Here is a 57,671-nt window from a genome sequence, read left to right as displayed (position 1 = left end):
GCCAAGATGGACGGCGCCATGGCGGGTGACAAAGCCGGCCTCATCATCATAGGTCGCATTCAGCATCGGAAAATCGCGCAGGGCCTTGCAGATCGCCGCGATCATCAGCGGAAGGATCGTCAACTTCGCCCGCTCGCCGCGATTGGCGTTGAGGTCGCCGCGCATATCCTCGATCTCGGTCATGTCAATTTCGTCGACATAGGAGAAATGCGGGATATTTCGTTTCGAATCTGCCATATTCTGCGCGATTTTGCGCCGCATTCCGATAACTTTGATCGTCTCGTCGTCACGTTTCTGCACGGCACCGGACGGACGATAGCCCTGCCCCGCACCATAGTTGAGATAGGCGTCAAGATCGCTGTGCCGGATATGCTCGCCCTGCGCCTTGACCTCGCTCAGGTCGACACCGAGATCGGCGGCCCGCTTGCGAACGGCAGGCGTAGCGAGCGATTTCGGTTGTTCATTCCGGGCGGGCATGGCGTCAAGCCTTGTTGGAGCGGCAGAAGACTCTTCAGACTCTTTCTGAACAACTGGACTTGTTGGAATATCCGAAATACTTCCTTTTTTATCAATGACTTGCTCTGACGGCACGACGTCAATATCGGCCTGAGCGGCCTCATCCGGAACCGCGCTGGATGCTTCCAAATCTTCCAATTTATCGGCGTCAACGTCACCCTCGACCTCGATCTCCACCAGCATCGAACCAATCGCGATAATGTCGCCTTCTTCACCGGCCAGGCCAATGATCTTGCCCGAAACCGGTGCTTCCATCTCGACCGTCGCCTTGTCGGTCATGACGTCGGCAATCTGGTCATCTTCGGCCACGACATCGCCGATCTTGATATGCCATTTGACGATTTCCGCCTCGGCAATACCCTCGCCAATATCCGGCAGGTTGAATATATATTTGCTCATGATTTCAAATCCCTGACAATCTTTTCCAACGCTTCGCCGATCCGGACCGGACCCGGAAAATAGGCCCATTCCAGGCTGTGCGGATAGGGCGTGTCAAATCCGGTCACCCGTTCAATCGGTGCTTCAAGATGATAGAAACAGCGTTCCTGCACAAGCGCGGACAACTCCGCACCGAAGCCGCTGGTCCGGGTTGCTTCGTGCAAGATCAGGCAGCGGCCGGTTTTCTTGACCGACTTTTCGATCGTCTCGATATCGACTGGCACCAGAGTGCGCAGATCGATTACCTCGGCGTTGATGCCATGTTCCTCGACCACCGCCTTGGCGACATGCACCATCGTGCCATAAGTCAGTACCGTCACCGCATCGCCTTCGCGCACGATCTTCGCCTTGCCGAGCGGCACGGTATAATGGCCCTCCGGCACTTCGGACTCGGCAAATTTCGACCAAGGCGAGACCGGATTGTCATAATAGCCGGTGAACGGACCATTGTAGATCCGCTTGGGCTCGAGAAAGAGCACCGGATCATTGTCCTCGATCGAGGCAATCAACAGCCCCTTGGCGTCATACGGCGTTGACGGAATGACCGTTTTCAGGCCCGAAACATGGGTAAACATGGCCTCCGGAGACTGGCTATGCGTCTGCCCGCCAAAAATACCGCCACCAACCGGTGAACGGACGGTCATCGGCGCGGTAAATTCAGCCGCCGAACGGTAGCGCAGCCGCGCCGCTTCCGAGATCAGCTGGTCCATTCCCGGATAGATATAATCCGCGAACTGGATTTCCGGCACCGGGCGCAATCCATAAGCGCACATGCCCACCGCCGCACCGATGATGCCGCATTCGGAGATCGGCGTATCGAAACAGCGGGTCTTGCCGAATTTTTCCTGAAGGCCGGCGGTCGCGCGAAAAACCCCGCCGAAATAGCCGACATCTTCGCCCATGATCACAACATTTTCGTCGCGCTCCATCATCGTTTCGAGGCCGCTGTTGATAGCCTCTATCATATTCATGACGGCCATTTGATTTCCCGTTCCTTGTTGGCCTGTTCGGCTTGTTCCTTGAGATGCCAGGGCATTTCCTCGAACACATCCTGAAACATGGTTTCAAACGGTTGGTGCAGACCATGGCCCAATATGCCGTTCTTGGCCGCTTCGGTCACCGCTTCCTTGACCGCTGCAAGACATTCCGCGTCGAGCTGCTCCTGTTGCTCATCGCTCCACACGCCGCGCTGGATCAGATGCTTGTTCAGCCGGTTGATCGGATCACCGAGCGGCCATTCCTCCCGCTCCTGCGCGCTGCGATAGGCGGTCGGATCATCGGACGTGCTATGGGCTTCGGCGCGATAGGTGAAATGCTCGATCAGGGTTGGCCCCTGATTGGTCCGCGCCCGTTCCGCCGCCCAGCTTGTCGCCGCATAGACCGCTAGCGGATCATTGCCATCAACCCGCAGCGCGGCGATGCCATAGCCGGCACCGCGTGCGGCAAAGGTCGCCCGCTCGGCACCCGCAAAGCCGGAAAAGGAGGATATCGCCCACTGGTTGTTGACCACATTCATGATCACCGGAGCGTTATATACCCCGGCGAAGGTCATCGCCGCGTGGAAATCACCCTCGGCGGTCGATCCCTCGCCGCACCATGCGGCGGCAATCCGGCTGTCGCCCTTGCTGGCGCTAGCCATCGCCCAACCCACTGCTTGCGGATATTGCGTGGTCAGATTGCCCGACACGGTGAAGAAATTCAGCTCGCGCGAGCTATACATGATCGGCAGCTGGCGGCCTTTGAGCTTGTCCGCCTTGTTCGAGAAAATCTGGTTGACCATCTCGATCATCGGATAGCCGCGAACGAACAATATGCCTTGCTGTCGATAGCTCGGAAAGCACATATCGTCTGCATCCAAGGCCATTGCAGCGGCAACCGATGTCGCCTCCTCGCCTGTACATTTCATGTAGAAGCTAGTCTTGCCCTGGCGCTGCTGGCGATGGAGTCGGTCATCAAAGGTGCGCACCTGCACCATCGTGCGGAGCATTTTGAGTAATATTTCGTCATCCAGCTTGGGGTCCCAGGGCCCCACAGCTTTATGGTCATCATCCAGCACGCGGATCATGTCATCGACCATATCCCGCATATCCTTCGGCGCGGTATTAATGTCCGGTCGTGCCTGCGCACCGGCTTGAGGGATGTCGAGATCACTATAGTCTACCACATCACCCGGACGGAATTTGGGTTCGGGAATGTGCAAAGTCAGGGGCGGCAAATTGCTTTTGCGTTTGTCATCAACCATCCAAACTCTCCTGCTGCACCGCAACGTTGCAGCGCAATATTTATTTCAATCGGTTGTTATATTATTTCATCTTCACATAAAGGTCAATGTCTCTGTCCTATGCTGAGGCATAAAAAAAGGGGAGCAATTTAATGCCCCCCTTTCCTGTTATCCTGAAAGATCTCAATATTTAGAAGCGCAGAGCCATGTTCATCATCGCGCGATCATCACGATAGATTTGTTGCCCCAGCCGGCTTTCGACCGCAGCACCAAAGCTCAGATCGCCCTTCCTGAAGCTGAATCCGCCCTTGATCTCTCCATAGGAGGAATCCTGCAAACCGATCGGCAATAGCAGTGATACATTTTCGGCATCGAGGAAGCGAACCCGGAAGTTCGTGTCATTCCCGGAAATCCGGTTCACATAGTCAAGCTTCATTGCGGGCTGGAACGACCATCCCGATGCAAAGCTCAATTTGGTGCTGCCCGATATTTTCAAGCCGACCTTGGCCTCCAGACCCGAACGGCTGATCTCATCCACCGCCAGCGCCAGACTACCGGCGCTGTCGCGGAAACCCGCAACATTATAGGATGAATAACCAATGCTCGCCCGGGGCGTCAGCATCAAACCATCGACATCAATATTATAGCCGGCTTCGACCTCGCTCGCAAACGCCAGAGAATCGGTATTCAGGTTGCTGGATGAAAGCCCCGCCGTGATCCGGCTGTTGGAGTCGATCTGCGAATAAGACATGGAGGCCTGACCACCGATGTAGAAATTTCCACCCAGGCGATAATTGCCGTAAACCGACGCCTGGTTCGTTTCCACATTGGCCACACTGCCGCCAACCTCCTGCACGCCATTGGCGTAACCGAAGGCGGTCCCGAAAGTTGAGCGATCATCAAGACCAAATTCCAGACCCATTGCGATATGCCAGCTACCCTGTTCTACCCCGCTATTATTGCCCGAGAATGCCAGCGATGACTGCTGAAATCCGGCAGACATGAAACCGCTCATATTTTCGGGCAGTGCCACGGCGTCCCAACTGGAAGACTGATAATTTTTGGCAAAACTGATTTGCGAAGCGGTGCTGCCGATCATCTGACGGCGGCTATCGAAAACCTCAGGCGCACCCACAATCTGGATTTTGCCCGCAACGCCCTGCTCGGAACCGAGCAATGACAGGCGATCCGAAACCAAAGTCCGCATCGTCGAGCTTTGCCTTTCATCCAAAGTGGTTGTCCGGCCGGCTTGCGAGGCGGACAGGCTCTGGAAGGTCGCATTCAATTCAGGAGCTTCCATAACATCGATCAAACCGTAGACATTGGCGAGATCGGTATAGGAGTGACCGCGCACACTGTCCAAAGCATTGCCGAACGCCAGTGAGAACGGGTTGGTAATACCGCTGCTCCGGAAGAAATCCGAGAAACGGATAACCCGCATCCTCGCGATAACATTATTCGAACCGTAGCTCAGCTCCGGATAGAGAACACCGATCCTGCCCACCACATTGTCAAAGGTATTTTCGACGCCACCTTCCGCCGTGATGATCTCGAAAGTCTGACCATAGCGGGCACTCCTGCGACCAAATGCATTGATCACCGCCGCTGTACCGCCCAAGGAAATGATCCCGGGATTGTCGGCATCACCGACCACCGCCAACTGATCATTACCGTATCGATTAACATCAAAAAGGGACAATGTTCCGGAAGCCAGGATGACGTCACCCGCGATCGTCAATGTCCCGGTATCCCCGAAACCACTGCCAGGAGCAATAGAACCGTTGACCGAAGTCAGGAATGTCGGATCAAAAAAGCCATTACCGGTCAGCAGCCCTGTCCCAAAGAAAGCTTCGCCGGTTGTGAGGCTACCGTCAAGGTCCAGCCACCCGCCAGTCTGGGTATAATCACCCCAGACTTTCAGATTTCCGCCGCTGCGGATATCAAGCCGTGCTGCGCCCTGAAGGTTCAACCGGTCAATGGTGACATCATCACGCAATCTGGTGGTTCCGTGGGCCGCGAGCGTTACTTCATAATAGCGTGCGCGAATATCGGCCGACGGATCAGCAACGACGTTATCGGGGACGAAGTGCCGGCTACCTGGCCCACCTTCGATGAAGACGCTATTCGGCGTTCCTTCATCAAATTCCGCACTTATGGTCGACAGATCGAGGCAGTCGTCCAGGAAGCAGATATTGCCAAATTTCGGTGTGTCGCCGGTCACGCCCGGTGCCTCAAATCCCGGGAGTGCGTTGACGAGTTCACCATCAACCTCAATGCCGTAATTGGGATCCATATCCTGTACCCAATGATGCGGGTTTAACCAGTCGCGACTGCCCGGACGGCTGGACGCGTAAACATAGCTGTTATTTGCCACGATCTGGTCCCAGAACAGATAGAGGGGCTGATAGAAGCTTTGCGTTCCATAGGATGAGAATGGCTGGAACGTCAGCGGGTCGTTCGGATCATTGCCGAAAAACCTCGAACCGCCAGACAATACCGCTGTGATCACCGGCGTGTCGAAAAGCTCATCGGCGACCAATGCGCTACCGGAATCACCGCCTGCAGTGGTGCCTTCTCGCGGCAATGCAGCCCCGTCATAGAGGTCAAAATCGAACATGCCATTTGTGTCATCAAAGGCATCCTGACCGGCCGGGCTATCAAAATCTGTATTATACAGCGTCTGCGGCAATCCGTAATCATCCGGGCCGAAGAGGAAATTATTTCTGTCATTCAGCGAGCTTGCGGACGAAATCATATTCTCTGCAATACGCCGACGGAAATCAATACCGAGATTGGCCCCGTTGGACCCTAGCCCCCTCGCTCCGTACCCGTTGATGATGCCATGTGTTTCAGCCGTTAATGGTGAGAACAACATAGTCCAGGTTGGAACGCCATCGGCATGGGTATCAAGCGTTGCCAGCGCGACATCCGCCTCAAGAAAACCGGTCGCAAGAGAACGTTCATCATACCAGACTTGCTCGACATTATAGATGTTGAAATCTACGTCGGTCTGGTTTGCGATACCGCCATCAAGTCCTACCCATCGGCGAACTGCCGGGAGATTGTCCGCGCTGAATCCGAAGGCAATCGCCGTTCCTCCTGTCGCGAAACCATATGAGTCGGCAGCTTGATCGTTGACGCAGTGAGCCGCAAAGATAACGGTCCGGGGATTGATCAGCGTACCGGTACAAAGACCGAGCGAGGTCGTGTTCTGATCAGGCCTTACGGTCATCTGTCCAACACCGGTGACATCCACGATATTGTCAAGAACACCGACCGGAGGAGGATCATTCAAAGTCAGATCATCGCGAATGACAATAGCTGGAGCATCTTCAACCATGGTGGGCCCGGTTTGTGCATGGGCCGCTGCCGACAAACTTGCTAAGCAGGTTGCTGAAGATACCGTGACCAATAGTGAACGATTGATGGAACGAAGTGACATTCTATGCTCTCCCCTAAGAGTTGGCTGGACTACTCCTTCACTACTCAAAAACGGAACACACGACTCGCGTAGAGACACTTTAGTATCATATTTTACTAGAAGTATATATTGCTACCCGGAAATAAAATCCCAAGACTAGATTGTGCCGCGACTGAAACACGCAGTCGTGACGCAGATTCGAGAGTGGAACCTTAAACAGCAACCGGCGCAGCGATATGGGATTGCGGAGCGTAATCCTCCACGGCGAAATCGCCGATTTGATAATCAAAAATAGAATCCGGCTTGCGCTGAATTTTCAGCTTGGGAGCGCCCGAAGGCGTCCGCCTAATCTGCTCTTCGACAAGATCGGCGTGATTGAGGTAGAGATGCACATCGCCGCCATTCCAGACGAGTTCCCCCGGTTCAAGGTCACACTGCTGGGCAATCATCCGGATCAACAGCGCGGCCGAGAACACATTGAACGCAAAACCGAGACCAAGGTCGCAACTGCGTTGATAGAGCAGCCCCGACAGTTTCCCGCCGGAGACGTAAAACTGATAGGTCTTGTGACAGGGCGGCAATGCCATCTGGTCCAGTTCGGCAACATTCCAGCCGGTAAAAATATGGCGCCGCGAACCGGGGTTGTTCCTGATCCCGTCGATCAATAATTCAATCTGGTTGATGCCCCGTTTTTCCCGGCGATAGAGCCCCTCGCCTGCCGGTGTGTAACGCGGCCAGTCGACCCATTGCTTGCCATAGACCGGGCCAAGATCGCCCCATTTCGCAGCGAAAACATCATCTTCGATGATCCGCTGTTCAAACCCATCCCGATCCAGTTGTTCGCCGGTTTCCTTGCGATATTTGTCGAGCGGCCAGTCAGTCCAGATATGGACATTCTGCTTCACCAATGCGCGAATATTGGTATCACCGGTGAGAAACCAGAGCATCTCGCGGGCCGCCGTTTTCCAGAACACACGCTTGGTCGTCAGCAGCGGGATCGCATCATCCCCGAGGTCAAAACGCATCGTCGCGCCAAAAATGGCGCGCGTACCCACTCCGGTACGATCAATACGCTCATCTCCCTCCGCCCAGATCTGGCGCATCAGATCGAGATATTGCTGTTCATAATGTTGTCCGGGAATCAAACCATCATTCTCCAACCAAATGTTCTGCAAACGCTAGACCGCTCTGGTCATATCCTCAACCGAATCCGGCTAACTCAAAACCCCGATGGCATTGCATAAGTTATTTTGGCGATGGCTTGAACCACTAATCAGACTGGCATATAATATGCCCATCGCATCCCTCACATTGAAACAAGTGAACGGATCGGGAAGTAGCTCAGCCTGGTAGAGTACTGCGTTCGGGACGCAGGGGCCGGAGGTTCGAATCCTCTCTTCCCGACCAGTGATTAGTAAGCGTGAAATGCAATATCATGGGGCATTTCCGCCAAATTACGCCATCAGGGAATAATTTGTCTCTCCGGGACCGCGGCACATTTGCTTGGCTATTTTTGTTTCCTCGCCATCGATGATGGCGATATCGGTGATGCTGAGACATCTCCGTCCATCCGGTTCAGACGTCAGCGCAGTGATGGTAGAAGAACCCGAAACATCGGCACGGGTCGGGCTCTGCCATGTCGCGACCGCGCCCACCTCTTCCTTCTCGACGATTGCCATCGTGGCTTCGGCTGCCTTTTCCTGTTCCTCCTGGTCAAGCTGGCAGGCGATCTCTGCGCCAATGACAGCGCCCACTCCACCAGCGATCAATGTTCCCACATTGCCCAGTCCAGCTGCATCCCCGATAACGCCGCCCAGCAAACCGCCAATCAGCCCACCTCCGGATTTCGCCCCCTTGCATTTTTGGGGACCGGATTTCCTTTTCTTCTTCCTGTCTTTTTTGCTGGTCTTTTTCCGGTTCTCCACAGGATCGTCTACGCTGGCGATTTGCCCGGAACCTTCCTGCAAGCCGGCGGATCGATCCATTCGTAGCTTCGGTTGTGCGAGCGCCAGCTCTACGTCAAACTCGGGTACCGGATAGCCGTCACATCCGGTGTTGAAACAATAGCGGTCCTGCAGATATTCGCGATCCGTCTGATATCGCGCTTCGGCCGTCCGATAGGCAGCCAGATTGACTCCTGCGGGATCCGAAGCCGCGTGTTCCTTCATCATCATCTCGTAAAAGCGTTTCTGGCTTTTGGGTGAATATTGCTCATTACCGCCGACTTTTTCGATATAAAGTTGGGAGATAGCATTTTGATGTTCGATCATCCGCTCGCGAAACGGCGTCAATATTTCCCTATAATAGCTATCCAGCTTGATCGTGCACTGGTTAATGTCTTCGGCTTTGTCGAATGGCATGACGAAAACCTGATAGTTTTCCCGGCAATCCGGATAGCCTTCCGCGGGTAATTGCGGTGTTGGCGGCAGCGCCGGCAAGGCCGGTTCGATCTTCGCTGGCGGCACATAAGCCAGATCAGCCTCGGACCTCAAACCGGCATCCGCGGGGGTCGTAGACCGTTCTGGCTCACTGGGCGGCAGAGAAACCGGGATGACTGCGCGAGTCTCTGGCGTCGGGGCTGCCGGACCGGCACCCGGAAGCGGCGAACCAGCGGGACTTGTTTCCGCCGTTGACGCCTGCACAAGATAGACGGGTGTACCGGTGATTTTGGCGCTCATAAAGGGACGCTGGTTGCCACCAGTTGCCGCCAGCACATCGTCACGCACGATCCCGGCCAGCATCTGTATCGGAAGATCGGGTTGCGGCAGACGCTTCGCCAGAGATACCGCGAAGGGAGAATTGAATCCGCTGCCATCAATAGCTGTTTTGCCGGATGCCGCCGCATAAATGACGAGCACGCCATCGGCGCCATATTCCGCCAAGCCCTGCGTGACAGTCTTCGCGCCCTCAACCCAAGCATTGCCGAATGAATTGTCGCGACACGCATCCAGCACAATCATTCTGATCCGTGCGCCCGAAACGGCTTCCGTCATCTGATCGAGATTTATCGCTTCGTCAGCAAGGCCCGCAACGGTGTTGAGCTTCGCGTCGATTGGAATGAGCCAATTGTCCCCCTGCCCCTCGATGCCATGACCGGCATAATAGATCATCGCAATATCTGCACCATCGGCTTTTTCCCGAAATGTGCGAAGCTCTCGCTGAAAGCTGTTTACCGTCAAATCCAGTGCTACGGTAACATCATCAAAGCCTGCTTTGCGCGCAGAATCGGCGACAATATTGGCATCATTCACAGGATTGGACAGCGAACCGGTGTTGACATATGCCGAATTGCCAATAACCAGCGCAACGCGTTTGGCTTCGACCACCTCAGGTGAAAGTGACGCAATAAAAATGATTATCAAAAAACCCAGTCGGATCATTGAATATTCCCCCAATGGACTTACCGCAACGGTCAAGCAGATAATCGCCGATCACGTCCTGATGACAGCTACTGTGAAGACTGCGCCCTCTCTCCACAAATAGCTCGCGTACTTTAACCGAAAGTCGAAAAAAAAGGCAACATCAGTGGCGAGAATTGTAATCATTCCCATTATGCCAACCCGCGATTGCGCCATCAGAACGATGGGCCTGAAGAATTTATGTACAACAAAACTACAACCTGTAACTTTGTATTCAAGATTGGAAAATAATCCCTCAAGCAGCAGCCGTTTTGCCTTATTTCAAAGAAATCCTGTCAACCCACTGAAATCTAACATTATAAATTCATAATTGGGTGTTAACCTTATCTTGAACATAAGCCTGTAGTGCTATCAACATGAACACGCGCGTTTTAATAGTCGATGATCGGCCCACCAACCTGAGAATTTATGCTCAATTCGTAACGTTGATGGGGGAAAAATACTCCGCCATCACCTATACCGATCCTGTTGAGGCATTGCATTGGCTCGATGATAATCAGGCCGATTTGATGGTGGTCGACTATCGCATGCCCCAGATGAACGGTGCGGAATTTATTCGCAAAGTCCGTATGATGCCCGGTGCCAGCGAGATTCCAGCCATTGTTATCACTGCCCATCAGGACCGCGAATGTCGGCTGGCCGCGCTCGATGCGGGCGCAACTGATTTTCTGCAAAGCCCGGTTTCGCATGTCGAATTCTGTAGCCGCGCATTGTCCCTGCTAACGAAAAGCAAGAAGACAGTTACACTGCGCAGGCGTGCGTCTGAAATTGAGCGGAAACATGCCGCCGTCAGTGAAACCTTAACCAAAGACGGTCCCTCAGGCAAAAGCATGCTTGAGCAGATTATCGACACCATCCCGATCATGATCAACGCAACAGATCGTTCGGGAAACTGCCTGTTTACCAACGCCTATCAATCCGCCTTGTTCGATAAAGATCCGGATGAGATGGTGGGCGCAGATTTTGCGGCATTCCTGGAACCAGCTTTGGCCGCCAATTCCCGCCGCAGGAATGAACTTGTCCTGAAATCCGGTCTTGCCATTCCCCATTATGAAGAAAAAATCACCAGCGACGGTGTCGATCTGATTTTTCATTGCAACAAATCGCCCCTCCTCAACCATAAAGGAGAAGCGATTGGTGTTCTTACAACGGCGGTTGACATAACGGCCCGGAAATTTGCCGAGGAGCATAGAACCCACCTGGCATTGCATGACATGTTGACCGGGCTTCCCAATCGGGTGCTTCTTGCCGAGAATGTCAAATCAACCATCGACCATTGCAAGAAAACCGGCAGCGAGGCGGCTCTATTGCTCCTTGATCTGGACCGGTTCAAGATCATCAACGATACCCGTGGCCATCATAGTGGTGACGCGCTGTTGCGAGAAGTCGCGGAACGCATTTCGAAGGTCATCGGTCCTGACGATTTTGCTGCGCGCATCGGCGGCGACGAGTTTGCGATCATCTTGAACAAGTTCGAAAGTATTGATTCGCTCAACTTGCGCTGCATCAAAATTCTGAACTCCATCAACGAACCATATGCGATCAGCGGCGTCGGTCAGGTTATCAGCGCATCCATCGGTGTAAGCCTGATCCCCGGTGATGGCGATGAATATGAAGAAGTTCTGCGCATGGCGGATCTTGCGATGTATGACGCCAAGGCTAATGGCCGCAATTGCCATCGCTTCTTCTCCGAAGATATGAACGAAATAGCGCAAGCCGATGCCGCACTCGAAAATGAATTGCGCGACGCGCTCGCCAAAGACCAGTTTTCATTGGAATATCAACCAATTGTCGACGCAACTACGCTCGAATATGTTGGGTTGGAAGCATTGATCAGATGGGATCATCCTGTCCGCGGCCGGTTGTTGCCCATCCAGTTCATCCGGGTTGCCGATGACAGTGGACTTATGGATCTGATGGGCAACTGGGTAATCGGCGAAGTATGTCGCGAAATAAAGGCTCATGCTGATCGGGGCATTGATCTGCCCCGCGTCGCCATCAACGTTTCACCCCGCCAATTTCAAAATCAGAATCTTTGCGAAGAATTGCTGGCAAGCATCGCAGCCAACGACATCGAGCCTTCCAAAATCACCATCGAGATTACCGAAGAGCTGTTGATCGATAATAACGAGGAAGTCCGGGAAACACTTCAGCGTATACGCAGCCATGGTGTGGGAATATCGATTGATGATTTTGGGACGGGCTATTCTTCGCTGCAATATCTGCGAGATCTGCCAGCCAATTGCCTCAAAATTGATCGCACATTCATATCGCGCATTGAACACAGCGCGGCCGATCGTGCGATTATCGGAACCATTGCCCATCTGGCCCATGCTCTCGATATGCGTGTGGTCGCAGAAGGCGTGGAAAATGATGCGCAGCTGGATTTGCTGCGGATTTCGGGCTGCGATGAAATCCAGGGATTTCAGATTGCACGGCCGCAACGGGCGGAAGATCTCCACAAATTATTTGATGGGCAAAAACCACCTGTAGCTGGTCGATTGGCCGAAGGCTAACCGTCGTGTTTTCCCGACCGTCGCGCGGAGCACCCAAAGCGCATCATCGACACCTGGATTCGCACCATGGCATGGACGGCCAAGCGCGCGATCGGGAACATGAAATGATCAAAAACCGGATCATTCTGATTGTTCTCGCATGGTCCGCTTGCGCTATCTTGAGCGCGCCCACCGGCTTGATCATTGGTTTCGGAATCTATTTCGTTGTCAGTATCGCGATCGCAATCGCCTATCACGTTCATCGGAAGCCTTCGAGTTTGCGGCGGTTCATTGGCCTCTGCACAGATTTTGGTGCAGCAACATTCCTGTTCCAGATCGGCGGGGAGAGTGTTGCCGCTGTTTATCCGCTAATGCTCTGGGTCATTCTCGGCAATGGCTTTCGTTTTGGCGTGCCTTGGCTCTTTCTCGCCTCGGTAATGGCCGCCCTCGCATTCGGATGGACCATCTATACTGTCGATTTTTGGCGCAACAGCCTCTCTTTATCAATCGGCCTTCTGGTCGGGCTGTTGGTTATACCCGCCTATTGCTCGACACTGATCACCAAAATCTCCCAAGCCAAGGAAGAAGCCGAAGAGGCGAGTAAAGCCAAGAGCCTGTTCCTCGCGAGTGTCAGTCATGAATTGCGGACGCCGCTAAATGCAATCATTGGCTATGGCACGCATCTGCTGGATATGAAGCTACCGGAAAAACAGCATCAAATGGTCGCAACCAGCGTATCCGCCGGCCGTCATTTACTGCATCTGATCAACCAGTTGCTGAACTTCGCCCAGACGGATTCACGTGATGAACTACCTGAACCAAAGCAATTTTCTCTTGTCGACGTTCTTTCCGAAGTTCGCGAAATCATGCAGATTGCGGCCGACGAAAAAAATCTCAAAATTGTCCTTCAGGCTGAACCAAACAGCGACCAGCTCATCTCTGGTCAACTCGATTATATCCGCAACATTCTCATCAACCTGACCAGCAACGCGGTCAAATTTACCAGCTCGGGATCGATCACCTTGAAATGTGGCTTCGCTCCGGGCAACGAACATGATCAGATGTGGCTGTCGGTGAGCGACACCGGTCCAGGTATTCCCAAGGAAGCGCATCAGAAAATTTTCGATGTTTTCCATCAGGCCAATGATACGATTGCGAGCGAGTTCGGGGGAACCGGGCTGGGCTTGGCAATTTGCAATAAGCTGGCCACGCAAATGGGGGGGCATATTTCAGTCGACAGTGAAGTCGGCGTCGGTAGCACGTTCACCTTGTGCTTTCCGACCGAAACCGTGCACGCCAACGTTCATGACTCTGACGACGACAGCGTAAGAATTCTGTCCCTGACCCGGAACGAACATGCGCCGGTCATCTGCAACACCGATAACCAGCAGTTGGTCATCGACCATATTCAATGCGAAGAATCTGATGATATCGCAAAAATTATCGAACGATCCGATACACAGCTGTACGATATTGCCCTGCTGGATAATGCCATCGCAAGCGAACATGGTGACGACTCGCCATTATGGTCTGCGTTCCGGAGAGCCAAGCTTCCTCCAGTTCTGTTCACCGATGGCAAAGAGAAAAACCTGACGGATATCCAACTAAGAGCCGCATTTGCGACTCTCCTTCCCGCGAATTCCGATTTTGGTGCCATTCGTAGCGCAGTCCAGATTGGCTGTTCTTTCGCTGAATCAGGAACGAAGCATCAGATCGAAACCAACGACGATTTCCAGCCAGACGACCATAGCTCGGTGCGGGTGCTGATCGCCGACGACAACCGCACCAACCAGATGGTGCTGGAAACTATCCTGGCCAACGCCGGCCATGAAGTAACCGTAGTTGTAGATGGTGAAAAGGCGCTTGAAGAGCTCGACAACGGTTCGTTTGACATTGTCTTTCTGGACGTCAACATGCCGGTCATGGGAGGCATCGAATGCTGCAGATTGTGGCGCCAGATAGAAGGGCCGCGACAACATATTCCGATTATCGGTCTAACGGCGGATTCAACTGAAGAGACAGAAAAGAAATGCCTCGACGCGGGCATGGATCTGCGAATGACAAAACCGATTGAGGCAAAGGAATTGATCGCAGTCATCACTTCACAAACAGCCCATATCACCGATCAGCCACCAAATAGTGCTGCCTCTGACCCGCTTGGCGTGGTCAGCAATCTCGACGAGAACAAGGGCCGCCCCGTAACGCCGGCCATTGATCCGGCGCAACTGGACTATCTCCTTTCGATTGGAGATGAAGCTTTTGTTCAATCGATTATCGATGCCTATCTGCAGGATGCCGACGACATCATGACCGCATTCAGGAAAGCTATCGACGATCAATCGGTCGACGATTTTCGCTTTCATGCCCATGCATTTAAAAGCGGAGCGGCAAATATCGGCGCAAACATCCTCGTGGAAACATGTTCAAAACTTGAGGTCATTGGCGAACGGGATTTCAAAAATCGACGCTTTGAATATCTGGAAAAAGTCGAATGCCAGATTGCCGATATTCGATCCTGCCTGGAACGCAGTTCTTCAAATGGTCAGCAAACTATGGTCGTAGAAACTACGCCCGCTAGTCCGATTGATCGTCAAACCGCTCGCAATGATCGCTGAATCCTACGGTCCTGCGCCGTTGCCAGTCTCTCCATCTTTCGAACATCTGCTTCTTCCAGATAGAGCGCAGTTTCGGCCCATATATCTGTAATCTCGAGCAGTTCTTCAAGACTGACCGGATTTGCGATTTTCCGGGCGCGATAGACAGCACGCTCTGCATGATAGCGTCGGCGGTTTTCCTGCGTATATGCGATGATAGCCGCTTCGCCCATGCCATCTTCAGCCAATACGTCTACAACACCCATGTCATATAATTCCGCAGCAGTGTGCAATTTGCCCTCGAGGATGAAGCGCTCGGTATCTTTGCGGCCCAGGCGCTGACGCAAAAAGCTGTAAGCGCCCATACCGGGGAAGAGATTGAATAATATCTCCGGCAACCCCAGTCGTGCGCTTTTCTCGGCAACCAATATGTCAAACGCCAGCGCGTGCTCGAAACCGCCCCCCAGCGCATCCCCCTGCACGAGAGCCATGGTGATGATAGGCGCACCAAAACCGGTACTATTCTCATACTGCATATGCACACAGGTACGGGCGTATTTTTTCAATGCACCCAGGTCACGGCGCCGGATACAATCCGCAAAATGTTTCAAATCACCGCCAAGATTGTAGATACCGGGTGTGCGCGAACCACAGACAAAATAGCGCAATGGATCTGACCTTTGCGGTCCGTCCATCGCATAGTTGGAGTGAATCCAGTCTTGAACCTGCTGGATTTCCTCTCCCAATTCATAGGTATAGCTCGGTCGTGATTTCTGGTTCATGTAACACCAGAATATCTCATCGGAACGATCAAAACGCAGTTCGATTTCTTTGAACTGTTTGTGGAAAATATCTTGATCGGGAATGGCTGCCGACTGGATTAGCAAATCCTTCGCCTCAATCAGCAGATTGTCTTTCGCATCATTGGCCGCTCGACTGCGAAACTCCATATTAAACTCCCTGAATGGCAAAGGTGCTTGACGATACTCAGCCTAACAATATCCTCCGCCTATGGTATTGAATTTTATGTTATGCCCCATTTCAACGCAAGTAAAACCGAGAAGATTGCCTAACATGCTTAATTGACTCGGAAATTTTCTTATCTTTGAGTCATTTGAGCGGAATTACTTGGTTTAAAATCTTCAATATAATCCAGGAATGATACAGTTTTTTCATATCGCAACCGTCATCAGGGGCGGCTTGAGGCATCTCGACCCTTCTGAAAACGGATTGTTTTCAACCCGCGTCTGACTCGGCCCCGGCGGATTGGTTCACCAATCCGCGAAATGCGCGCGCAGCAGAGCGTTTGCCTTTGGTTACTTCGAACACGTCCTCCGCAATAGGCATCGCGACGCCGTATTTCTTGGCCAGAGCGATCACCGTCGGAGCGCTTTTGACGCCCTCGGCCACCATCAGCATTTCACCGATGATTTCGTCGATATGACGTCCCTTGCCAAGCTCGACACCAACATGACGATTGCGGCTCAACGGACTGATGCAGGTCGCGATCATATCACCCATGCCGGTAAGCCCTGAGAATGTTTCCGGCCTGCCACCCATGGCGACGCCCAGACGCGTGATTTCAGCAAGCCCCCTGGTAATCAACGCCGAGCGGGTATTATCGCCGGCACCCAGACCGTCCCCCATGCCGACGGCGATTGCTATGATATTCTTGAGCACCCCACCCAATTCGCAACCGAGCAGGTCGGTATTGGTATAAACCCGAAACAGGCCTGAGTGAAAAAGCTGCTGCAACTGTTTGACGATGATCTCGTCTTCCATCGAAATCACGCTGGCGGCCGCCTGGCCAGCCATAATTTCCCGTGCCAGATTGGGACCAGTCAGAACACCGACAGGATGACCGGGAAGAACCTCTTCAATTACCTCGGTCATCCGTTTGCCGCTTGCCAGTTCCAGCCCCTTGGTCAGACTGATAACAGGAACCCATGGCCGGAGATATTGCTTGGCTTCCTCCAGCACGCTGCGAAAATTGCTGGACGGTATGCCCATCACGAGCACATCGGCCCCGGAAACAGCATCGCCAATTTCGGATGTCGCGGTCAGGGCTTTCGGCAGTTTGGCGTCTGGCAAATATTTGCTGTTGCGATGATTGTCGTTGATATCGCTGACGGTTTCAGGGTTCCGAGCCCATAGTTTGATCGGCGCATTCCGCGACACCAAAGAGGCAACTGTGGTTCCCCATGATCCGCCACCCAATAGTCCGACTCTCAACTCCATATAGACCCCTTTGTCGATGACTCCTCTACCGGAAGCCCACCTGCGCTAAACTGAAGAGATTTTCAGTGTTTTGCAAGGAACTCGAGATGATGCTTGGCGGTGTCCTTCGGCTTCTCGATCATCGGAACATGACCGACATCCTCAAACACGACCGATTCAGCGTCAGGGATGCCATTTTTGAGAACATCGACACAGCTGACATCGATCAACTGGTCGTGGCGTCCCCAGATGATGAGGGTTGGCGCTTTCACCTGATCGAGGCGATCGTTCAACGGTTTGCCGGTGCTGTCTTCGACCAGATTCCAGAATATCTTATCGAGCAAATCTCGGTGCACGGCAAAATCCTCATAAAAGATTTTCCGAAACTGCCCGGGGACTTTCATCGGTTTGTGGGCCACAAATGCAAGCATCCGCTTCACATCCTCAGGACTGTGAATTTCAAGCGGGTTTTTCCCATCCTGTGCTTCTTTCTGGAGTCGGCTCTCGTTCGCCCCGGTCACGCCGGCATTGTTGAACAATGTCATCGAAAGCAGACGTTCGGGATAGTCCAGCGCGAAACGGAGGGATATGAACCCGCCCATGCTGTTACCGCCAATATGACATTTTTCAATTCCCAGCGCATCCAGAAAGTCCCGTACGCGCGAGGCTTGCGTCGCCATGTCATAATCACGGTCGGCGTCCCTGACATTCTCTCCGAACCCAGGCAGATCGGGAGCAATCAACCGGTATTTTCCTACAATTTCCGGCGCGTACATCGCCCAGTTATCCTTGTCACCGCCAAATCCATGCAACAGCACCAGAGCTTCTGCATCGGGAGAGCCTCCCTCCAGATAAGGCCATGTCATATCGCCGACCTCGATTGATTTTTCCGTAAGCTTGCCTTTTCTGCGCAACGCATTGCGAAAGAACCGGAACAGGGTGCGCGGGAACAGAACATAGAGGGCGATGAACGCCACGATGATGATTCCCAATATCGTGAAAAATATACTCATGGCGCGTCATTACCCCTTTTCTGCTGCCAGACGCGTGTCCAGCCAGTCGGTCATATCATTCAAAACCTGGTCTTTTTCGGGTTCATTGAAAATCTCGTGAAACAGCTCCGGATAGATTTTCAACATCTTGTCCGTGGAGGCGATATGAGCCTCCAGAAAACTTGAACCTTCCGCCGCGGCGAGGCTGTCTTCCTGACCGTGGAGCATGAGCAAAGGCAGCGAAATCTGTCCGGCATGCTGCTGAACGAGGGTCATGTTGCGGAGCATTTCTGCTGCCAGCCGTGCGCCCATCTTGCCATTGTAGACGAGCGGGTCTGCGAGATAGTCTGCCACAACTGTCGGATCGCGGCTCACCCCATTCGGGTCTAGTTCCAATACCCCCAATTTCGGAAAAACGCGGGCCAAAAAGCCACTGACGGTCTTCAGTAATGCCGACGGTTCTTCCGCTGCCTTGACCGCCGGACCGGACAGCACCGCAGCGGCAAATTCGGATTGATGGGCTAGCAGGTAGGTCGCGCTGATTAATCCGCCCATACTGTGGCCGACCAGCACGACAGGCGTTTCGGGAAAATCCTGCCTGGCGTGAGCGAGCAACTGTCCGACACCGTCATGATATACCGAAAAGTCCGGTACAAAACCGGGTGTGCCGTCTGATTGCCCATGCCCCCAATGGTCGACGGCATAGACACCATAGCCCTTGCCAAGACAATGTTCGGCAAAATATTGGTATCGACCGGAATGTTCCGCATAGCCATGGATCAGCAAAATAAGTGCTTTGGGATTTTTATCCGGCAGCCATTTCTGCCAATATAATTTCGCGCCTGCCGCTTTCGATCCCGTTGGAAGCAGGAGTATGCCATCTTCCTGTTTCAAGCAATTTTCCTTTTCACCACCAATTCGTGATCGTGCGCCAGTTCATTTTCATATTTAAACAATATCCGGTCGAGCGCCTGGCTGATCTTGGTCTGGGTCCGGACCATTTCGATTTTCGGCCAGGTCGTCCGCTCGCCAAGCTGAATCAGTTCTGCAATGTCCTCCACCGGCAAATTGCTCAAAATCTTAGATGGCCCCCAGAACATGGTTGGCCGGATGATATTGATATCACCAGTATAGTCCTGGTTTATCACCGACAGTGCCATATTGGCCATGCTGTTCAAACGCGGGAAATAGGACAATGGTTTCTGCATCATTTCCACATTGGCGTTGAACCATGCTTTCATGGTCGTCGTCGATGCATTGCGGATCGATGACAGCGGATTGCGTTTCTGGCTGAAATCGGTGGCAAAGGGCGTAACCAGTGGATTGGCCTGACTGACGATATGGTGATTGACCCCGTAAAGTCTCGCGAGCCTTTTCACCGGCAGATCGTGCGTGACCGAACCGTCAACCCATTTGCGATTGGGCAGATAGGGAACCCGCTCGCCGCGATGGTTTTTTGCTGCCAAAGTCACCGGGGGATAGATGCCCGGAACCGCACAGGAGGCGAGAACCGCTTCGCGAATATAGACATTGGGTGATGCGATGGCGTTCAGCAACCGGGACGTCTGGTGCTTCTCTGCCGGAGCGATCGAAACATTGAGATGGCGACCGGTAAGTTCATAAGCTTCCTGAAATGTCAGATCGGGAAGCATGTCGGTCAGGCGCTGGCGGATCTCATCCGCACGCATACGACTGGGGCCGCCCAGAAAACCGCCCTGCCCTTCGTCTTCCTGATCCGCACCAAGGGTCAGATTCTCCGGCTTGAAAAAAGGCGGAATTTCGGAGTCGACATGCGTACTGATCAACGCCCCAACGACCGAGCCACCGCTGGAACCGGACATGATATCGGGCAACAATCCTTCTTCCCAAAGTGCCTTGACGACCCCGACGTGAAAATAAAGATAAGCGCCGGAACCGCTCATCAGGAAGGCTGATCGTCCGTAGCAATGCTGCGCACGCCGGAAGAAATCGAGCTTTTCTTCGAACGGGATGTCGGTAACCTTGTCGCTCGCCAGATATTCCAGCGAATTGGCAATCGCATCGACATAGTCCTGAATGAGCCGTTTGGTGCCAAATTTCGCTTTCTGATGGAGGCGGGGATGTCCCATGCCGTCCATATTGCCATGAATGCCCTCATTCAGGGCATATAGAAGTCCTGCATTATCCTGAGCTTTCCACAATCTGGAAAGGCGCTTCAAACGGCGACGGATCGACTTGTGGTCGAAATGCTTGCTCTCGTCAGACGCCTTCCATATGTCGACGCCGGTCGATTTATCATGCGCTTTCGCGGCTTTTGACCATTCGGAATAGCTCTTGGCCTGGGCCATCGCTTTTTCCATTTTCAAAGTCGTGTTCAGGATCATCTTCGGTCCACTCTTCCACCAAAATTACGCATGGTATTTGCCGGCCCCCGGGGAATCGGGCGTCGCGCAATCTATCCGCTCCCTATTTCACTTTCGGCTTGCCTCCACCGCCTGCTTTTGCAGCAACCCTTCTGGGTTTCCTGGCAACCCTTCGATACATTACCGAACCATCTCCGGGCGTTAGCGGTTTTTTGGGTGCTACTGCCGCTTTTTTGGTCTGACGTGCACCAGCCTTAGGCTTGGCATCGCGCAGTTCCTTGAATGCTCTTTGCAGGCATTCGCGGAAAAACTCAATGTCGGGCATCATTTTTCGGTCCGAAATGATATTAAAAGAGATGGTTCCGTTATAGCTTGGCGTGGCAATAAACAGCCCCATTCCGTGCGCCAGCGGTGCCAGACCATATTGATGCGTCAGCTTCGCTCCGTTCATGTAAAGCTGAATCTGTGGGCCGGGAACGTTCGAAACCATCAAATTGCTCATTTTTGGTGCAAAACGTTCGTCGGTCAGAATGCGCGCAACACTCGCCATGGTTACCCCGGGAATATGCTGGGTCAGATCGGTCATAATCCGCGCACTCAGCCCGGATTTTGCTGCCTTGGTTTCGCGTGTCGTATCCCTGATCGCTTCGAGGCGTTCTACCGGATCAGCGATATTGGACCAGATCTTGATCGTCATCGCCGATATATTATTTCCCGGATTGGCTTCATCTCCAGAGCGGCTGCGGGCGTTGACAGGCGCAACTGCGACAAGCGAATCCTTTGGAAGTTCCTTATGTTTGGTCAAATAGTGGCGCAAGGCCCCGCTGCAAATCGCAAGCACCACGTCATTGATTGTCGCATCACTCACCTTAAGACGCATTTTCTTCAGTTCATCGAGATCGAAGGTGATTGCATCAAACATCTTATGGGGTGTGACCGGCCCATTGAACCGGGTTTGCGGGACGCCGGTTGCGGTTTTATCATCGCCGCCCGTTATCGACTTTTGCGCCGATGACACCAGAGCCGGCGCAAATTTCAGCAATGCCTGGGCCAGTTTTACCGGGGAAGTCACCGTATTGTTGATCGCACGGCTCAATATTTCAGATGTTGTCGGCAAGTCATTCGCAGGAGAATCGCCTTCCGGCAAGGGAATCGCAGGCGTGCCGTGCGGATCCTTGTCCGACACAGCCGCGAAAAAATGCGCGCCGGACACACCGTCGATGGTGGAATGGTGAATCCGCGTCAAAATGGCATAGCTTCCCTTGGCATAACCGGGAATATTGTCGAGACCTTCCAGCACGTACATGTCCCAAAGAGGTCGGGTCATATCCAGCGGCTTGCTATGATGGCGCGCCACGTGAATACAAAATTGCCGCCAGTCCCCCGGCGCTGGCAGGCGTCCATGCGAAATATGCGCTTCCAGATCAAAATGTTCGTCTTTGACCCAATAAGGGTGATCGATATCCATCGGCAGCCGGTATAATTTCCGCTTGAACATTGGCGAAACGTCCATGCGTTTACGCATATGTTCGATAATGTCCTTGAATCTTACTTTCCCGCCAGGGGCGGTCGAAGGATCAAAAATATAGACCGCCATCACATGGGTGAGATTGGTGGCAGACTGAATATACAGAAACTGGGCGTCCTGTGCGCTCAGTTGGCTTATGTTGCTTTGCTCGGTCATTTATAATGTCCTTTCGGCGGCCCGCGTCATTCAAATATCCTGTCGGCCAAGGTCAACAATTCGAGCCGCGATTTTTCCATGCGGCGCGAAAGCGCCCTGAACTTCCGCAACAATGCTTTGCGTTCGGCTACGATTTCCGGAGTAGTTTCGCCGGTCAAGCCAAGACCGGCAGCCATTTTGAAACCATTTTCAAACAGGATTTTCCCGATTGAAGCCTCGCTGGTGATCCGGCGGAGCAGATAGGCCTGCCGCCCCTCTTTCAACGCCATCGCCACACAACTTTTCTTGTCGATCGCCTGCCCCGGTTCGAGCCGCGACAAAATATCCAGAACGACGCTATACGCCTCGACAAAGGGCAGGAATACCGCATGACCGACCAGCGGCTGGAAGCGGTTGGTGAGACTGATCAGCTTGACGCCGCCATCCTCCAACTTCGCCTCCCAGTCGGGATCGGTCCGTTGCAATTCCGCTTTCAAATTCTCGCGATACTGCTGCTTTTCGGGATAGAAAAATTCAAATTTGAACAGATCGCGAAGCCGGTCTGTCTCCTCCCAGAATAGGTCCACCGCTTTCCGATCATTGACTTCGCGCGCTTTCAGAATCGATAATTCTATAATCGCCTTGTCGAGGAAATGATGAATGATCGAATTCCGATAATAGCTCGCAATTGGATGCTGGTCCGGCTCGATCGCGTAGACCAGAGTCGAGCCTTTGTCATAGCGAACCAGCAGTCCGTTGTTGACCAATGTCTCGACGACCTGCTGTATCGATTCGAGATTCTGATCCGTCAGATCTTCGCTCATGCGGATATTTCGCTCGCGCGCCCAGCCGGTCAGATAGGTTATGACCGCGCGCAGTTCTTCTTCCGTCATCGCACGTGGTGCGGTGCCAAGCAAAAACAGACACATCAGCGACGTCAGCGTCAGCGGTGTCGCTCGATTGGCCTGCACCGCCACTTCAAAGGCCATTTTCGACAAGGCCAGGCGATCATTCGGATTGGGGGCCTTTTTCACGACCACCGGCTCGCCGAAATCGACATAGACTTTGCCCATTGGCTCCCGCAGACTGCGGAGATAGCCGATGAACCAGCTCAGGGATTCAGGCTTCTTGATACGCCCGGTCTGCTCGCTCGCATATTCCTCGACATCCCGGATCAGATCGAAACTGGTAACGACCGGGATGATGTGCACATTTTCGATGTCGTTGCTGTGTGCGCTGTCCATGACATATTTGAGCAACCCGTAACGAGGTGGCATCAGCTTGCCGAGCCGCGAGCGGGTCCCTTCGAACGCCCAGGTCATCGGGAAGCGTTTTTCGAGCAGATAGCTTACATAATAACGCAAGACGAGCTTGTAGACTTGGTTGTTCTCGAAACTCCGGCGAATGAAAATCGTACCCGCCCGGCGCAACATGAACCCCAGCCCGAAAAAATCCAGATTGATGCCGCCAAACAGATGGATCATCGGCAAATCATTTTGATAGGCAAGATCCGTAGCCGTGACGCCATCGATATAGGTTTTATGGGTGAACAGCAGCAAGGTGGGATGTTCCCGCATTGTCGTGCGCAAACGATTCAGCTCCTTGCGGTCAAAAACAACATCGTTCTCATAACCTTGCGAGAGCATGAAGCGGTCGAGCTTTGCCTTCATGTCGATGAACATCGGACTGGGCCGGGCGATCAGCTCCTTCATATATTTTGCGGCTTGTTCGTAGAGCGCCACTTCGCTCTTGCCGGTATCGGCGGCAAGCCGCGTCATAGCAGCCCGGAACCGCGCGTCGCTGCGCAGACCCGCGGCAACATGACGGGGAACCTTATAGCGTCGTCCCCGCAGTCCGCGCTCGGCGATATCCAGCACGAGACCCGCCTGCCGGATCACAAAGGCCGCAAATTCGCTATTGTCGGTCTGGTCATAATCCTTGCTGACTTCAGCGAATCGTTTTTCGAGTTCAGCAATGGTTGCGGGCTGTCCGGTCAGACATTGAGCACGGCGCTTGTTGCGCAAGAGAATGGACCGTGCCCGAAAACTACCCGGGTTGCGCGGATCCCCGAAGATGACATGACGCATTTTGACGGCACGGCTTTTTTCGAAATTGGGAATACGCCAGGCAATCCGCACCGGCACGACCAATGTATCGGGATTCCCTTTCAATTTTTCCGCGAGGGGGCCGAGGCGCAATTTGGTCCGTTCGTCCGATATCGGCAAGGAAACCCAATTCAGTTTCTCGCCAGCCATGTCCCGGCCGACAGACTTGTAGAGCCAATCAAGGAGATAGCGCCGTTCGACACCATTGCGCGCATCTATAACAAATAGCTTCGGACCTTTCGCCAATAAGGGCCCGGCATCTACTATTTGTGTTTTTTCTTCCATCCCTGCTCCTTGACGTCAGCCTATTCCACCGCTTGAATTGTCGTCGACTTAGCCGTGGCTGGCTTCTTTGGCGCGGTAGATCGACTTACCGACTTCTTGGCAACGGATTTCTGCGCCGCTGGTTTCTTGGCGCCCGTTTTCCGAACGGTGGGCTTCTTGCGCGTTGCCGGCTTTTTTGCTTCCGGTTTTTTCGGCACAGAGGCTCGCTTCGCGCCGCTTGTCTTTTTTACCGGTGCCCGATCGTCATTGACCAGCGCTTCAAGCGCCTCCTCTTCTTCCCCCTGCCCGAGAGCCTCGAGGAACATGCCACGCACTTCTGCGACATGCTCGTTCATCGTCCGCACCGACCATTTGCTGGTGTCTACTGCCGGCAGAACATCAACCCGGACCTTGGCGGGACGCATCAGGAATTCGTTCTTCGGAGCAACATCGCCGGCATTGTGAATGACGATCGGTACCATCGGCACACCCGCCTGGATCGCCATATGAAAAGCACCCTTTTTGAACGGACCCAGTTTCGGTGAAAGGGTGCGCGTACCTTCCGGAGCGATAACGATCGATTTGCCGTCGATCTTGATCGCATCAATCAATGGCGCCATCGTCTTGATCGCGCTCTTCGCATTGGCACGGTCGATGAACACTGTCCCGGCCAGTTCCATCAGCTTGCCAATCACCGGGGTATCGCGGACCTCCTTCTTGGCCACCCCGCCCATATCCCGGCGGATCAATTTGGCTAGGATCATCACATCCGCCTTGCTCTGATGATTGAAAACAAAAATACAGGGCCGCGACGTCCACAGATTTTCTTCGCCGGTCACTTCCAACTCGCAACCGGTCAGCGCGGTCGCAATATCACCAAACAAGCCGGTCGAGAAATTCATCGCCTCGCGTTGCGATCCGGTCAACGCCCAGATTGGCAGTGACGCGACAGCCGACCCGATCAGCGACCCGGTCGCATAGATCGTCCGGATATAATCGACCGGTTTGCCCTGTCCGCGGCTTTCATATTTTTCCAGCGGCCAGTCATTTTCCCGCGCCACTTCGCGCAATTTCGCGTTGGGATTCAGCGGTCGCGGCTTGCCGACCCGTTCCAGCAATTCGATATCGTCATAGCTGTCCGAATAGAAATAGCTTTTGTCGAGATCGAGGCCATAATCTGCGGCCAGACTTTCTGCAGCGATAACCTTGCCCTCGCCAAAACACAGCGGCCGGATGATGTTTCCGGTAAACTCGCCATTCTCGACTTCATATTGCGAGCACAGTACGTGTTCGATGTCGAGATCACGCGCGGTCGGTTCGATCTGGTAGATGGTAGCCGAGGAGACGATGGCGATCGTATGCCCCTTAGCGCGATGGGCTTCGATCAGTGCCCGAGCCTCGGGATAGACTTTCCGTGCGATATGCTTTTCGTACAGCTCTTCGCCAAATTCGAAGTAGCTTTCTTCGGTGACGCCCTTCATGAATTTAGCTGCGCCAGTCATCAACCCCGAAAAGCCCATGTTCCCGGTGCTATATTGCGCCATGACATTGATCGTTTCGACGACTTCTTCAGCAGTCATTTCCCGCCGTTTTATTTTCTCCCACAACATCGCCGTAGCCGAATAGCCCGCGATGATAGTCCCGTCGAAATCAAACAAGGCAGCGATATGCGCACCTTCCGGCGCGTCCAGGACATCTTGCAAATGGGATTGATGGTCAGCGTTTTTCTTATTGATCATTCAAATGTCCTTTACCCGAAGCCCATCGTGGCAAAAAACACCGGCTTTTCCCAGCGAATATTGGAGAAAGCGTCGATTCATTCTGCAATCACCAACAGGCAAATTGGAAAACGGCATGACCTATCGCCCAAAAACCGGATGCATCTGCCCCCGCTGTACCGATCAGGCCATATCCCGGATCCGCCACCGCGAGAAACGGTGACCGAAAATGGCCAGCACATTGCCCGGCGGAACGGAAGATGATTACCGTCAGGTAGAGAGATAATCATGCTAAACTTACAAACAATATTGATTTACACTTTTCCCGTCTCTTTTTTTCCCGTCTCTTTTTTTATCGCGGACAGGAGAATGCGGCCGCCGCATTTCATCGACAGACAAGTGATTTTTCACGACCTCAATCTGGGGCCTTGCGGAACAAAAAGCCACAAGAAGGCCACAGGACAGGCCGTGCTGCCCTATGGCTCCTCCGGGGCAAGGATTGTCTAGATCCCAAGGTCCCACATATAATAAACCGCAACAGCGACAAAACCCTGCAATATTGCCAAAGCCAGCCAGCTTCGCAACGTAATGCCAAGCTGCCTGCGGTGGTCATGTCTGAACGCCTTCAGCTTCTCCGCAACCGTATCGTTGCAGGTCAGCAAGGCCGTATCCAGTGCCGAAGCCGTGGTCAGAAAGTCCAATATTGCCTGTTGTTCGCCATCGGTTGTTGATGGATATTTTGCCAACAGGCTTTCAATATACATGCGTCCATCTTCCGCCGTTGATGGTGCAGCCTCACTCTTGATTTCATTCATTTTGTGCATTTCAATTTCAGTTACGAACAGTTTCGCGCAAACGCGGGCTGTTGCGTAATATTGCCGGTAGACTCCCGGAGGAATCTGATGAATTTCTAGCCTGAAAAATGCATAGGAGGCGCGCGCGGCGATATCGCCCGGGAACCGCTTCGGAAAAGTATATGATCCGCAAAATAGCCGGGAACCGGAGCAGGGAAAAGCTGTCCAACGCCCTCGCCACCGGCAGGAAATTTGGCAAAGGCCGATATTTTGGGCGGTATGTCCGGGCCGCTGTCATTTGCGACCTGCTTTCGGGCAAGCTGGATCGTCCCGGACGTCTTTGCCAGAACACAGGATCCCGGACCGAGCGTTGTCGCAAAAACGAGCGGCCCGTGATTTGGGCGGTAGCCAGAGCCCTCGGATCCAGGGAGTTGCAGCCCAAACGACAGGCTTGCAAAGACGAGCAGGCCGCTCAAAAACAGCCGCGACATCCAATGGGAATATCCCTGACGGTTCGTTTCTATAGCCATATAGTCAATCAACGTAAGTTTCATACGCCCTGCTAGAAGAATGAGGAGCAATTGGACCTGTTCGAACGGGATTTCAAGCCGGATTCAGCTTCGTGTGACCAAAGCAAAGGATCACACCGTATAGATACGGAAAAACGTTCGCCTAGCCCGATATCAAGCGGCGAAAACAGGGCATTTTGGCGTTAAAAAAAGCCAAATGGCACGAAGATTATTGCGGACGCCCCAATATGGGTTGCGAGGCCGCGCGATGATCGCTACACGCTGCCCCGTCTATGAGGTGCGTTGGCTGAGTGGTCGAAAGCGCCGCACTCGAAATGCGGTATGCCAGCAATGGTATCTAGGGTTCGAATCCCTAACGCACCTCCACAGACACACACTTCACCTTTGCACAAATGCGCCCCCTTCATCGGTGCGTGATCACCGCTCCCTTCCCGGACGGGAAAGGAGCTTTCTCCGCAGCAATTCCATCGGACCAGTGTCACACGGGCCACGCCCGATTGCCAATACCGCGCTTGCATCTGTCCCCAAAGCGCCTAAATTGGTAACATGAATTCAACAGATCCCTTCAAGTCCGGCAATCCCTTGCCGCCCAACACGCCCGCTATCCTCGACGCGCGTTTCGCGATTGGTGATGTGGTCCGCCATCGGATTTTTGATTTCCGCGGTGTAATCTACGATATTGATCCGGTCTTCGCCAATAGCGAGGAATGGTATGAAGCTATCCCGAAGGATCTTCAGCCACCGAGGGATCAGCCTTTTTATCATCTTTTTGCGGAAAGTAGCGAAGGCAGCTATATCGCCTATGTCAGCCAGCAGAATCTGTTATCTGACGATAGCGGCGAGCCCATAGGGCATCCTGACGTCGCACGACTTTTCCATGCGACCGAGAGCGGCCAGTATCAGTTACACGGCATTCACCGGCACTAGCGCCGGCGCCGTCAGGACTTGATCTTCCAGCCTGATTTCAGCAGAAAATAGCATAATAGCGCGAGGCCGACGTTAATCGCCAGCAAGATCAGCGCGCCCGCAACAATGGGCGAATCCGCTACGCCCAAAAAGCCATAGCGGAAACCTGAAATCGCATAGAAGAAGGGATTTGCGTGGCTCACCGCCTGAAAGACTGGGGACAGCCGGTCGATGGAATAGAAAGTTCCGGAAAGAAGCGCCAGCGGAGCGACTACAAAATTGGTCACCGCAGCCGCATGGTCGAATTTCTCCGCCCAGATCGACGTCAGCACGCCGAGGAAAGACAACATCGCGGATCCCATTATGCCGAACCAGAGCACTGCCCACCAATGGGCAATCCCGACATCGACCCCCGGCCAGAAAAACATTGCCAGCCAGACCGCAAAACCGACCAGCGCCGCCCGGGTCATCGAGGCCCCTACCAGAGCCGCCAGCAACTCTCCTACCGACAAGGGCGGGGTCAGATAATCGATAATCGTCCCCTGAATCTTGCCCACCAGCATCGAGAAACTGCTGTTGGCGAAAGCATTTTGCAACATCCCCATGCAGATCAGCCCGGGAGCGATAAAATCGGCGAAGGGAACACCCAAAACGGTTCGGTCACCACGGCCCAGGGCGACCGTGAATATGACCAGAAACAACAATGTCGTGATCGATGGGGCCCACACGGTCTGCAACTGAACCTTGAAAAACCGCAGTACCTCTTTCCAGTATAGCGCGGCAAATCCGGCCCAATTCACTCCCCGAATGACCGGCACGCCCGGGTCCGCAAAATTCATTGCATTTGCCGGCAGGTCTGATGGATGATCGTTTTTTGATTGGTTGAGCATATTGTTTTCGCCTATCGGCTCTCAGCGTCAATCACAACCCCATATTGCGCTGTGCGCTTGGCATTATCTTGGTTGTATATTCACCCCAGCGACCCTATATTACCGGAAACTGGAAATGATTAGGATTTTGCATGGCTTGGACGGACGAGCGGATTGATTCACTGAAGAATATGTGGGAAAAAGGCCTGACTGCCAGCCAGATCGCGGAAGAACTGGGCGGCGTCAGTCGGAATGCTGTAATTGGCAAAGCGCATCGTCTTGGCCTGAAATCGCGCCCGTCGCCGGTAAAGGCGAAGCCGAAAGCCAAAAAAGGTGCGAAGCCTGCGGCCAAGCCGAAGAAGCCACCAACGAAATCCGCCACGACACCCAAGCCCAAGGAAGAGCATGTTGCACGGCGCGCAATGCCGCCACCAACGCCCGCAGCCCGCACACACGCAGCACAACAGGCTCGCCAGCCCAAACATGATGGTCCGAAGATTGTCTCCGTCGGCCCCGGTGGCTTTTTGCGCCAGGGTCCGGGCGACCAGCAGGCACCAATTCCGCCCGCACCGCCACGCCGTCTTGTCCCTGCCAAGCCGAGCGACGAAATTGCCGACAAGACAAGCCTGCTTGACCTAAATGACAAAATCTGCCGCTGGCCGATCAATCATCCCGGTGAACCTGATTTTCATTTCTGCGGTGAAGAAGTGAACCCGGGATTCCCTTATTGTGTCGAACATTGTGGTCGCGCATTTCAGGCGCAATTGCCGCGCGGAACCCGTCGTCCTCCGCCGCCACTGCCATTTGGTGGTCCGCGCGTCCGATAGAAGATTCGTTGGGAATTTGGTGATTTTTCGATCCTTTGGCAGATGACCGCATAAGTCTCTTGCCAGCGAGACTCTTGCGCTCTTATAGAGTCGACCATGTCTGATGATCTGTTCGGCTCTAACCCGCCAACCCAATCCAAAACCGGTGACTATGATGCTTCGTCAATCGAGGTCCTGGAAGGCCTTGAGCCTGTTCGCAAACGTCCCGGAATGTATATTGGCGGAGTCGACGAACGCGCGCTCCACCATCTTGCGGCCGAAGTCATCGACAATAGCATGGATGAAGCGGTCGCCGGCCACGCCAGCCGGATAGAAATCACGCTGGATTCAGAAAACCGGCTGACCGTAACCGACAACGGGCGCGGTATACCGGTTGATCCCCATCCGAAATTTCCCGGCAAGTCCGCTCTGGAAGTGATCATGACGACGCTTCACTCGGGCGGCAAATTTTCCGACAAGGCCTATGCGACATCGGGCGGGCTGCACGGCGTCGGCGTATCCGTCGTCAACGCCCTGTCCTCCGACACCATCGTCGAAGTCGCCCGGAACAAGACGCTGTATCGCCAGTCCTTTTCCAAAGGCATGGCGACCTCCAAACTGGAAGAGGTCGGCACGACGCAGAACCGTCGCGGAACCAGCATATCTTTTATACCCGACACCGAGATTTTCGGCGAAGGCAATCTGTTCAAGCCCTCCCGATTGTTTAAGCTGGCCCGCTCCAAAGCCTATCTCTATGCCGGTGTCGAGATCCGCTGGAAATGTGACGAGAGCCAAGCCAGCGATGATATCCCCGCCGAAGCGGTGTTCCAGTTTCCCGGTGGCCTATCCGATCACTTGCGCGAACAGCTATCTGGACGCGAATGTGTCACGACAGATTTCTTTGCCGGCAATCAGGATTTTCCTGAAGCCCAAGGCCGCGTCGAATGGGCGATTACCTGGCCGATCTGGACCGATGGAAGCTACAGCTGGTATTGTAACACTATTCCCACGCCCAATGGCGGCACTCATGAGACGGGGCTTCGCAACGCCCTAGTCAAGGGACTGCGCGCTTTCGGCGAACTGGTGCAAATCAAGAAGGCGTCACAGCTCACCGCAGACGATATTATTTCCGGCGGCGAGATGATGCTGTCCGTCTTCATCCGTGATCCGCAATTTCAGAGCCAGACCAAGGACCGGCTTACCTCACCGGAAGCGTCAAAACTGGTCGAGAATGCGGTGCGCGATCATTTCGACCATTTCCTCACTGACAATATGGATCGCGGCAAGGCATTGCTCGGCTTTGTTATGGAGCGGATGGACGAGCGGCTGAAGCGCAAGGCCGAACGCGAGGTCAAACGCAAGACCGCGACATCCGGTCGCAAGGTACGTCTCCCTGGCAAGCTGACCGATTGTTCAATCGGCGACCCCGAAGGCACCGAATTGTTCATTGTCGAAGGCGACAGTGCTGGCGGCTCCGCGAAACAGGCCCGCGAGCGCAAGACCCAGGCGATCCTCCCGATCCGCGGTAAAATTCTCAACGTGGCGTCCGCGAACAACGCCAAGATCATGGCGAATAGCGAAATTGCCGATCTGATCCTCGCGCTGGGCTGCGGCACGCGCAAGGATTGTCAGCCCGACAATCTGCGTTACGAACGCGTAATCATCATGACCGACGCCGACGTCGACGGCGCTCATATCGCGACTTTGCTGATGACCTTTTTCTTTCAGGAAATGCCGGAACTCGTCCGCCGAGGCCATCTCTATCTGGCCCGGCCACCGCTCTATCGCATCAGCGCCGGGGGCAAGAGCCTCTATGCGCAGGATGACGCAGCCAGAGCAAAAATCGAAAGCGGGCCGTTCAAGGGCAAGAAAATCGACGTCAGCCGGTTCAAGGGTCTCGGTGAAATGAATCCGTCACAGCTGCGGGAAACGACGATGGATCCGGACACGCGCTCCCTGTTCAAGGTAACCCTGCCGCCCGAATATGAGCAACGCGCGGGCGTCAAGGATCTGGTGGACCGGTTGATGGGGAAAAATCCGGAGCATCGCTTCAACTTCATACAGCAAAATGCCGCCAGCCTTGATGAGGATGTGATAGACGCTTAACAATAATGATCTGACTGAAATCCGGTTTCAGGAGATTTTCATGCGCATCCTCTATTCCTTCACCCTGTTTCTGGTTTGCTGCTCGCCCATATTGATCCCGAGCCAGACCAATGCCCAGACCGGGGAATATGTCTCTGCACAGCTCGGCAAACGCACCGATGAGGCCCTTAATCTGCTGCAGGGAAAAACCATTGAAGCAGGCATTTTTGACGAAAATTTCCGCAACGCCGTGCCTCCGGATCAGCTGCGCGCGCTCCGCCAGAAAATATCGGAGCAACAGGGGCAAGCACTCGACATTGTTTCGATCACGTCACGCGGTGCCAACTCGGCGATTGTCAAGATTCGCTTTGAAAAATCCATAGGCACGATGCATCTGGATCTGGAGACGGCCCCTCCGCACCGTATTTCCGGCCTGCTGATCACGGGTTTTGAAGCCGCTGGCGACACAATCAAGGACGTCGTGGCGGCAATCGATGCCCTGCCCGGTCGCCAGGGCTTGATCATACAGCAACTGGACGGAACCGGTAGCCGGTCACCGCAGGTCGCACTGGATCCAGATGGTCGCTACGCGATCGCATCAACGTTCAAACTATATATATTGGCGGAAATCGACCGGGCCGTTCAGGCCGGTGAAAGACAATGGTCCGACGTCGTTCGACTGGGACCAAAATCCCATCCTACCGGGATTAGTCAAAACTGGCCTGACGCGTCGCCGGTCACGTTGCACACATTGGCAACCCTGATGATCTCGATCAGCGACAATAGCGCTACCGACACATTGATCCGCGTGATCGGACAGCAACAATTGGCCAGAATTGTCAAAGCCGCTGGCCATCACAACCCTGACGAGTTGCGCCCCTTTCTTATGACACGCCAGGTATCCGTCCTGAAAATGCCGGCACTCAGGGCGCAGAGGGAGAGGTTTCTCGAAGCCAATCCGGCTGATCGCCAGAATCTGCTGACCCAATTCGACAACATATTGTCTCTCGACAGCCTCGATTCCCGTATATTGACCAACCGGCCCAATTGGATTGATCAGCTTGAATGGTTTGCAACACCGCAGGATATCATCAAATTGCTCGATCATCTGCACCGAAACGCGAGCGAGGAAACGAGAGCCATTCTCGCGATCAATCCCGGCATCGGACAGGATTCTGCCCGGAAATGGAATTATTTTGGCTATAAGGGTGGATCAGAACCCGGGGTCCTCTCCTACGGATTTCTTCTGCAGTCCAGAGCCGGGCATCATTACGCTATTTCGATCATCTGGAACAATAGCGAGCAATCCCTGCAGGAGAGCGATCTGCTGGCGCTGACGACACGGTTGGTAAATCTGCTGGCCGAGCAATAATCACAGCGTCGGGCCGGACAGCTTCGCTCAGGGCTGTTCCCCGGAGAGCGCCGCAACCAGTGCTTTCACCTTTTGCTGCCGCCATTGCGGAAGCGGTGCCATCAGCCAGTAACCGCGTGACGACACGCTGTCTTCACCGATGATCTCGATCCTGCCGGATTCCAGATCGCGCTGAGCCAGCATTTTGGGAACCCATGCATAACCGAAGCCGTTGACAGCGGCTTCAATGGCCAGACCGCCATCGGCGACACGCATCAATGTCTCCTCGCCCTCTGATATCGGACAACCCGGCCAGTCGATCTTGTTGCCGCCCTTCTGACCCGGCGCAGCAACTTTCACAAACACGGTATCGCCGAGCATCTTGCCCTCATGCTGTCCCGGCCCGTCGCCCAGCCATATCGCAACATCAAGATTGGCTTCGGTAAAATCAATTTCATCATCTGCGGCAACCAGTGCGAAACTGGTATCGGGATGATCGGCGGAAAAGGCAGACAGTCTTTCATTCAACCATTTCTGAGTAAAATCCCGCGGCGCTGCGATAGTCAGCTTGTGCGAGGACTGGCCCGACTGCATTGCCCGGACGGCTTCTTCAAATTGCAAAAAACCGGACCGCAGCGCATCAAGACCGGCGGATGCCTCATCGGTGAGTTCGAGACCTTTCGGGGTCCGGCGAAACATCACCACCCCCAGCATGTCTTCCAGTGCCCGGATTTGCTGCCCCACCGCTGCTGGCGTCACTGCGAGTTCGTCTGCCGCCTTGGTAAAGCTCAGGTGCCGAGCGGCAGCATCAAGCACGCGCAACCCGTTGAGGGGTAAATGGGTTCTTTTCATTGCTCGACAGTCGGTTCAGTTAACAGGAAATGGGGGATACGGACCTCAAAAACCGGAGGCGTGGCACCGACCATGATAAAATGACCTTCCATTGAGCCGCTGGGTGTATTGAGCGGACAACCCGAGACATAATCATGGGATTTTCCAGGCTCGATGATCGGCTGTTCGCCGATCACCCCTTCCCCGTCTACCATTTGCAATCCGCCGCGCTGGTCATTTATTCGCCAGTGTCGGGTCAGCAATTGCACCGCCGTATCGCGATGGTTCTCAATCCGGACATGATAAGCCCAAAACCAGCGTTTGCTGTCAATGTCGGATTGTTCCGGCAAGAAGGTTACAGCAACGCGCACAGTGACGCCGTCGGTTGTTTCAGCAAACGGGAAAAAGGACTTCATATGACCAATATAGAGTCAAAGGCCGACAGACGAAAGGGCCTGATCCAAGTCTTTGATCAAATCTGCCGGATCTTCCAGTCCGACACTGATCCGCAACATGTCTTCGGTAATCCCGATTTCCAGCCTGGCCTCCTCTCCCAGACCGTGGTGTGTGGTCGTCGACGGGTGACACATGAGCGTCCGGCTATCCCCGATATTGTTGGAAATATCGATTAGATTCAATGCATTGAGCAGGCCATGCGCCTGTTTGCGTCCGCCACCGACATAAAGCGAAAAGATCGGTCCGGCGGCCTCCATCTGGCTCATGGCGAGACCATGCTGCGGGTGGCTGGGCAGACCGGGGTGCAAGATTTTCTCTACCCGCTGCTCTAAAAACTTGCCCACTTCGATCGCATTATCACTCTGCCGCCTGATCCGCAGGTCCAGGGTCTCCAGTCCCTTGAGCACTACCCAGGCATTGAACGCGCTCAATGTTGGACCGGTGTTGCGGATGAACGCAAGCAATGTCCCTTCGATAAACTCTTCCGTGCCACAGACGGCACCAGCCAATACGCGTCCCTGCCCGTCCATCATCTTGGTCGCGCTATAGGCAACCACGTCCGCTCCATATTCCATCGGCCGCTGGAGCACATTGGTGGCAAAGGCATTGTCGACCACGCTGGTGATACCTTTGGCCCGCGCCAACGCGCAAACTGCCCGGATATCAATCACTTCCATTGTCGGATTGGCCGGCGTTTCAAAGAAGAAAACTTTCGTTTTCGGCGTGATCGCCTGTTCCCAATTTTCGACCTCGCGGCCGTCTATCACCGTCGTTTCGATCCCGAACTTGGGCAAGAGAGTATCGGTCAGCCAGCGACACGAACCAAATAGCGCCCGGCTGGCGACAACATGGTCGCCCGCTTGCAACTGACAAAGCAGAGATGCAGTCATCGCCGCCATGCCCGAAGCGGTAGAGCGACAGGCTTCCGCCCCTTCCATCATGGCAATCCGTTCTTCGAGCATCCGTACCGTTGGATTTTGCAGACGGCTGTAGGTCATGCCGCTCTGCTCGCCGGCAAAACGCGCAGCGGCATCCTCGGCGCAATCATAAGTATATCCGGAAGTCAGGAAGATGGCTTCGGACGTCTCACCAAATTCGCTGCGCATCGTCCCGCTGCGTACCGCCTTGGTCGCGGGGCGCCAGCTGCTGGTAATATCCCGATTTTGCCCGGTATCTCTTTTCATGTCTCTTCCTTAACCGTCCGTCAGCTGTGCGACAACAGCGTCGCCGATTTCGCGGGTTGAAGCCGTGCCACCCAGATCATGGCCAAGAACACCCTGCTGCAAAACGGCAGCAACCGCCGCCTCGATCCTTTGCGCTTCCGCTTCCCTCCCAAAGCTGTGCCGCAACATCATCGCTGCTGACAAAATCATTGCCGAGGGATTGGCAATGCCCTGCCCGGCAATATCCGGCGCGCTGCCATGGATAGGCTCGTATAACCCCTTGGTCCCTTCCCCCAGCGACGCCGACGCCAGCAGACCGATTGATCCGACGCACATGCTCGCCTGATCGGATAGAATATCTCCGAACAGATTGCCGGTGACGACAACGTCAAACTGGCCGGGATTGCGCACCAGCTGCATCGCGGCATTGTCGACATACATGTGACTCAGTTCGACTTCCGGATAGTCCGCAGACAGCTCGATCATCACGTCGCGCCACAATTGCGACGTTTCCAGCACATTTGCCTTGTCGACCGAACAGAGCCTTTTGCCACGCCCCATGGCGGTCTTGAAGGCGACATGGCCGATCCGCCGGACTTCGCTCTCGTCATAGGACATCACATCATAGCCCTCGCGCAGACCATCTGCGGTTGTCCGCATGCCCTTCTCGCCAAAATAGACATCGCCGTTCAGTTCGCGGACAATCACGACGTCGATGGTCCGCGCAATTTCCGGTTTGAGGCCGGAGGCATCTTCCATTCCCGGGAACATCTTGGCCGGACGCAGATTGGCGAATGTCTGCATTTCCTTGCGCAGGCCGAGCACCGCCTGTTCCGGGCGCAGGTGGCGTTCGAGATTATCGCAGGATGGATCACCCACCGCGCCGAACAATACTGCATCGGCGGTCTGCACCAGCTCCAGTGTTTCCGGCGGCAATGGATGACCGTGCTTGTGATAGGCCACACCGCCGACATCGGCGTGATCAAGGCAGAGACCCGGCAAGTCCATCGCCCCCAGCACGCGCAGCGCCTCGACCATGATTTCCTGACCAATGCCGTCGCCGGCGAGCACCGCAATATGCATGAGATTTCCTTCTTCTAAGCGCGCCGTTCCTGCCGAGAATCACGCGGTTAGGCAACCACCCTTTTGAGTCGATCAACCAAAACCGACCTTGCGGCCATAATATCCCTGCGCCGGTCCTGAAAAAAATGACGTTCGAGGAAGAAACCGGTAACGCGCAACCCGTCAAAAATGTCATTCCATTCGGGTTTTACCGGCTCCCGGAAGAAGGCAGGAAGCGGTAAAAGACGTTGCTTATATTCCTGTCCGGCGAAGGCGCTGACAGCGGCAGCGCTTTTCGGGCTGATATAGACCAGATCATCAGTATTTCCCGTGACCGCACATTTATCCAGCGTCAGTCCGAATCCGAGTTCCGATAACAGCAGCAATTCGTAACGTACCAGGGCTACCGCCCACCCCCTGGCAGACGGAGCACTGCAGATGGCATCGAGCAGGGCCGATAGCGCCGTGTGGATCTGTGGATAGCTATGCTCTTCCGGCAAGGTCGCGGCGGTCAATGAGGTCACCCAGTCCAGCGCAGCGCTGGCCAGCGGTTCGCCGAGAAACGGCCCGCGGCTCTGCTGTAATTCTACCGTCATCGATGCCAGCTGCTCTTCGGTCCGCGCGCGATAATCAGCCTGCACAACATTGGACGGGATCAGTACCGGCCGCATCGTCCGCGAATGCGCCCCACGCACATAGCCGGAAACCAGACCGTTTTCTGGCGTAAGCGAGCGTACCACCGCACCATGTTCGCCGTGCGAACGGACGGAACAGATGATTGCCGATGTTCGCAGGCTAGGCATGAAAATAATCGTAAATCTTTAGCGCCACCGTCGCAGATACACCGGGTGCGCGCTGCAGATCCTCGAGTGAGGCATTTTTTACCGCCCGGGCGGTGCCGAAGTGCAGCAACAGCGCCTTTTTGCGAGATGGCCCGATACCCGGCACGTCGTCCAGCGAACTATGACCAACCGCCTTGGCCCTTCGCGTCCGGTGCGCACCGATAGCAAAGCGATGGGCTTCGTCGCGCAAGCGCTGAAGATAGAATAGCACCGGACTGTTCATCGGCAGGTTGATCTGACGTCCGTCCGGCAGGTGAAATGTCTCGCGTCCCGCATTGCGGTCCGGCCCTTTCGAGACGCCGATCATCACCACATCTTCGACACCAATTTCGGCCAGCGCATCCCGCGCGGCGCTCATCTGGCCCTTGCCGCCATCAATCAGCACGAGGTCGGGCCACTCGCCCTTGTCTCGGTCCGGGTCTTCCTTCTGCGCGCGGGAGAAGCGCCGCTCAAGCACTTCGCGCATCATTGCAAAATCGTCGCCCGGCGCGATATCGGGGTTTTTGATATTGAACTTGCGATAGGCGTTTTTGCGAAAACCCTCGGGGCCAGCAACAACCATACCACCGACCATATTCGTGCCCTGAATATGGCTGTTATCGTAGATTTCAATCCGGTCGGGTACCGCGTCCAGTTCCAGCAAGTCTACCATTTCCCGCATGATTTTGGCTTGTGTCGAGGTTTCCGCCAGACGCCGGGACAGGGCCTCCTCCGCATTGCGGCTAGCCTGCCCCAGCAATCTCCGCCGATCCCCGCGCTGCGGTTTGGAAACACTCACCTTATAGTCAGCCTTGGTACTCAGCGCCTCGGCCAGCAATTCCGTGTCCGGCAGTTCCCGGTCCAGCAACACCAGTTTCGGCGGCGGCATCCGGTCATAAAATTGCATCAGGAAACTCGAGAACACCTCGTCGATATCAACATTGCTGGTGTGCGCCGGAAAAAAACTGCGATGGCCCCAGTTCTGTCCGCCACGAATGAAGAATGCCTGGATACAGACCGTCGACCCCTTGGCCGCCAGCGCGAATATATCCGAGTCCGGCAGACCCTGCGCGTTGATCGCCTGATTGCCCTGAATGAAGGTCAGTGCTTTCAGCCGGTCGCGATATACCGCTGCCATTTCGAAATCGAGAGCATCAGAGGCTTTCTCCATGGCCTCGCCCAGCTTGTTCTGCACCGCGGTGGATTTGCCCGAGAGAAAATCGCGCGCATCCTCGACGAGCTCGGCATATTCATCCTTCCCGATCCGGTCGACGCAGGGCGCCGAACAGCGCTTGATTTGGTAGAGCAGGCAAGGCCGCGAACGATTGCTGAAAAAACTGTCGGTGCAGCTCCGCAGCAAGAACAGTTTCTGCAGCGCGTTGATCGTCCGGTTGACCGATCCGGCGCTGGCAAAGGGACCGAAATATTGCCCTTTGGTCCGCTGCGCACCGCGATGCTTGGTGATCCGCGGAAAATCATGATCCTCGCGCAACAAAATGAAGGGAAAGCTCTTATCATCGCGCAACAAGACATTATAGGCGGGCCGGAATTTCTTGATGAGCTGCGCTTCGAGCAAAAGCGCTTCGGCTTCGCTGCCGGTCGTCACGATCGTCATTGAGCGAGTCTGTGCCACCATCCGCATCAATCGCTGCGGCAACCGGTTCATGTGGACATAAGCGCCGACACGGGCCTTTAGCGAGCGCGCCTTGCCAACATAGAGCACATCGCCCCGCTTGTCCTGCATCCGGTAAACACCCGGACGTGTGGGAAGAGTATTCAAAACCTCGCGGATTGCCGCCATCCCGGCCTCGAGATCGGGCGTATCCCCCTCGCCGCGCACGACGTAAGTCGCCTTATCCTCGTTGAAACGGGAAGCGGCATTGGGTTGATCAGGACGGTCGGCCTTGGACATGAGGCCTATCTAGGATGGCGGGCAAAAGTTTGCCAGTCACAAGATGTCATCCTCTTCCACCAGGGAAGAGGAGAACGATAAATTAATTGAGCGCCTTGCCGAGATCGCCAATAGCCTTGTCGACCAGATTCTTGTCTGCCGCAGAATCATGGCGTGCGGCGATCAGGGTCTGCGCGGCCTGGGTCGCGGCGGTTGCAGCCTTGGCCCGAACTTCGGCCACGGCCGAACGCTCTGCCGCGCCAATTTTTTCTTCTGCCATTTTCTTCCGGCGGGCGATCAGTGCTTTGGTATCGGCCTCTGCCTTTTTGACCAATATGGCGGCTTCCTTTTCGGCACTTTCCATCAGCGCTTCGGCTTCTGCCTGCGCACCGGCGGTCTTGGCTTCATATTCGGCTTTCAGCGCTTCGGCTTCCTTGCGAAGGTTGGCGGCTTCATCGAGAGTCTTCTTGATCTCGGCGATCTGCTTGTCGAGCATTCCGCCAATGATTTTCGGAACTTTTGCCCACAGCATGATGCCGAAAACTATCAGCATCCCGACGGAAACCCAGCCGGTTGCATTCAGTCCGAGCGCAGTAGGCTCTGCACCTTCTGCCAAAATCGTCAATAGCATGGTCTATCTCCTTCAGCAGGCGCTTAGAAAGCGGCCTTGACCGCCTTTTTTGCGTCGGTAGCCGTAACCTTGGCACCGGAAACCGTTGCGACAATGGCTTGCGCCGCATCGACAGCAACAGTCTCAATTTCGGCGAGAGCGGAACTCTTCGCCGCTTTCAAGGCAGCGTCCGCTTCGTCAGCCTTTTTCGCGATAGCTGTCTCAGCCCGCTTGATTGCAGCTTCGTTCTTTTTGGCTGCCTTGGCTTTGGCTTCGTTAACCTTGCCAACGGCATTGGCCCGCGCTTCGTTGATGCTGGCGCGATAATCGGCCTCGATCTGCTCGGCCTTGTCTTGCGCCGCCTGAGCTGCAGCAAGATCATCCTCAATCCGCTTCTGGCGATCATCGACCGTCTTGCTGATCTTGGGCACCATATTCTTGGCGATACCAAAATAGATGATTCCGATCACGATCAGCAACCAGAAAAACTGGCTACCGTAGACTTCCAAGAGCTGACTAATTTGAGGCATTATTCACCCGTAATTTCGAAACGCAAAACCGGCTTGTGGGTGGAGCGGCCGTAGCCGCTCCAATCCAGATTAAGCAGCTGGTGGTGCGTAGAGAATGATCATTGCGACAGCGAAAGCAATCAGGCCGAGCAATTCAGCAGCAGCGAAGCCGATGAACAGACGTCCCTGCTGGCCGTCAGCTGCAGATGGGTTACGCAGAGCGCCTTCAAGGAAGGAACCGAAAACATTACCAACACCGGTAGCAGCGGCACCAACGCCGATTGCAGCCAGGCCAGCGCCGATTACTTGTGCAGAAGAGAGATCCATTTTTTAACTCCGTTTTGTAAAACTAGGATTGAAAGTAACTTAGTGAAGATTTTCCGCATCGTTGATGTACAACGATGTAAGAAGAGCGAAAACATAGGCCTGAATGGCGCAAACCAGCAATTCCAGCGCACTGACAAAGGCGATGAAGATGATGCTGAGTATTGCAACCAGAAGGCTGGCACCGCCGGCGTCTAACGACTGGATGACGAAATTGGCGAACACCTTGATCAGGATATGGCCAGCGATCATCGCAACGAACAGCCGCAACGCGAGGCTGAACGGGCGTACGAGGAAAGACAATAGCTCAACCATGAAGATCAGCGGAATCATCGGGATCGGGGTGCCATGCGGGATGAACAAGCTGAAAAATTTGAAGCCGTGTTTCCAGAAACCGACGATCAGGACAATCGAGAAGCTGATCGCTGCCAGCAAGCCGGTGACGGTAAATTGGCTGGTGACGGTGAACGGATGGATGCCGGGAATGATCCCGAAGGGCATCATGCCGAGCAGGTTTGAGAACAGGATGAACATGAACAGGGTGAAAACCCATGGCGTGTATTTCTTGCCGTTGGGGCCAATGCTGGTGGCGATGATATTGTCGACAAAACCGACAACGCCTTCAACCATGATCTGCCAGCGTCCGGGAACCAGCTCGCGCTTCATTCCGCCCATCATGAATACGTAAAGACAACCAAGGACGACAAACATCCAAAGCGCGCTGTTGGTGAAGCTGATCTGCTGACCGAACAAAGTGAAGCCATCAAAGATGGGCTGCACTTCAAACTGGTGCATAGGATCAATCTTGCCTTCTGTAGCCACTAATCTAACCCCTGATCGTCAATCGTCATCATCTGGTATCGCCGTGCCGATGTCGTCCACCGGCTGGCTCGAAATCACATAAATTTTCCTGAACGCTACTCCCGTTCCAAGGAAGAAGAACAGCAACAGGAACAATGGCGTCGTTCCCAACCAGGTGTCAAATAGCCACCCGAGGAGGAAACCAGCAGCCACGCCTCCGATCAAATAGCTTAGCACCCGCGCGCCGAGCCGCTGACTTTCGTCCGGCCCTTTGTTTCGGTGCCCTGCTTTGATCCGCTCTCTATTCTGTGCCGTTTCCAGTCGCTCTTCCAGCGATGAAACCCGCACATCCTCTTCGAGGGGATCCTGATCAGATTCGCTTGCCGTCATTTCATCCCTTTAAAAGCCCCAAAGAGCGCCAGAAAGAGCCACAAACAACAGCAGGCTGACCCGCCAAGGCGCGGCCCGTTTAGGAAAGCATGACGAGCAAGTCAACAGCCATGCTGCATTGCGGAAAATTGGCTGTTTTCATCGCTGGATATTCGCCAGATCAGGATCGGAAAATCCCGGTGTAGCGACACCGGAATTATGGCCCTAGAACAGCTTAGGCCTTGCTATAACCGTTCGTCCCTTCCCCAAACCTCCCACAAGCTGCCGCTCAGACAAGCTTTCCTTTTCCCTTTTCCACCGGTTTTATCACCCTTCCTACGGCGCTATATGCTAGCGCAGGCAGGATGTCGAAGCCGGGGAATATATGTGACCTTTGATTTGAAAAATCTCGATCTGTTCGTGCGCGTGGCAGCGCTCGGGGCGATTGGCAAAGCCGGCGCCGAATTCAATCTTTCGCCGACCAACGCCACCCAGCGAATCCAGGCTCTCGAATCCGATCTCGGCGTCAAGCTGCTTAACCGGACAACGCGTTCGATATCGCTGACACCCGATGGCGAGGTTTTCGTTGACCATGCCAAACGCATCCTCGACGCTGCCGAAGAGGCGCGCCAGGTTCTCTCCCAATCGACCAGTTCGGCATCCGGACTGCTCAGAGTTACCGCCTCGGCAACCTTCGGGCGCGCCCATATCGTGCCTTTTCTGGCAGAATTTCTCGAACGACACCCCGATGTCACGCTCGACCTCAATCTGACCGACACGGTTATCGATATAGTCGAGCAGGGCTATGAACTGGCTTTCCGGATCGGCGAACTGGCACCGTCATCGCTGCTCGCGCAGAAAATCGACTCCAATCCTGAATGGCTGGTAGCCTCGCCCGCTTATCTGGAGCGGGCGGGACGACCGCAAAAACCTTCGGACCTTGCGGACCACGCCTGCCTGCCGCTGGGCAATTTGCGTCATTGGCAGCTGACCGGACCTGAGGGCAAGAGTCACGATGTGACTGCCACGGGCCCGGTAACGGTGAATCATGGGGAAGCGATGAGCGTGCTCGTCCGCGCCGGAGTCGGTATCGGCATGGCCGCTCTATGGCATGTCGGCCCCGACATTCGGTCGGGTCGCCTGGTCCACGTGCTGCCCGACTATCAGATCGCACGGAAACCCAATATCTGGGCCGTGCGCCCGCCCGGCCGGGTGATGCCGGCCCGGGTCAAAGCCTTTCTCGATTTCATGCAACGGCGGATTATCGAAACAAACAGGCAACGCTACGGCGGGCTGGTCTGATCTTTTATTTTGATTTATAAAATAATATATTCCATTTTTAGGAGATAGAACCGATAATCGGAACTGTTATGATTGAGCCCAACAGCAATGGAGCAACTATCATGACCTTATTATCCGCTACCCAGAAATCATCATCCGACACGGCCGACCCTGTCTCGGATGACCAGCATATCATCCCTGCCAACGGTGACCGCACCCCTGCCAGACTGAACGCCGACCGGGACATCACCTATTTCGCCAAACACCGCCACACGGTGAAGGCCTTTGACCCCAACCGCAAAATCGCGCCGGAATATGTTGAGAAAATCCGTGACCTGCTGCGCTTCAGCCCGTCGAGCACCAATGCCCAACCATGGAAATTCATCCTCGCGTCGACCCAAGAAGGCAAGGAACGGATCGCAAAATCGACCGACGAACGCTATCCGTTCAACAGTCCAAGCATCCGCAACGCGTCGCACGTTGTCGTCTTCGCCAGCCGCCTTGCGATCGAGGAAGATTTTTTGCTGAAAGTCCTCGACCAGGAAGAACAGGACGGCCGCTTTGACGGCGATCCTGAAACTTTCCGCGCCCAGATGCACGGTGGCCGCAGCCTGTTCGTCAATCTTCACAAGCAGGATATGAAGGACGTCCAGCACTGGATGGACAAGCAGGTCTATCTCAACATCGGCCAGTTTCTGCTCGGCATATCGACGCTCGATATCGATGCGACGCCGATGGAAGGCATTGATACGAAGGTTCTCGACGAGGAATTCGGACTGCGCGAACAGGGCTATAACAGCCTCGTCGTGGTCGCTCTCGGCTATAGCGACGAGGAGGCCGATTATAACGCGAAACTGCCCAAATCGCGCCTGCCGCTCTCCGACATATTGATCGAAGCCTGAACCCGAGCGATCGAAAACCAATAGTCAAAGGACACCCGCAAAATGACGAAAATGACTTTTCTTTCGATCGCTACCGCACTCCCCGCAACCGTCGTGACTTGTCCACCCGCGGTCGCGCGAGAGGCACCCCCTGCAACCGTAGTGGCAGCAACCGCCAAAACCGTGGTACCGGACGATGTCTGATAGGGGCCGCTCAATACGGCGCGCGGGGACGCGAGCGGGAAATCTCTGGGGTGATCACACCACCGAAGGCGCTTCCGGCTTTCCGGTGCAGTTCGACGAAGACTTTGCCTCGCCGCCGCATATCCACAATATCACCTACCCGGGATCTTGTGATCGAGGGCTCGGTGCATAATGACGATCTCACCGCCGCCAAAATGTGGCTGCCCGCCGGTTCCTTCTAGACCCAGCCGACCGGTGAATCGCGTATTCCCGCAGCAGCCGGTACCGTCAATCTGACCTATATCGAGATCGCGCAAGGCCCCTTCACTATCAAGTGAAAAACCGACGGGGGCCCCTGCTTCATCTGCCAGACACAAGGAAATTCCATGACGAAAACGATTCTGATAACCGGTTCGACCGACGGGATCGGTCTGGAAACCGCCAAGGCGCTGAGCGCCGCCGGGCACAGGATCCTGCTGCACGGGCGTAGCGGGCACAAACTGGCAGACGCCAAGACCGTGCTTGATACTATTCCGGGTCATGGACCCGTCAAGATATATGTCGCCGATCTGTCCGATATGGCTGCTGTAGAGGCGCTGGCGGTTGCGGTGACTGCGCGGCACGACCGGATTGATGTACTGATCAACAATGCCGGGGTCTTCGCTGTTCCCGATGCGCGGACAGCGGCGGGTCTCGACATACGCTTCGCCGTCAATAGCATTGCCCCCTATCTGTTAACCCGGCGCCTTCTGCCACTGCTCGGCCAGTCGGCGCGTGTGGTGAATCTGTCATCGGCGGCCCAGTCGCCGGTAGATCTGGATGCACTCGCCGGGAATGTGCACCTGTCCGACAGCGCGGCCTATGGACAGAGCAAGCTGGCCCTGACCATGTGGTCACGCAGCCTGGCGCAGGCAACCGGACCCGATGGTCCGATGATTGTCGCGGTAAACCCTGGTTCGTTTCTCGGCACAAAAATGGTGAGGGAGGCTTACGGATCAAAAGGCAATGATGTCGGGATCGGCGTCGATATTCTGGTGCGCGCGGCCTTGTCCGAGGAGTTCGCCGACGCATCCGGCCTTTATTTCGACAATGACAGCGACCAGTTTGCCCGTCCGCACCCGGATGCACTGGACCCACGGAAGTGCGAGCAACTTATCCATGCTCTTGACGCGATTTTGCGGCTTTTGGCATCGGGGACGAAAAGCGACTGTTGAGAGCAATATCCTTGTGTAACATCGCGCAAGCATATTATGAGAGACCATGCCCGCTGTCGCTCCAGAAATCGCCCTTCTCGTTCTCGGCATCCTGCTATTGGCCACCGTCTTTGCTGGGACGTTATCCAGCCGATTCGGATTGCCTGCACTGATCGGCTTTCTTAGTCTCGGAATGCTGGCAGGAATAGACGGACCGGGCGGAATCGCGTTCGATAATTACCAGCTCACCCAGGGCGTCGGGATTGCCTGCCTGATCTTCATTCTATTTTCCGGCGGACTCGATACCGACTGGCACGATATTCGCCGCGTGGCCTCGCCCGCGTTGATGCTGGCAACGTTCGGCGTTTTGATGAGCGCGGGAATCGTCGCCCTCGCTTCGATCCTTGTCCTCGACTTCGATCCGTTTCAGGGCGCTCTACTCGGTGCGGTTGTCGCGTCAACGGATGCTGCGGCGGTCTTTGCAATCCTGCGTTCGACCGGACTTGATCTGCATGGCGATGTCCCGGCGTTGATCGAGGTGGAATCCGGGTCAAATGATCCGATGGCAATTTTTCTGGTCGGCTCTGCGCTGACGTTCATGACTGTCCCGGATTTTTCGCCGTTCGCACTGGCGCCCGGATTTGCCATACAAATGGCGATGGGAGCCCTGATCGGCCTGGCTACAGGCTATTTGTTGCCTGAATTACTCAAGCGCACGCAATATCGGCACGGCGGCCTTGCCTTCGTGATTTCAATTGCCGGCGCACTGATCGCCTACGGACTTGCAGAACTGTCAGGCGGCAACGGTTTTCTGGCGGCCTATGTCGCCGGCCTGGTTGCAGGCAACCGCGTTTTTGCGGCCCGTCGCATATTGTCCATCTTTCAGGATGGAATGGCCTGGCTCGCACAAGTGGTCATGTTTCTTACCCTCGGCCTGCTTGTCACCCCGTCCAATCTTGTCGACGTCATCGGTCCCGGACTGGCCATTACCTTCATCCTGATGTTTGTGGCTCGACCGGTCAGCGTTTTCATCTGTCTCGCGCCTTTTCGTCGTTTCGACTGGCGGGCAAAGCTGTTCGTCTCCTGGGCCGGACTGCGCGGAGCGGTACCCATCGTGCTGGCGACATTCCCGATGGTCGCAGGCGTTCCGGGCGCTTTCACAATCTTCAATATCGTATTTTTTGTCGTGCTGCTGTCGAGCATCATACAAGGGCCTACCATCAGCTGGGTGGCCAGCAAGCTTCGCATCACGGCAACGGATAATGCCGCGGCCGAGACGGTTCCTGTCCCGACGGACGGGGAAAAAGACAACCGCTGAGCCACTTGACAAGGAAAGCAAAGAAAAAGGCGCGCCAGTTCGACTGACACGCCTTTCCGATATTGCCTGTTGTTAACGCCAGCTCAAGGGCAACGAGAATCCCGAACGGGTTCAGAACTGTCCCGCGTATTCCATGTGCCGCTTGGCGTCTGGTATTTCTCGCCGGGAACCGTTCGCATGATCAGGTTGCAGCCCGATGTGAAAGCAAATTGCTCTACCGTCGAATTGGTTTCCTGCGCCTTGCGGGTATAGGCCGCCTTGCGCTTGATATTGATATCCTCGACCAGCGCCTTGATGGCGGGGGAAGGCGAGGAGACAAAACCGAGATAGCCATCCGGTTTCTCGCCAATCTTGCCCGCTGCGCGCGCCGCTGCATAAGCGGGATCGCGTTGCGCCATCACAGGTGCGGCGGCGACTGCAGCCAGTGCCAATCCGCCAAACGCCGCCAAGGCCTTGTTTTTCTTTGCATATTTAAACATTAGAAAATATCCGCTTCTTGGTTGATCAGGTCTTTGGCATCGCCGTCCAGGCGATAGACCACTTCCTGCTTGATATTGATATTGAGGTTGATGACAATCGGCTTGTCCGGCGCAGCGACCTGCACACAGGCGGAAAGCCCGATCATTGCCCCCAAAACCAGGCTGGTGGTGGTTAAACTCCTCATCTTGCAGCGAATCGCATCATATGACCGATCCGTCAATTGGCTTGTCTGATAAAGCATCGTCGCTTTCCCCTGGCTGAATAGATTATTCATCTTCTTCGAGAACCTTCACCGCTTCCTTTGCGCGGGCTTCCTGCGCCCGCAGCAACGCCGGCAAATTCTGCCCGACCAATATTTCCGGTTCATAATAGGATTTGGCGCTGCTCATCAATTGCATGAAGGGAGCCTCGATCCGGACATTAAACTGGATCGGAATGCGGGCAAGCTGCTTCGTGATAAAATTCTGGCTCGCACCGTCGCCCTGCTGCAGCCCGTCGAACTTCACCTGGGTAATAATTTCCCCCGCAATATCACCATCCATCCCGATGGTAAGATTGCGATATCTGATAGATTTGAGCGCGTTGAACGCATAATTTGCCATCGTGCCCATATCTTCATATGTGAGCTCTCCGACATAGGCGAGCGTGCCGCCGCCCTCACGCGCGACCAGATAGCCGCCGACAACCCGGCCGCCCTTCTGATCAAAGACCATCGGCAACTTACCGTCGAATACCCCGGTTGCGGTCATATTCTCGAAATCGAACTGGGTCAGGAACTGCGACGCATCCACTCCTTCTACCGTGAATTGCAGACGCCGCTCGGCTTCTTCGCTGAGATCGAGAATCGTCGGTTCGAGATAGAGCCTGCCGCCCGCGAAAGGCCATTCCCCTGCCTCAACCTGCAGCTTGAAATCCGGAAGCAGACGGTAGCGGATTTGCCCGTTGAAGACCGCGATACCGGGATTGACCTCGGACAGACTGACGATCTGGCCCGGACCGGTTTCCAGTGCGAGAAGATCGGAAAACTTGATCTCACCAGCAAGGCCGGTCACCGGACCGAACGCTGCAGCAAGGTTCATTCCGTTCGTGCGAAAGGTTCCGTTGCTCCTGATGCCATTTTCAGTTGAATCCCAGTCGATCCGCCCGCTTCCCGATACTTCGCCCTGAACATTGGCGATCACGCCTAGCGTCAACGGCGTGAGCTGCTCTGGCTGCAACCGATCGGTGAACATCAACGATGGCACGTCGATCAGCGCCCTCCCTTCGCTATTGTTCAAAGCATGAACAATGTCGATCGCCGCAACAGCGGTCTGGGTTTCCGGCTCTCGAAGCAAACCCGTGGCAGAAAGGTCATTGCCGTCAAACCTCAATTTTACGTCGTTGCTGACCAGAGGCCGGAACCGCTCAACCTGCTGCTCGTCACGGACCCGCAGGCTGGCATCGGCAAGGAATGCGCCATTCTTATAGTCCCAGTCACCCTCGATATTTTCCATCAGGAGCGGAACATTGGCAACTTTCCCGGAAGCGCCTTCTATCCGACCGGACAGGTTACGTCCAAAAGCGGCATTCAGCACCGCCATGTCGAGACTCGTCATGCTGTCCTCTGTGCCGAGCCGGACGCCGACATTTTGCGCCTGCAGGCCGTTGGCCAGCGAAAACCCGAGCATGCCGCTCGAAATGGACAGTGGTGTACCACCCAGATCACCCTTCAGATCAAGCGAAGGCGCGTTGGCCGCGATATTCACGCCCGATCCGTTCCCGCTGACGATTGCATTCCCCTGCGGACATAAACGTGCGCTGGTCGGTCCGGCGCGTAGCGATGCTGTGCGCAGGCTGGCAAATTGCAGATTCACACATTCGCGAAACAGTGCGAAATTGCCGTTTCTCGCGACATAGCCGCTGACCGGCACTTGCAGCCCGGTAATCTGTCCGTCGCCCAGTGGTCCGGTCAGGATGATCCGCCCGTCGATATTGGTTCCGCCCTGACGGGTAGGAGAAAAGGCCAGCACAGGGATATTCAGCTGTGACGAACCGGCCCGATAGGTTGCCATTTCGACCCGCCCCGAAAATCCGCGAGACAGGCTACCATCGTCGAGCACCAATTTGGCATTGGGGAAACCGCCGCCTGCCAATAGGATATGTCCGTCGGCGAGCATCCGGATATTCTTCTTGGTAAAGGCCAACAGCAACGGGTCGCTCAACGTCATCGCGGCTCCGGACCGCGCGCGGGCGGCCAGCGCATTGAACGCCAGGGTCGTCTGCCCGGTTCCTTTGGAAAATTTGATGTCACTGGATATGTCGAGACCTTTGCCGGCCAACTGAAATGCTCTTGCAAGCCTTTCTGCGATCAGAGCAACCGGTGTCCCGGCAACCGATTGAGAGAGGTTGCTGCTCTGCTGCAATAGATTTTGTGCGACCTGAACACCGCGAATTTCCGGCTGTCCGGCAAAGCTGGCGGTCATCGGATCAGCATCATAACCGAACGCGAACGGACCATTTATTCGTGAAACATCGGCGCGACCGTAAGGGAACTTCAACCCGGTCGCGGTAAGATTAATATCGCCGCTGCTCTGCGCGAGATCACCAGCCAGCTTGACCGAAGCCTTGATTTCCTGACCGGAATAACCGGCATAGCGCAGCGGTCCACCGAGCAGGCCGACGTTGCCCGTCCAACTGGCCAGATCTTCGCCCAGATCAACCGAAACCTGAGCGGCAAAATCTTCCGCTGTCAGATCGAGGTCACTGCAAGCCACACCGGGCAGCCGTAACGGCCCCTCCAAATGTGGCTTCTTGCCGCGAATCGCTATCTCCCCAAAAAAGGTCGGCTTCTCTATCGCGCAGCCCCCGGCGTCCAGATTCTGGCTGATCGCCGCGATTTCTCCACTGAATCCATCATGCAATTCGCCCTGACCATTTAAGGCCAGACCCACAATCCCATATTCGCTGTCGATGCGCAGCTTTGCATCGGTCAAACCCAGCCACATGTCCGGCAGCGCAAGCGGACTGTCATCTTCCGGATCGGTAAATTTGTCGACTTCGCCAAAGCTGAGTTTGCCCTTATCCAGCCGCCCGAACAGCCGCACACCGCTAGCCCGAATCCAGTTGATACCGATACCGCCCACAGACAGGCTGTTGCCGACTTCGACCAGTTCGGCGGTCATGTCCGGTCGCTCGGGATCACCGATCACCAGATTGCGGATGACCTGTTTGCGCAGGCCGATTTCCTCTATCTCGTAGCTGGCCGTCACATCCATCTGGTCCAGTTCGGACTGGATGGCATTGTCGGCGAGTGTCGTTCGGCTGATCCACAGGACGATCAGCGCGAGCAGGATCAGAACAAGCAATATCCCGCCGAACAGTCGAAACCGGGTGCGGCGACCGACAGGGTCATTGGCGATTTCTTCTTCCATCGCAGATGAAATGCAGAAGTCTGCATTAAGTTGCAATGTACAAGTGTCTGAACAGACCAGTTTTTGCACACGATCCATCCATTGGACAATTTCGGCCCATTTTGCCGCTTATCGATTAAGTTCTCGTTTTGTTCTGATAACAGGCACCGCATGCCCGACGAATATGACGTCCAGCCAATGTCGCCCCGAGACAGTAGCGGTCACCGCGCCCGTCTTCGGTATCGTATATTGACCGGTCAGGGTGCCGGACTGCACGATCACGAGCTGGTGGAATATCTGCTTGCATTGGCCATTCCGCGTCGCGACACGAAGCCGCTGGCCAAGAAATTGATCGAGGAATTTGGCGGATTTTCGGGGCTATTGGTCGCTGATGCGGATGCGCTGGCAAATTTTCCCGGCATGGGAGAGACCAGCGTCGCTGCGCTGAAAATCGTCCAGATCGCCGCATTGCATCTGATTTCTGCACCATTGCGGAATCAACCTGTTCTGGCGAGCTGGCAGGCTTTGCTTGATTATCTGCGGGCCGACATGGCCCATCTCTCCCACGAGCGGGTACGGGTTTTGCATCTCGACAGCAAGAACCGGCTGATCCGCGACGAACTGGTCAGCGAAGGGTCGGTCGACCAGGCCGCCATCTATACCCGTGAGGTTATCAAACGGGCGCTCGCGCTCGGGTCGGCGGCGATCATTCTGGTCCACAATCATCCCAGCGGCGACAGCACCCCCAGCCGGCAGGATATTGCCATCACAAAGGATATCTGCGACGCGGCACGTACGCTCGGCATTGCGGTCCATGACCATATCGTCATTGGTCGGGACGGCCACACGTCCTTTCGCTCGAAGGGATTGATCTGAACAGCCCCAGAATCAAAACAAGCCTTTTGGACCGGCGCGCGCCGCCAATATTTGTAAAAAGGATGAATTGGACGACGACTTAGATCACGCCCCCGTTGGCGCGCACTATCTGGCCGTTGATCCAGCCGCCGCCCGGCCCGACAAACACGGGAACGGCGCGCTATAGAAGCGTCAATGCCGCGGGACGCGCCCGTAACAATTGCGACGCGATCGGATGAAATGCTCATCATGCTGTTCTTGTCAGTGAAAGTGGCCGGGGCCAGACTATCGCTGGTTGTGGGTCGCCGATATCAGCCGTTGGGCGGACACCGTCGCCGATAGATGGCCGGCACCATCATCTATATTCGGCATCGATATAGGAACGCCATCAATAAAGGAACATCGGCATATCTTCGACCTGGATCAGGCTGGCGCGATACTGGTTTGCATCATAGAGCCCCGAGACATTGACGCCCTTGGTCGCCTCCAGCAGCGTCCCGATCGGCACCGCGCCGTAATTGCCATCGGTTAGACAGACCATATTGGCCATCCGGTCCTGCTCGATCAGCTGTACCGCCAGTGCGCCAAAGGCAAAGCCGACCATCCGGTCCATCGCGTCCGGTTCCCCCGCCCGCATCAGATAGGCCAGTTCCTGCACAATCGTCCGCTCGTCGCTGCGTGCCTCGATTTCCCGCGCCAGCTGCGTCCCGATATTCAGGCCATCGCGATTGGTGTTCGACTTGTTGATTTCATCCACAAAATCCGTTGCGCCAGACAGCTTGGCTCCCTCGGACACCAGACATATCGCGTAGGATTCGGGATTGGCATCCTTGTCACCGAGCAGCAACGGCAGCAGGACATCCATATCAGCAGGCACTTCGGCGATCACCGTCCGGTCAGCCTGCGAGAGGAATCCCGAGAGCAAGGCGGTTTCCCCGGATCTCCGTCCGAACAGTTCAATCACCGCAATGCGCTCATGGCTTGCCGCCGTTGTGCGCAGCGAGTTGATCGCTTGCACCGAACGGGTAACGGCGGTGGAAAAGCCGATGCAGTAATCCGTACCGTGAACGTCATTGTCCATGGTTTTGGGAATGGAAATTACGTTGCGACCGAGGCTCGCCAGATAGGCCGAAAAACGCAATGTGCCATCACCACCCATGGTGATCACGGCATCAATCTTCAGCGCATCAAGCACATCCAGGACCTTCTGCGTCTGGTCGCCCTGATCCGTAACCCGCGGATCACAGCGGGAACTGTGCAATATCGTACCGCCCTGCCGGTCGATTCCGCGCACTCGTTCCCTGTCGAGCATCATGACGCTGTTTTCGCTCGCCCAGGGATCGGCGGGGTCAATCTCCAGCACCCCTTCCCAGCCACGGCGCAAACCGACCACATCCCAACCACGCTGCCATGCCGAGGTCGCAATCGACTGAATACAGGGATTGAGGCCCGGAACATCGCCGCCGCCGGTAAGTACTGCCAATCGCATTTTATTCTCCCTGTTTCCGCCGCTCCATTGCCGACTCAATTCGTAGGTGCTAGCGGGGCCGCAAATCAAGGCACTTCATTGCCGTAATCAAACCCTTTGTCCAAGGACCAATCATGATTCCACGCTATTCCCGCCCCGAAATGGTTGCCATCTGGGAGCCTGAATCGAAATTTCAAATCTGGTTCGAGATTGAAGCCCATGCCACCGACGCCCTCGCCGAACTGGGCGTGGTCCCCAAGGAGGCAGCAGAAGCCATCTGGGCCAAGGGCAAGTTTGATGTGGCGCGCATCGACGAAATCGAGCGCGAGGTGAAGCATGACGTCATCGCCTTTTTGACCAATGTCGCGGAAAATGTCGGCGAAGAAGCACGTTTCATGCATCAAGGCATGACCTCCAGCGACGTTCTCGACACTTGCCTCGCAGTCCAGCTCGCACGTGCGTCGGATATATTGCTCGCCGATATTGATGCGCTGCTCGCGGCGATCAAGAAGCGTGCGTTCGAGCATAAATTCACACCGACCATCGGACGGAGCCACGGCATCCACGGTGAACCGGTGACCTTTGGCCTGAAACTCGCGCAAGCCTATGCCGAGTTTGAACGCAACCGCGAACGGCTGGTTGCCGCACGCAAGGAAATTGCGACCTGCGCCATTTCCGGCGCGGTCGGCACCTTTGCCAATATTGATCCGAAGGTTGAGGAGCATGTGGCAGAGAAACTGGGTCTCGAAGTCGAGCCGGTTTCGACTCAGGTCATCCCGCGCGACCGCCACGCACAATTTTTTGCCACGCTCGGCGTCATTGCCTCGTCGGTCGAACGGCTGTCCGTTGAAGTCCGCCATCTGCAGCGTACCGAAGTGCTCGAAGCCGAGGAATATTTTTCGCCGGGCCAGAAGGGCAGCAGCGCGATGCCGCATAAACGCAATCCGATCCTGACCGAGAATCTGACCGGCCTTGCCCGTATGGTGCGCAGCTATGCCCTGCCGGCGATGGAAAATGTCGCGCTCTGGCATGAACGCGATATTTCGCACAGCTCGGTCGAGCGGATGATCGGACCAGACGCGACGATCACGCTGGACTTTGCCCTCGGACGGCTGACCGGCGTTATTGAAAAGCTACTGATCTATCCCGAGCGGATGCAAAAAAATCTCGATCGCATGGGCGGCCTTGTCCATTCGCAGCGGGTGCTACTGGCGCTTACCCAGGCGGGCATCAGCCGCGAGGACAGCTATCGTATCGTCCAGCGCAACGCGATGAAGGTCTGGGAGTCGGACGGCGAGGTTGCTCTGCTCGACCTGCTCAAGGCCGATCCCGATGTCACTGCGAAACTCTCGGACGAAGAGCTCGAGGAACGGTTCAACCTCGACTATCATTTCAAGCATGTCGACACGATTTTTGATCGGGTATTCGGAGCAACAGCTTAGCATCCGCCCCATATCGTCTGGTCACCTGCCTTTTTTGGGGCTAGGATAGCGCCAGCACAGAGAAAAGGTGAGTCATGCAATTTATCAAAATCCTGTTCTGGGTTCTTCTGCTGGTGGCAACCTTCATTTTCTGGTGGACCAACGAAGCGCGTTCTTCGCTCGATTTGGGTGCCGCGATTGTCGAGGCTCGCGTATCAACCTTTGTTGTCGGCGCGTTCTTGATTGGCTTCCTACCCACATGGCTGCTGCTGAGAGGCTCCAAATGGAGACTCTCTCGCCGGATCAAGACGCTCGAAGACGCTGCGAGGCCAGCGGTTGTGCGAACGCCGGCTGCTAACCCCACTCCCACTCCAACAGCGGCAGCAGAACCCGCTCCGGCCGTAACCTCCGTCAACAACGACAAAGCGACAAACATATGACCAACCCCGTCTTTGTTGCACTCGACACACCCGATCTCGATCAGGCGATAGCGATTGCCCAATCGGTACAAGGACATGTCGGAGGGCTGAAGCTCGGGCTGGAATTTTTCTGCGCCCATGGTCATCATGGGGTACATGAGATCCAGAAACTCGATCTGCCGATCTTTCTCGATCTCAAATTGCACGACATTCCCAACACCGTCGCCAAGGCGATGCAGGCAATCAACATGCTGGAACCGGCGATCGTGACCGTCCACGCTTCGGGTGGCCGCGCAATGATGGAAGATGCCAAGGCGGCAGCGAACGAACATACCAAGGTGGTCGGTGTCACATTGCTGACCTCGCTGGACGAAAGCGACATGGGCAGAATCGGTTATCAGGGCACGCCCCATGATCAGGTCGTGCGGCTGTCCGAATTGGCGCGCGAAGCCGGGCTCGACGGCATCGTATGCTCTGGCAATGAAGTCAAAGCGGCGCACAAGATCTGGAAAGACGGGTTTTTCGTCGTCCCCGGCCTCCGCCCGAAAGGCGGAGCGATGGGCGATCAGAAGCGGGCGGTGACGCCGCAGCAGGCCCGCGACAATGGTGCGAGCGTGCTGGTCATTGGACGCCCGATTACCGGAGCAGAGGACCCCAACGCGGCAGCGCGGGCGATCGAGGCGACGCTTTAAACAATCTTGTCTTAAATAGTCTCGTCATCCTGAACTTGTTCCAGGACCCCGTCAGATTGCGCATTGGCTCGAGAGGTCCTGAAACAAGTTCAGGATGACGAATAACAATTGGCGCGTTAATACGCCTCGCATGAAAACCCAAATCAAAATCTGCGGCCTCTCGACCGAAGCCGCCATCGACGCAGCCATCGAAAATGGTGCCGGCTATATCGGCCTTGTCCATTTCGAGAAGAGCCCGCGCCACGTCTCGCTGGAACGGGCGGCCGCGCTTCGCACATATGCGGCACAGCGAATCAAGACGGTGCTGTTACTGGTCAACGCCGACCCGAAAGCCACTGGCATGGCGATCAGCGTGGTCAAGCCGGACGTCATCCAGTTCCACGGCAGCGAGACCCCGGACTGGCTGAAGCTGGTCGCCGACAATAGCGGCCTTGAAATCTGGAAAGCGCTCGGCGTGAAGGACAAGCCGACGCTGGCGAAATCCAGTCGTTATGTCGGCGCTGCCGACCGGTTGCTGTTTGACGCACCGGCCAAGGCTTTGCCCGGCGGCACCGGCACGTCCTTTGACTGGTCCCTGCTTGCGGGTCACGACCACCAGATCGACTGGGGCCTTGCCGGCGGGCTTGATCCCGACAATGTTATCACCGCGCTCAATGCCACCCACGCTCCCTTGGTGGACGTGTCCTCGGGCGTCGAATCCGCGCCCGGCGTCAAACAAGTGGACAGAATCGCCGCCTTTTGCCAAGCGGTGCGGGATTATGACGCCGCAAATCACTAGCAGGCCGTTAGCACTGAGCTTGTCGAAGTGCGCTTTGCGACGATAGGCGTCCTTCGACAGGCTCAGGACTAACGGATAAATCCATGAACGACACACCTCCCAACAGCTTCCGCAACATGCCGGATGACCGCGGCCATTTTGGCGAATTCGGCGGACGCTATGTCGCCGAAACCTTGATGCCGCTGATCCTCGATCTCGAGAAACATTATCGCGCGGCGCAGGCCGATCCGGCGTTCGAGGAGCAGTTCAATGACCTGCTGCAAAATTATGTCGGTCGCCCTTCCCCGCTCTATTATGCTGAAAGCCTGACCGAGGAAGTCCGCAAGGATGCGCCCCAGGGCAAAGGCGCGCAAATCTGGTTCAAACGCGACGAGCTGAACCACACCGGTGCGCACAAGATCAACAATTGCGTCGGCCAGATATTGCTCGCCATGCGCATGGGCAAGACCCGGATCATCGCAGAAACCGGCGCCGGCCAGCATGGCGTGGCGACGGCAACCGTCTGCGCCCGCTTTGGCCTGCCCTGCACCATCTTCATGGGCGCGACCGATGTCGCGCGGCAGAAGCCCAATCTGTTCCGGATGAAATTGCTCGGGGCGGAAGTGGTCCCCGTGACCAGCGGCGCGGCGACGCTGAAAGACGCGATGAACGAGGCGCTGCGCGACTGGGTCGCCAATGTCCACGACACATTCTACATCATCGGCACCGCCGCCGGTCCCCATCCCTATCC

General features: G+C 55.2%; 50 protein-coding genes and 2 tRNA genes (1 of these 52 running past the window's edge). 21 read left to right on the top strand and 31 right to left on the bottom strand.

Features of this window, described 5'->3' with window-relative positions; translation table 11 throughout:
* The 5 genes from ACN0VD_RS11660 to thyA all read right to left on the bottom strand — a co-directional run.
* On the bottom strand, positions 1 to 915 hold the 5' portion of the coding sequence (locus ACN0VD_RS11660; protein WP_417594407.1) for a dihydrolipoamide acetyltransferase family protein. Its footprint begins 405 nt before the window's first position; the window shows 915 of its 1,320 coding nt (coding positions 1-915); it begins with the start codon at positions 913 to 915; its stop codon lies off the left edge, out of view.
* The gene (locus ACN0VD_RS11655; protein WP_417594405.1) at positions 912 to 1,934 is read right to left on the bottom strand and encodes an alpha-ketoacid dehydrogenase subunit beta; all 1,023 of its coding nucleotides are present in this window, start codon (positions 1,932 to 1,934) and stop codon (positions 912 to 914) included. Before ACN0VD_RS11655 ends, ACN0VD_RS11660 begins: the two co-directional genes overlap by 4 nt.
* On the bottom strand, positions 1,922 to 3,196 hold the full coding sequence (locus tag ACN0VD_RS11650; RefSeq protein WP_417594403.1) for a 3-methyl-2-oxobutanoate dehydrogenase (2-methylpropanoyl-transferring) subunit alpha: 1,275 nt from the start codon (positions 3,194 to 3,196) through the stop codon (positions 1,922 to 1,924). Before ACN0VD_RS11650 ends, ACN0VD_RS11655 begins: the two co-directional genes overlap by 13 nt.
* 169 nt (positions 3,197 to 3,365) lie before the next feature.
* Complete coding sequence (locus tag ACN0VD_RS11645; RefSeq protein ID WP_417594401.1) at positions 3,366 to 6,515, bottom strand: autotransporter domain-containing protein; 3,150 nt, start codon at positions 6,513 to 6,515, stop codon at positions 3,366 to 3,368.
* A 293-nt stretch (positions 6,516 to 6,808) separates the two neighbouring features.
* On the bottom strand, positions 6,809 to 7,741 hold the full coding sequence (gene thyA / locus ACN0VD_RS11640) for a thymidylate synthase (RefSeq protein ID WP_417594399.1): 933 nt from the start codon (positions 7,739 to 7,741) through the stop codon (positions 6,809 to 6,811).
* Between the two features lie 185 nt (positions 7,742 to 7,926).
* Here thyA and ACN0VD_RS11635 point away from each other — a divergent pair.
* A tRNA-Pro gene (locus ACN0VD_RS11635) sits at positions 7,927 to 8,003 on the top strand.
* 47 nt (positions 8,004 to 8,050) lie between these two features.
* On the opposite strand, the gene ACN0VD_RS11630 is transcribed toward ACN0VD_RS11635, so the two are convergent.
* Entirely contained in the window at positions 8,051 to 9,976 is a 1,926-nt protein-coding gene (locus ACN0VD_RS11630) for a caspase family protein (RefSeq protein WP_417594397.1), read from the bottom strand.
* A gap of 395 nt (positions 9,977 to 10,371) precedes the next feature.
* Between ACN0VD_RS11630 and ACN0VD_RS11625 the strand changes: the two genes are divergently transcribed.
* Positions 10,372 to 12,531: a putative bifunctional diguanylate cyclase/phosphodiesterase gene (locus ACN0VD_RS11625; protein WP_417594395.1), complete on the top strand. Its 2,160-nt coding sequence runs from the start codon at positions 10,372 to 10,374 to the stop codon at positions 12,529 to 12,531.
* A 104-nt stretch (positions 12,532 to 12,635) separates the two neighbouring features.
* Complete coding sequence (locus ACN0VD_RS11620; RefSeq protein WP_417594393.1) at positions 12,636 to 15,125, top strand: ATP-binding protein; 2,490 nt, start codon at positions 12,636 to 12,638, stop codon at positions 15,123 to 15,125.
* On the opposite strand, the gene ACN0VD_RS11615 is transcribed toward ACN0VD_RS11620, so the two are convergent.
* The 9 genes from ACN0VD_RS11615 to ACN0VD_RS11575 form a co-directional block, all read right to left on the bottom strand.
* Positions 15,101 to 16,054, bottom strand: coding sequence for a crotonase/enoyl-CoA hydratase family protein (locus tag ACN0VD_RS11615; protein WP_417594391.1), 954 nt, complete (start codon positions 16,052 to 16,054; stop codon positions 15,101 to 15,103). The genes ACN0VD_RS11620 and ACN0VD_RS11615 overlap by 25 nt on opposite strands.
* Before the next feature lie 286 nt (positions 16,055 to 16,340).
* Positions 16,341 to 17,342, bottom strand: coding sequence for an NAD(P)H-dependent glycerol-3-phosphate dehydrogenase (locus tag ACN0VD_RS11610; RefSeq protein WP_417594389.1), 1,002 nt, complete (start codon positions 17,340 to 17,342; stop codon positions 16,341 to 16,343).
* Between the two features lie 62 nt (positions 17,343 to 17,404).
* A complete protein-coding gene (locus tag ACN0VD_RS11605) occupies positions 17,405 to 18,334 on the bottom strand; it encodes an alpha/beta fold hydrolase (protein WP_417594387.1) in 930 nt (309 codons plus the stop codon).
* Positions 18,335 to 18,343: 9 nt separating this feature from the next.
* Entirely contained in the window at positions 18,344 to 19,207 is an 864-nt protein-coding gene (locus ACN0VD_RS11600; protein WP_417594385.1) for a lysophospholipase, read from the bottom strand.
* The gene (locus ACN0VD_RS11595; RefSeq protein WP_417594488.1) at positions 19,204 to 20,652 is read right to left on the bottom strand and encodes a DUF3336 domain-containing protein; all 1,449 of its coding nucleotides are present in this window, start codon (positions 20,650 to 20,652) and stop codon (positions 19,204 to 19,206) included. Before ACN0VD_RS11595 ends, ACN0VD_RS11600 begins: the two co-directional genes overlap by 4 nt.
* 106 nt (positions 20,653 to 20,758) lie before the next feature.
* Entirely contained in the window at positions 20,759 to 22,339 is a 1,581-nt protein-coding gene (locus tag ACN0VD_RS11590) for a WS/DGAT/MGAT family O-acyltransferase (protein WP_417594383.1), read from the bottom strand.
* Positions 22,340 to 22,365: 26 nt separating this feature from the next.
* Positions 22,366 to 24,708, bottom strand: coding sequence for a glycerol-3-phosphate 1-O-acyltransferase (locus ACN0VD_RS11585; RefSeq protein WP_417594381.1), 2,343 nt, complete (start codon positions 24,706 to 24,708; stop codon positions 22,366 to 22,368).
* Positions 24,709 to 24,728: 20 nt separating this feature from the next.
* Entirely contained in the window at positions 24,729 to 26,426 is a 1,698-nt protein-coding gene (locus ACN0VD_RS11580) for an HAD-IB family hydrolase (protein ID WP_417594379.1), read from the bottom strand.
* A 482-nt stretch (positions 26,427 to 26,908) separates the two neighbouring features.
* Positions 26,909 to 27,229 carry a hypothetical protein gene (locus ACN0VD_RS11575; RefSeq protein WP_417594377.1) on the bottom strand — a complete coding sequence of 107 codons (321 nt, stop codon included), beginning with the start codon at positions 27,227 to 27,229 and terminating at the stop codon, positions 26,909 to 26,911.
* Positions 27,230 to 28,005: 776 nt separating this feature from the next.
* Between ACN0VD_RS11575 and ACN0VD_RS11570 the strand changes: the two genes are divergently transcribed.
* A tRNA-Ser gene (locus ACN0VD_RS11570) sits at positions 28,006 to 28,095 on the top strand.
* 180 nt (positions 28,096 to 28,275) lie between these two features.
* Positions 28,276 to 28,656 (top strand): heat shock protein HspQ, encoded by a 381-nt coding sequence (gene hspQ, locus ACN0VD_RS11565; protein WP_417594375.1) that lies wholly within the window; start codon positions 28,276 to 28,278, stop codon positions 28,654 to 28,656.
* Between the two features lie 11 nt (positions 28,657 to 28,667).
* Here the strand turns inward: hspQ and ACN0VD_RS11560 are convergent, their stop codons facing one another.
* Positions 28,668 to 29,474: an ABC transporter permease gene (locus tag ACN0VD_RS11560; RefSeq protein ID WP_417594373.1), complete on the bottom strand. Its 807-nt coding sequence runs from the start codon at positions 29,472 to 29,474 to the stop codon at positions 28,668 to 28,670.
* A gap of 182 nt (positions 29,475 to 29,656) precedes the next feature.
* Between ACN0VD_RS11560 and ACN0VD_RS11555 the strand changes: the two genes are divergently transcribed.
* The 3 genes from ACN0VD_RS11555 to ACN0VD_RS11545 all read left to right on the top strand — a co-directional run bounded on the left by ACN0VD_RS11555 (position 29,657) and on the right by ACN0VD_RS11545 (position 33,767).
* Entirely contained in the window at positions 29,657 to 30,331 is a 675-nt protein-coding gene (locus tag ACN0VD_RS11555) for a GcrA family cell cycle regulator (RefSeq protein ID WP_417594371.1), read from the top strand.
* Positions 30,332 to 30,427: 96 nt separating this feature from the next.
* Positions 30,428 to 32,416, top strand: coding sequence for a DNA topoisomerase IV subunit B (gene parE / locus ACN0VD_RS11550; RefSeq protein WP_417594369.1), 1,989 nt, complete (start codon positions 30,428 to 30,430; stop codon positions 32,414 to 32,416).
* Between the two features lie 40 nt (positions 32,417 to 32,456).
* Positions 32,457 to 33,767 (top strand): serine hydrolase, encoded by a 1,311-nt coding sequence (locus tag ACN0VD_RS11545; protein ID WP_417594367.1) that lies wholly within the window; start codon positions 32,457 to 32,459, stop codon positions 33,765 to 33,767.
* 27 nt (positions 33,768 to 33,794) lie between these two features.
* Here ACN0VD_RS11545 and ACN0VD_RS11540 read toward each other — a convergent pair whose 3' ends face one another.
* The 11 genes from ACN0VD_RS11540 to ACN0VD_RS11490 form a co-directional block, all read right to left on the bottom strand.
* Entirely contained in the window at positions 33,795 to 34,598 is an 804-nt protein-coding gene (locus tag ACN0VD_RS11540) for a LysR family transcriptional regulator (protein WP_417594365.1), read from the bottom strand.
* Entirely contained in the window at positions 34,595 to 34,993 is a 399-nt protein-coding gene (gene apaG, locus ACN0VD_RS11535; RefSeq protein ID WP_417594363.1) for a Co2+/Mg2+ efflux protein ApaG, read from the bottom strand. Before apaG ends, ACN0VD_RS11540 begins: the two co-directional genes overlap by 4 nt.
* A gap of 15 nt (positions 34,994 to 35,008) precedes the next feature.
* Entirely contained in the window at positions 35,009 to 36,217 is a 1,209-nt protein-coding gene (locus ACN0VD_RS11530; protein ID WP_417594361.1) for a trans-sulfuration enzyme family protein, read from the bottom strand.
* 9 nt (positions 36,218 to 36,226) lie between these two features.
* A complete protein-coding gene (leuB, locus tag ACN0VD_RS11525; protein ID WP_417594359.1) occupies positions 36,227 to 37,279 on the bottom strand; it encodes a 3-isopropylmalate dehydrogenase in 1,053 nt (350 codons plus the stop codon).
* Positions 37,280 to 37,326: 47 nt separating this feature from the next.
* A complete protein-coding gene (recO, locus tag ACN0VD_RS11520; protein ID WP_417594357.1) occupies positions 37,327 to 38,061 on the bottom strand; it encodes a DNA repair protein RecO in 735 nt (244 codons plus the stop codon).
* Positions 38,054 to 39,991: an excinuclease ABC subunit UvrC gene (gene uvrC / locus ACN0VD_RS11515; RefSeq protein ID WP_417594355.1), complete on the bottom strand. Its 1,938-nt coding sequence runs from the start codon at positions 39,989 to 39,991 to the stop codon at positions 38,054 to 38,056. Before uvrC ends, recO begins: the two co-directional genes overlap by 8 nt.
* Before the next feature lie 82 nt (positions 39,992 to 40,073).
* On the bottom strand, positions 40,074 to 40,601 hold the full coding sequence (locus ACN0VD_RS11510) for a F0F1 ATP synthase subunit B (RefSeq protein WP_417594353.1): 528 nt from the start codon (positions 40,599 to 40,601) through the stop codon (positions 40,074 to 40,076).
* Positions 40,602 to 40,624: 23 nt separating this feature from the next.
* Positions 40,625 to 41,110: an ATPase gene (locus tag ACN0VD_RS11505; RefSeq protein ID WP_417594351.1), complete on the bottom strand. Its 486-nt coding sequence runs from the start codon at positions 41,108 to 41,110 to the stop codon at positions 40,625 to 40,627.
* Between the two features lie 69 nt (positions 41,111 to 41,179).
* Positions 41,180 to 41,416, bottom strand: a complete 237-nt coding sequence (locus ACN0VD_RS11500) for a F0F1 ATP synthase subunit C (RefSeq protein WP_074205680.1) — start codon at positions 41,414 to 41,416, stop codon at positions 41,180 to 41,182.
* Positions 41,417 to 41,455: 39 nt separating this feature from the next.
* Complete coding sequence (locus ACN0VD_RS11495) at positions 41,456 to 42,208, bottom strand: F0F1 ATP synthase subunit A (protein ID WP_417594486.1); 753 nt, start codon at positions 42,206 to 42,208, stop codon at positions 41,456 to 41,458.
* 45 nt (positions 42,209 to 42,253) lie between these two features.
* Complete coding sequence (locus ACN0VD_RS11490; RefSeq protein ID WP_417594349.1) at positions 42,254 to 42,604, bottom strand: AtpZ/AtpI family protein; 351 nt, start codon at positions 42,602 to 42,604, stop codon at positions 42,254 to 42,256.
* A 366-nt stretch (positions 42,605 to 42,970) separates the two neighbouring features.
* Between ACN0VD_RS11490 and ACN0VD_RS11485 the strand changes: the two genes are divergently transcribed.
* The 7 genes from ACN0VD_RS11485 (at position 42,971) to ACN0VD_RS11455 (ending at position 47,439) form a co-directional block, all read left to right on the top strand.
* The gene (locus tag ACN0VD_RS11485; RefSeq protein WP_417594347.1) at positions 42,971 to 43,885 is read left to right on the top strand and encodes a LysR substrate-binding domain-containing protein; all 915 of its coding nucleotides are present in this window, start codon (positions 42,971 to 42,973) and stop codon (positions 43,883 to 43,885) included.
* Between the two features lie 101 nt (positions 43,886 to 43,986).
* A complete protein-coding gene (nfsB, locus tag ACN0VD_RS11480; RefSeq protein WP_417594345.1) occupies positions 43,987 to 44,766 on the top strand; it encodes an oxygen-insensitive NAD(P)H nitroreductase in 780 nt (259 codons plus the stop codon).
* Positions 44,767 to 44,808: 42 nt separating this feature from the next.
* Entirely contained in the window at positions 44,809 to 44,949 is a 141-nt protein-coding gene (locus ACN0VD_RS11475) for a hypothetical protein (protein ID WP_417594343.1), read from the top strand.
* Positions 44,942 to 45,121: a DUF4437 domain-containing protein gene (locus tag ACN0VD_RS11470; protein WP_417594341.1), complete on the top strand. Its 180-nt coding sequence runs from the start codon at positions 44,942 to 44,944 to the stop codon at positions 45,119 to 45,121. Before ACN0VD_RS11475 ends, ACN0VD_RS11470 begins: the two co-directional genes overlap by 8 nt.
* The gene (locus ACN0VD_RS11465) at positions 45,099 to 45,170 is read left to right on the top strand and encodes a DUF4437 domain-containing protein (protein ID WP_417594484.1); all 72 of its coding nucleotides are present in this window, start codon (positions 45,099 to 45,101) and stop codon (positions 45,168 to 45,170) included. The genes ACN0VD_RS11470 and ACN0VD_RS11465 overlap by 23 nt, the downstream gene beginning before the upstream one ends.
* A 144-nt stretch (positions 45,171 to 45,314) precedes the next feature.
* A complete protein-coding gene (locus ACN0VD_RS11460; RefSeq protein ID WP_417594339.1) occupies positions 45,315 to 46,142 on the top strand; it encodes an SDR family NAD(P)-dependent oxidoreductase in 828 nt (275 codons plus the stop codon).
* A 46-nt stretch (positions 46,143 to 46,188) separates the two neighbouring features.
* Positions 46,189 to 47,439: a potassium/proton antiporter gene (locus ACN0VD_RS11455; RefSeq protein WP_417594337.1), complete on the top strand. Its 1,251-nt coding sequence runs from the start codon at positions 46,189 to 46,191 to the stop codon at positions 47,437 to 47,439.
* Between the two features lie 83 nt (positions 47,440 to 47,522).
* Here ACN0VD_RS11455 and ACN0VD_RS11450 read toward each other — a convergent pair whose 3' ends face one another.
* The 3 genes from ACN0VD_RS11450 to ACN0VD_RS11440 all read right to left on the bottom strand — a co-directional run bounded on the left by ACN0VD_RS11450 (position 47,523) and on the right by ACN0VD_RS11440 (position 51,398).
* On the bottom strand, positions 47,523 to 47,918 hold the full coding sequence (locus ACN0VD_RS11450) for a YdbL family protein (RefSeq protein WP_417594335.1): 396 nt from the start codon (positions 47,916 to 47,918) through the stop codon (positions 47,523 to 47,525).
* Complete coding sequence (locus tag ACN0VD_RS11445; RefSeq protein ID WP_417594333.1) at positions 47,918 to 48,103, bottom strand: YnbE family lipoprotein; 186 nt, start codon at positions 48,101 to 48,103, stop codon at positions 47,918 to 47,920. The genes ACN0VD_RS11450 and ACN0VD_RS11445 overlap by 1 nt, the downstream gene beginning before the upstream one ends.
* 82 nt (positions 48,104 to 48,185) lie before the next feature.
* Positions 48,186 to 51,398 carry an intermembrane phospholipid transport protein YdbH family protein gene (locus tag ACN0VD_RS11440; protein WP_417594331.1) on the bottom strand — a complete coding sequence of 1,071 codons (3,213 nt, stop codon included), beginning with the start codon at positions 51,396 to 51,398 and terminating at the stop codon, positions 48,186 to 48,188.
* An 81-nt stretch (positions 51,399 to 51,479) separates the two neighbouring features.
* Between ACN0VD_RS11440 and radC the strand changes: the two genes are divergently transcribed.
* Positions 51,480 to 52,184: a RadC family protein gene (gene radC / locus ACN0VD_RS11435; protein WP_417594329.1), complete on the top strand. Its 705-nt coding sequence runs from the start codon at positions 51,480 to 51,482 to the stop codon at positions 52,182 to 52,184.
* 367 nt (positions 52,185 to 52,551) lie between these two features.
* On the opposite strand, the gene ACN0VD_RS11430 is transcribed toward radC, so the two are convergent.
* The gene (locus ACN0VD_RS11430) at positions 52,552 to 53,652 is read right to left on the bottom strand and encodes a 6-phosphofructokinase (RefSeq protein WP_417594327.1); all 1,101 of its coding nucleotides are present in this window, start codon (positions 53,650 to 53,652) and stop codon (positions 52,552 to 52,554) included.
* Positions 53,653 to 53,765: 113 nt separating this feature from the next.
* On the opposite strand from ACN0VD_RS11430, the gene purB reads away from it, so the two are divergent.
* From purB to ACN0VD_RS11405, 5 genes are all read left to right on the top strand, one after another.
* Entirely contained in the window at positions 53,766 to 55,073 is a 1,308-nt protein-coding gene (gene purB, locus ACN0VD_RS11425; protein ID WP_417594325.1) for an adenylosuccinate lyase, read from the top strand.
* 74 nt (positions 55,074 to 55,147) lie between these two features.
* On the top strand, positions 55,148 to 55,492 hold the full coding sequence (locus tag ACN0VD_RS11420; protein WP_417594323.1) for a LapA family protein: 345 nt from the start codon (positions 55,148 to 55,150) through the stop codon (positions 55,490 to 55,492).
* Complete coding sequence (gene pyrF, locus ACN0VD_RS11415; protein WP_417594321.1) at positions 55,489 to 56,163, top strand: orotidine-5'-phosphate decarboxylase; 675 nt, start codon at positions 55,489 to 55,491, stop codon at positions 56,161 to 56,163. Before ACN0VD_RS11420 ends, pyrF begins: the two co-directional genes overlap by 4 nt.
* A 130-nt stretch (positions 56,164 to 56,293) precedes the next feature.
* Entirely contained in the window at positions 56,294 to 56,941 is a 648-nt protein-coding gene (locus ACN0VD_RS11410; RefSeq protein WP_417594319.1) for a phosphoribosylanthranilate isomerase, read from the top strand.
* Between the two features lie 83 nt (positions 56,942 to 57,024).
* A partial coding sequence (locus ACN0VD_RS11405; protein WP_417594317.1) for a pyridoxal-phosphate dependent enzyme occupies positions 57,025 to 57,671 on the top strand: 647 nt, incomplete at its 3' end.

This window comes from Parasphingorhabdus sp. (assembly GCF_048267785.1).
Lineage (GTDB): Bacteria > Pseudomonadota > Alphaproteobacteria > Sphingomonadales > Sphingomonadaceae > Parasphingorhabdus.
The sequence above is the reverse complement of the archived record's forward strand: the minus strand, read 5'-3'. Positions and strand labels throughout refer to the sequence as shown.

Bases quoted from the DNA above. Each gene is read 5' to 3' on its own strand.
- ACN0VD_RS11580 (WP_417594379.1), bottom strand. From the start codon at position 26,426: ATGATCAATAAGAAAAACGCTGACCATCAATCCCATTTGCAAGATGTC.
- ACN0VD_RS11470 (WP_417594341.1), top strand. From the start codon at position 44,942: ATGTCTGATAGGGGCCGCTCAATACGGCGCGCGGGGACGCGAGCGGGA.
- ACN0VD_RS11510 (WP_417594353.1), bottom strand. From the start codon at position 40,601: ATGCTATTGACGATTTTGGCAGAAGGTGCAGAGCCTACTGCGCTCGGA.
- ACN0VD_RS11540 (WP_417594365.1), bottom strand. From the start codon at position 34,598: ATGAAAAGAACCCATTTACCCCTCAACGGGTTGCGCGTGCTTGATGCT.
- ACN0VD_RS11625 (WP_417594395.1), top strand. From the start codon at position 10,372: ATGAACACGCGCGTTTTAATAGTCGATGATCGGCCCACCAACCTGAGA.
- ACN0VD_RS11575 (WP_417594377.1), bottom strand. From the start codon at position 27,229: ATGCACAAAATGAATGAAATCAAGAGTGAGGCTGCACCATCAACGGCG.
- ACN0VD_RS11545 (WP_417594367.1), top strand. From the start codon at position 32,457: ATGCGCATCCTCTATTCCTTCACCCTGTTTCTGGTTTGCTGCTCGCCC.
- ACN0VD_RS11450 (WP_417594335.1), bottom strand. From the start codon at position 47,918: ATGTTTAAATATGCAAAGAAAAACAAGGCCTTGGCGGCGTTTGGCGGA.
- ACN0VD_RS11430 (WP_417594327.1), bottom strand. From the start codon at position 53,652: ATGCGATTGGCAGTACTTACCGGCGGCGGCGATGTTCCGGGCCTCAAT.
- ACN0VD_RS11650 (WP_417594403.1), bottom strand. From the start codon at position 3,196: ATGGTTGATGACAAACGCAAAAGCAATTTGCCGCCCCTGACTTTGCAC.
- leuB (WP_417594359.1), bottom strand. From the start codon at position 37,279: ATGCATATTGCGGTGCTCGCCGGCGACGGCATTGGTCAGGAAATCATG.
- nfsB (WP_417594345.1), top strand. From the start codon at position 43,987: ATGACCTTATTATCCGCTACCCAGAAATCATCATCCGACACGGCCGAC.
- ACN0VD_RS11445 (WP_417594333.1), bottom strand. From the start codon at position 48,103: ATGAGGAGTTTAACCACCACCAGCCTGGTTTTGGGGGCAATGATCGGG.
- ACN0VD_RS11555 (WP_417594371.1), top strand. From the start codon at position 29,657: ATGGCTTGGACGGACGAGCGGATTGATTCACTGAAGAATATGTGGGAA.
- ACN0VD_RS11410 (WP_417594319.1), top strand. From the start codon at position 56,294: ATGAAAACCCAAATCAAAATCTGCGGCCTCTCGACCGAAGCCGCCATC.
- ACN0VD_RS11610 (WP_417594389.1), bottom strand. From the start codon at position 17,342: ATGGAGTTGAGAGTCGGACTATTGGGTGGCGGATCATGGGGAACCACA.
- ACN0VD_RS11585 (WP_417594381.1), bottom strand. From the start codon at position 24,708: ATGGAAGAAAAAACACAAATAGTAGATGCCGGGCCCTTATTGGCGAAA.
- ACN0VD_RS11455 (WP_417594337.1), top strand. From the start codon at position 46,189: ATGCCCGCTGTCGCTCCAGAAATCGCCCTTCTCGTTCTCGGCATCCTG.
- ACN0VD_RS11500 (WP_074205680.1), bottom strand. From the start codon at position 41,416: ATGGATCTCTCTTCTGCACAAGTAATCGGCGCTGGCCTGGCTGCAATC.
- ACN0VD_RS11655 (WP_417594405.1), bottom strand. From the start codon at position 1,934: ATGGCCGTCATGAATATGATAGAGGCTATCAACAGCGGCCTCGAAACG.
- ACN0VD_RS11605 (WP_417594387.1), bottom strand. From the start codon at position 18,334: ATGAGTATATTTTTCACGATATTGGGAATCATCATCGTGGCGTTCATC.
- ACN0VD_RS11615 (WP_417594391.1), bottom strand. From the start codon at position 16,054: ATGGAGTTTCGCAGTCGAGCGGCCAATGATGCGAAAGACAATCTGCTG.
- ACN0VD_RS11645 (WP_417594401.1), bottom strand. From the start codon at position 6,515: ATGGTTGAAGATGCTCCAGCTATTGTCATTCGCGATGATCTGACTTTG.
- ACN0VD_RS11630 (WP_417594397.1), bottom strand. From the start codon at position 9,976: ATGATCCGACTGGGTTTTTTGATAATCATTTTTATTGCGTCACTTTCA.
- ACN0VD_RS11495 (WP_417594486.1), bottom strand. From the start codon at position 42,208: ATGCACCAGTTTGAAGTGCAGCCCATCTTTGATGGCTTCACTTTGTTC.
- ACN0VD_RS11595 (WP_417594488.1), bottom strand. From the start codon at position 20,652: ATGGAAAAAGCGATGGCCCAGGCCAAGAGCTATTCCGAATGGTCAAAA.
- ACN0VD_RS11560 (WP_417594373.1), bottom strand. From the start codon at position 29,474: ATGAATTTTGCGGACCCGGGCGTGCCGGTCATTCGGGGAGTGAATTGG.
- ACN0VD_RS11420 (WP_417594323.1), top strand. From the start codon at position 55,148: ATGCAATTTATCAAAATCCTGTTCTGGGTTCTTCTGCTGGTGGCAACC.
- ACN0VD_RS11475 (WP_417594343.1), top strand. From the start codon at position 44,809: ATGACGAAAATGACTTTTCTTTCGATCGCTACCGCACTCCCCGCAACC.
- pyrF (WP_417594321.1), top strand. From the start codon at position 55,489: ATGACCAACCCCGTCTTTGTTGCACTCGACACACCCGATCTCGATCAG.
- hspQ (WP_417594375.1), top strand. From the start codon at position 28,276: ATGAATTCAACAGATCCCTTCAAGTCCGGCAATCCCTTGCCGCCCAAC.
- apaG (WP_417594363.1), bottom strand. From the start codon at position 34,993: ATGAAGTCCTTTTTCCCGTTTGCTGAAACAACCGACGGCGTCACTGTG.
- uvrC (WP_417594355.1), bottom strand. From the start codon at position 39,991: ATGTCCAAGGCCGACCGTCCTGATCAACCCAATGCCGCTTCCCGTTTC.
- recO (WP_417594357.1), bottom strand. From the start codon at position 38,061: ATGCCTAGCCTGCGAACATCGGCAATCATCTGTTCCGTCCGTTCGCAC.
- ACN0VD_RS11590 (WP_417594383.1), bottom strand. From the start codon at position 22,339: ATGACCGAGCAAAGCAACATAAGCCAACTGAGCGCACAGGACGCCCAG.
- radC (WP_417594329.1), top strand. From the start codon at position 51,480: ATGCCCGACGAATATGACGTCCAGCCAATGTCGCCCCGAGACAGTAGC.
- purB (WP_417594325.1), top strand. From the start codon at position 53,766: ATGATTCCACGCTATTCCCGCCCCGAAATGGTTGCCATCTGGGAGCCT.
- ACN0VD_RS11530 (WP_417594361.1), bottom strand. From the start codon at position 36,217: ATGAAAAGAGATACCGGGCAAAATCGGGATATTACCAGCAGCTGGCGC.
- ACN0VD_RS11505 (WP_417594351.1), bottom strand. From the start codon at position 41,110: ATGCCTCAAATTAGTCAGCTCTTGGAAGTCTACGGTAGCCAGTTTTTC.
- parE (WP_417594369.1), top strand. From the start codon at position 30,428: ATGTCTGATGATCTGTTCGGCTCTAACCCGCCAACCCAATCCAAAACC.
- ACN0VD_RS11490 (WP_417594349.1), bottom strand. From the start codon at position 42,604: ATGACGGCAAGCGAATCTGATCAGGATCCCCTCGAAGAGGATGTGCGG.
- ACN0VD_RS11460 (WP_417594339.1), top strand. From the start codon at position 45,315: ATGACGAAAACGATTCTGATAACCGGTTCGACCGACGGGATCGGTCTG.
- ACN0VD_RS11620 (WP_417594393.1), top strand. From the start codon at position 12,636: ATGATCAAAAACCGGATCATTCTGATTGTTCTCGCATGGTCCGCTTGC.